A 57,671-nucleotide genomic window follows, 5' to 3' on the forward strand; every position below is an offset into this window, starting at 1 on the left:
GGGGTCAACCTGACGAACCGCGGGCCCCCGCTACGCTCGATCGTTATCGCGTTGGGAGCCAACGATTCTCCACCGGGGCCGGAGACTTCGTCGGGGGCGCCGTCGATCCCGATCGACGATGTCGACTGCGCGTTCTGGCACCCGGCGCGCACCCGCGGCAGGATCGCGCACGTCCACCTGCCGCTCGGCGAGCTGAAGTAGTACCCGGTCTGGCCGCCCCTGTCGGCGGCGAAGTCGAACGCGTTGGCCAGGTGCACATTGCTGGGTCGTCCGGTGTTCGGCGTGGGAGCCGCGGAGGTCGCGGTGGTCTGCGCGGCGTCCTCGGTGGTGACCACCGTCGGTCCTGAGCAGCCGGTGCTCAGCAACGCCGCCGCGACGAGCCCGGCCCGGATCGGAGATCGCATAGCCCATTGGACCATCTGGTCACCGAGACACCTTGTCGCGCAACGCGGTGTCCAGCGACACCCTGACCAATGCTGCCGCCAGCCGGGCACAGTCATCGCGCGCCAGGGCGGCGAGCTCGGCCGCGTCGTCGGGCAGACCCAGGTCGGCCGCCGCAGCCATCGCGCGTGCATCGAAGTAGGGGCGCACCCAGGTCCACACGTCCTGGACCTCGCGCAGAAAGATGTCGGCGGCGGTGTCGCCGATGCCTGTGAACCGTTTGAGCAGTCGTTTGGCCTTTGCGACGTCCTGCTCGGCGCGGTCGGCCAGGCCGCGCAGGTCGCCGCCGTAGTCGTCACGAACCGCTGCCGCGATGTCCACCAGACGGGTCGCCGAGCTCTCGTCATAGCGCGCGTACCCGGCACGACCGAACGCTCGGATCATCGTCGGACGGGTGGCGTCGAGGACGGCGCCGGGGGTGCGCAGCTTCGCGCCGAAGATCTCCCTGGCCGCGCGGGTCGCGACGGTCGCGTCGATCGGCTTGCTGGCCAGCATGCACAGCACCAGCAGCTCGAACAGCGGCATCGGCCTGTTCGCCAGCGTGATGCCGGCCTCCTCGGCGTAGGTGGTCCCGGCCTCGCGCAGGAGGCGGTCGGCGAGGTCGGCGTCGTAGGCCATGGCTCTCACTTTCTCTGCCGAGCAGACACAAACTCGCACGACTCGCCGACGACACGCACGAGTTTGCGTCTGCTCGCGGGCTAAGCCGCGGCGCTCACCGCCTCGGCGGCGGGCACGAGGGCCTGCGCGACGATGTCCGCGACGTCGACCATCGGCCGGACATCGAGCGCGTCCAACACATCGGCGGGTACCTCGTCGAGGTCGGCCTCGTTGCGCTGCGGGATGAATACCGTCGTCAGTCCGGCCCGCTGCGCGGCGAGCAACTTCTGCTTCACCCCGCCGATCGGCAGCACCCGCCCGTTCAGAGTGACCTCGCCGGTCATGCCGACGTCGGAGCGGACCTGGCGACCGGTGGCCATCGACACCAGCGCGGTCACCATCGTCACGCCGGCCGACGGCCCGTCCTTGGGCACCGCGCCGGCGGGCACGTGCACGTGGATACGACGGTCCAGCGCCTCCGGGTCGACGCCGAGTTCTCCGGCGTGGGAACGGACGTAGGACAGCGCGATCTGCGCGGACTCCTTCATCACGTCGCCCAGCTGACCGGTCAGCTGAAGTCCCGCTTCGCCGTCGGTCGCACCGGCCTCGATGTAGAGGACGTCTCCGCCCAGGCCGGTGACGGCCAAGCCGGTCGCCACACCGGGGACGGCGGTGCGTTCGGCCGATTCCGGCATGAACCGCGGACGGCCCAGATACCCGACCAGGTCCGGCTCATCAATCGTGATCGGCGCAGGGTCGGCGGCCAGCTTCGTGGTGGCCTTGCGCAACGCCTTGGCCAGCAACCGTTCGAACTGCCGCACACCGGGCTCGCGGGTGTAGTCCGCGGCGATCTTGCGCAGCGCCGCGTCCGTGACCGCCACCTCGTCGGCGGTCAGCGCCGCCCGCTCGGACTGCCTGGGCAGCAGGTAGTTCCGCGCGATCACGACCTTGTCGTCTTCGGTGTAGCCGTCGATGGTGACCAGCTCCATGCGGTCCAGCAGGGCCGACGGGATGTTCTCGATGACGTTGGCCGTCGCCAGGAACACCACGTCCGACAGGTCCAGGTCGAGGTCGAGGTAGTGGTCGCGGAACGTGTGGTTCTGCGCCGGATCCAGCACCTCGAGCAGCGCCGCCGACGGGTCGCCGCGGTAATCCGAGCCGACCTTGTCGATCTCGTCGAGCAGCACAACGGGATTCATCGATCCCGCTTCACCGATCGCCCGCACGATGCGGCCGGGCAGCGCGCCGACGTAGGTACGCCGGTGTCCGCGGATCTCGGCCTCGTCGCGCACACCGCCGAGGGCGACGCGGACAAACTTGCGGCCCAGGGCGCGGGCGACGGACTCGCCGAGTGAGGTCTTACCGACACCGGGAGGACCGGCCAGCACCATCACCGCACCGGAGCCGCGGCCGCCGACGACGGTCATGCCGCGCTGAGCGCGACGGGCCCGCACCGCCAGGTATTCGACGATGCGGTCCTTGACGTCGTCGAGACCGTGGTGGTCGGCGTCGAGAATCTCGCGGGCCGACGTCAGATCGGTCGAGTCCTCGGTCCGCACGTTCCACGGCAGGTCCAGCACGGTGTCGAGCCAGGTCCGGATCCAGCCGCCCTCGGGGCTCTGCTCGCTGGACCGTTCCAGCTTGCCGACCTCGCGCAGCGCTGCTTCGCGCACCTTGTCGGGCAGATCGGCGGCCTCGATGCGGGCGCGGTAATCGTCGGAACCCTCTTCGCCGTCCGGACCCAATTCGCCGAGTTCCTTGCGGATCGCCTCGAGTTGGCGACGCAGCAGGAATTCCTTCTGCTGCTTGTCCATTCCGGCGCGGACGTCCTCGGCGATCTTGTCGTTCACCTCGGTCTCGGCCAGATGCTCACCGGTCCAGGCGATCAACAGGCGCAGTCGAGCGGCCACATCCTCGGTCTCCAGGAGTTCCCGCTTGTGCACGTCGCTCAGATAGGACGCGTAGCCGGCGGTGTCGGCCAGCGCCGACGGGTCGGTGATCGTGTTGACGACGTCGACGATCTGCCACGCCTCTCGACGCTGCAGCATCGCCAGCAGCAGCTTCTTGTATTCGGCGGCAAGTGTTTTCGTCTCCTCGGTGATCACCGGGTCGGCGACGTCATCGATGAGCACCCAGAGCGCGGCACCGGGGCCGGTGGTGCCTGATCCGATGTGGGCGCGATTCTCGCCGCGCACGACAGCGGCGACGCCGCCGCCGGGGACCCGGCCGACCTGCACGACGGAGGCCAGCACACCGTAGGTGGGGTAGCGGTCGTCGAGGCGCGGCGCGATCAGCAGCTTGCCGGATTCGCTGGCCTGCGCGGCGTCGACCGCGGCACGTCCGGCGTCGTCGAGTTCGATCGGTACCACCATTCCGGGCAACACGATCGGCTCGCTCACGAACAGCACCGGCACAGCGCGCGACGAGTTGGTGGCTTCAGGCATCAATCCTCCAGTGGTTCGTTCAACCCAAAGTTGAACCTGATGCGCTCAACCTTGCGGAGGCGGCGTTTGTTCCCCGGGCATTTCGCCCGCAGCGGAACGATCACCGGCGACGCGCCTGCGGTGCCTCGCACACAGCAGAGAGCCTGCCGCTCGGGGGAAGCGGCAGGCTCTCCGGGTGTGGGATGGGTGCTAGGCCGTGGCCTGAGCCCCCAGGACCCGCTGGATGTCCGGCTTCATCTGCTGAAGCTGCTGTCCCCAGTAACCCCAGCTGTGCGTCCCCGAGGTGGGGAAGTTGAAGACGCCGTTGTTGCCGCCGGCCGCGATGTAGTTGTCGCGGAAGGCGACGTTGGTGCGCAGGGTGAATCCTTCGAGGAACTGCGCCGCCATCAGGTTCTGGCCGGGGGTGCCGCTGTCCAGATCGGACGGGGTGCCGGTGCCGCAGTAGATCCAGATGCGGGTGTTGTTGGCCACCAGCTGGTTGATGTTGACCATCGGATCGTTGCGCTTCCACGCCGGGTCGGAGGACGGGCCCCACATGCTCTCGGCGTTGAAGCCACCGGCGTCGTTCATCGCCAGACCGATCAGCATCGGCCACCAGCCCTCGGACGGGTTCAGGAAGCCGGAAAGTGAAGCGGCGTAGATGAACTGCTGCGGGTGGTGAATGGCGTAGGTCAGCGATGCGCTACCTGCCATCGACAGGCCGACGACCGCGTTGCCGGTGCGCGACACACCGCGGTTGGCTTCCAGCCACGCGGGCAGCTCCTGGGTCAGGAACGTTTCCCACTTGTAGGTGTAGTTCTGCCCGTTGCCGCGCGAAGGCTGGTACCAGTCGCTGTAGAAGCTCGACTGTCCACCGACCGGCATGATCGTCGACAGCCCGGACTGGTAGAACCACTCGAATGCCGGGGTGTTGATGTCCCAGCCGTTGTAGTCCTCCTGGGCCCGCAGTCCGTCGAGCAGGTAGACCGCCTTCGGTCCGCCGCCCTGGAACTGGATGCGGATGTCGCGGTTCATCGACGGGGAGAACACGTCCAAGTACTCGACGGGTAGACCCGGCCGGGAGAACGCTCCCGCGGTCGCCGAACCTCCGGCGACGCCGATCAGGCCGGGTAGGGCCGCCGCGGCCAGGGCGGCAGCCGCCACCCGCCGCACCAGAGACTTCCGGGTCCCCCGCGCTTTCTCTTTCCATTTCATAACGGCAATCCACACCTTTCTCGTAACGTCGCCTGGTTCGCAAACTTGCCGTCGCGTGTCCTGAGTAATGCAACACGCTGCGACCTGCTGACCAGCGGCCCGACACAGGGAAAAGCGGTCGCGGTTGGCTAACGATCAGGACTCGGGCCGGACTCACCCGCAACCGGAATGGCGTGTGACCAGTGTGAAGAAAGTGATCGGTGTGGTCGCTGCGCGCCACCGGTGGATTCGCGGGTAATCCCTACGACATGACCAACGACGACATGACCGATGACTCGTGTGATCTCGAGCGGTTCGTGGCAGCGCAGGACGGCGTCTATTCCACAGTGCTGGCCGAGTTGCGCGCCGGCGCGAAACGCAGCCACTGGATCTGGTTCGTCTTTCCGCAGCTGCGGGGATTGGGTCGCAGCGTCACGGCCCAGAAGTACGGCATCACGTCACTGGCCGAGGCGAAGGCCTACCTCGCGCACCCGGTACTCGGCCCGCGGTTACGGGAATGCGCCGAGCTGCTCGCCGCCCACACCGGGCGTTCGGCGACGCAGATTCTCGGACATCCCGACGATCTGAAGGTGCGGTCGTCGATGACGCTGTTCGCGCAGGCCGCCGCGGGCGCGGACGATGCCGTGTTCCGGACGGTTCTCGATGTGTTCTACGACGGACAGGACGACCCTGCGACGCTGCAGCTGCTCGGCTGACGGTCAGCGCGGGTTCAGGATCACCCAGCCGTGGGGCGGAACGACGATGTCGGGCACCACTTCTGCCGGTGGCGCACCGGAACCGGCGACGATCTCGGCATGTCCCAGACCGAGACCCGACAACGCCACCGGTAGTGGTTCATCCGCGACGTTGAGTGCGACGACGAGGGCGTCGTCGCCGCTTCGGGTGATGTAGACGTAGCCGGTGTTCGTCACCGACAACGCCGTCGTCCGGGCCTCGTGCAGCCAGGGGTGCCTGCGTCGCAGCCCGATCAGATGCTGATGCGAGCGGAACATCTGATGGCCCTGCTCGCCGACTCCGTCGAACGGAGAACGGAATTCGGGTCGCACCGCGTCGTCACCGCCGAAGCGTTCTTCTTTCACGCCACGGTAGGCGACCTCGTCGCCGGCGTACACGCTCGGGGTTCCGCCGGTGGTGAGCAGCACCACCAGCGCGTGCTCGACGTGGGCGGGATCGGTCAGGCGGCTCGCGATCCGGGTCACGTCGTGATTGCCGATGAACGTCAGCGGCACGAAGGTGTCGAGGAACTCGTTGTGCCGGGTGAGCGCCCAGTCCAGCTCGTGGAAGTTGGCATCGTTGATACTGCTCCAGACGGCTTTCCACAACTCGTACTGTGTGACGGAGTCGAACCCCGAATCACGCACGCGAGCAACGTAATCGCCGTGGATGACCTCGCCGACGAACCACGCCGCAGGGTGAGCCTGCCGGACCCGTGGGAGGACCTGCGCCCAGAACCGGTCCGGGACCGCGTATGCCGCGTCGAGACGCCATCCGTCCGCACCCCGTGCGAGCCAGTGGCTCATCACGTCGACGGTGTAGTCGACGACGTCGGCGTTGTCATGGTCGAGGGTGATCAGACCCTCGTGGCCCTCGAATGTCGCGAAGTCGTCGCCTCTGGTGGCGAACCAGGACCGGTCGCCGCCGTCGACCGCCTCGCGGTAACGCGGGAATTCGGTGCCGACGTGGTTGAAGACACCGTCGAGCAGGACACGCAGCCCACGGCTGTGCGATTCCCCGATCAGGTGGTCGAAGTCGCTGTCGTCGCCGAGGCGCGGGTCGATGCGGTAGTGGTCGATCGTGTCGTAGCCGTGCGTTCGGGAGTGGAATACGGGGCCGAGCGCCAGACCGGAGGCACCCAGTTCCACGGCGTAGTCCAGCCAGTCGACGATGCGTCGCAGGCGGTGCTCACCGGGTTCAGGTGCGGTGTCGGCGGGGTGGGCGCCGACGAATCCCAGTGGGTACACCTGCCACCACAGGACGTGTTCGACCCAGGCGGGATCGCTCATCGCCGAAAGGCTCTCTCGTACAACGTCTTCATCTCCTCGGTCAGTTCCTGCGCCGGGCCGTCGACCGGCACCCCGGGCGCGACGGTGGTGATGGGAAGGCTCGCCACCGGGGGAGGTGGCGCCTTCCACTCCACCAGCCACTGGGCCAGCTGGGCCGACGACGCGGCGTACACCACGCGACCGAGACCTACCCAGGCATGCGCGGCCGCACACATGGGGCAGTGCTCACCGGAGGTGTACACGGTGACACGGGCCCGGTCGTCGGGGGAGAGGTTCTCCACGGCCCATTTCGCGATCGCATATTCAGGGTGCCGCGTCGCGTCTCCGTCCTTGACCCGGTTGCGGTCCTCGACACGGGTCACGCCGTCGGCGTCGAGCAGCAGCGACCCGAACGGTTCGTCACCGGCCTCCTGGGCTTCACGCGCCAACTCCACGCATCGTCGCAGGTGCCGCAGGTCGTCGTCGGTGACCGCCATGGGCCGGAGTCTACGCACCGGGCCGTGGACCCGGCCTCAGTCGCAGCAGGGGCTCTGCAGCCGACAGGCGCACGACGCCTCGATCGGCACATCAGCACGCGCGGCGGCCAGTTCGAGTTGCTTACCGATGATCACCGCCTCGGCATCGCGGCCGAGCCGCGTCAGGCACTCGTGATATCCGTGCAGGCTCCACACGTTTCCCGGATGCTGACACGGCCGGCTCAGCGTCGGATCCAGCCCCAGATCGGCGGCGTAGACCTGCGCAGCCTCCTCGACGCGCCCCTGCTCCAACAACAACGCCCCGAGCGCATGACGGGTCGGCTGCATCCACCCCCACGGTTCGTCGTACGGCATGGCGTCGTCCAGTTCGACGGCGCGACGCAGGTGCGCGAACGCCGCGTCGTGATCACCTGCGCGGTAATCGATTTCACCGTCGAGCATGGCGGCGGCGACGGCCAGGATGTCGCGGCTGGTGTTGTTGAACAGGTAGCGGCTCTCCGGGATGCGGTCATAGGCGGTGGCGAAGAGGTCGCGCTCGGCCCTCGCCCGATCGAGGTTCCCGCTCGCGGCGTGCGCGACCCCGCGGCCGTAGTGGATGGTCGCCGCCGTGGTGCAGTACAGGGCCGTGTCCTCGGGCAGGGCGGTCGCGATGAGGTCCGCCCAGCGGCCGAACCGCACCAGCACGTGAACCCGCAGCGGCACGAACGCCTCCAACCAGTCGGCCATCGGCGGTGACTCGATGGCCAGCAGTTCCGGGCTGAGCTGTGTGGCCAACTCGTCGGCCGCCTGCAGCGCGGTCGCCGAATTGCCTTCGAACATCGCCGAATACACCACGAAGTGGAGGTTGTGGGCGCGGTAGAGAGAGTAGAAGTTCAGCGACCCCTGGCGTTCGACGAAGCGCCGATCGACCTCGACGGCGGACAGATTGGCCACCACCGAGTCCCGGTAATTGCCGCACAGCACGTCGATATGGCTGGGCATGTGTCGAAGGTGACCCGCGTCCGGGACCAGATCACGAAGCAGATCCGCGGCCGGCAACGCCGCCTGAGGCGTCGTCGACATCTCCATGGCGTGCAGGTAGAGGTGCAGAACGCCGGGATGCTGCCGTCCCGCGGGAGTCTGCAGGGCCCCGTCCAGCAACCGCATGGCCTCCACCACGCGGGATCCCGGGGCCGGATCACCGGTTCGGCTGTCCCACAACGCCCATGCGGTGACGTTCACGAGGGCGTCGGCGGCCAACGCGACGACGTCGATGTCGTCGGGATAGGCCTGGGCCAGGGCGGCCATCGCGTCGGCGTAGGCGCGGTGGCCCGCGGTAAGGGCATCCGTGTCGTCGGGATCGGCCGTCAGGAAACGGGCCGACAGCGCGTCGATCAGCCCCCGTTCAAGGGGCGACGCCCGACCCGCGGCGGCGAGTCCGAGTTCTGTCCGCGCGCGGGCCAGCGACGCAGCGAGATCGACGGGATCGAATGCCTCCCAGCCCTTGTTGTAGTTGGGGCCGATCGCATAGGCGACACCCCACCGGGCAAGCGCGAAATCGGGATCGAGCTCAAGGGCGCGGTCGAAACAGTGGATCGCTTCCTCGTGATTGAAGGCGTAGGACCACACCATGCCGCGGTCGAACCAGATCTGCGCGGCGTCGGACGCAGTGTCAGTCGGTCGATGATAGGAGCCCAGGTCGTAATAGGGTTCTGCTGCCCCCGGCGCGCTCGACGCGACGTTCATACAGGGCACGGTAGTTCACCCGGACAGCAGTGGCCAGGGTTGCCAGGACAGCGCCCGTCACCGCCCAGACCACCAGCGTCACCCACGACATCGCGGCGCCGTGTCCGCCGAAGTAGGAGATGCTGCGCAGCAGCGAGACCCCGGACCCCTGCGGCACGATCGCGGTGAACGTCGAGTAGAACCCCGACAGCAGCGGTCGCCCGACGGGTCCGGCGGCGGCAGCGTTGCCGACGACGACGAGGAACAGCCCCAGCACGACCGACGCGGCGCTGCCGAACGCCGCGGCGACCCCGGTCACCGCACCGCCGACCGCCATCGAGTAGAGCCACAGCGCCCCGAACACCTGCCAGGAATGGCCCGTCAACGCGTCGAGCACCGGCCCGGTGTACAGGGTCACGACACCGGCGAGCACCGCCGAGAACACCGACAGCGATGCCGTGCGCAGGGCCAGTGTGGCCGGAGTGCGGACCGGTCCCATGAGCCGTCCGAGCAGGGCCGCACCCAGCGATGCGCCGATGGACAGGAAGATGACGGCGTAGAACTCGACGGTGCCGGACGGGTCGCCCGCCGAGGTCGGCGCCACGTCCTCGACAACCGGTGTGAGACCGGCGCGCTCGGCGGCTTCCCGGCCCACCAGCTCAGCCGCGGCGGCCACGCTGTGGCCGCCGCCGCCGGCGACATAGACGGTCAGGTGGCCGTCGGGGTTCACGGCGAAGGCGGTGTCGGCGGTGCGCTCGAGCACCTGGGCCCGGGCACTTGCCGCATCACCGAACTCGTGGACGGTCAACGCGTGCTCGGCACGCAGTCCGTCGACGACCTGCTGGGGCGCCGACACCGCAACGGTCATGTGGTGCAGCGTCGGATTGGCGAAGGCTCCGGAATAGCTTGCGACCATGGCGATCACGAAGACCGTCAGGCCGGCGAGGGCGAGCAGGGTGGTGCGGACCGCGGTGCGATCGCGGATGGGCGGAACGTCAGGGGTGTGGTGTCTACCCACGGGTGGATCCTTTCTGGGCTGAGGCGATTCCCAGCAGCGCGTCGACGGTGTCGAGCGCTGCCTGGACACGGCCGTTCAAGTCGGTGGCGTCCGGATCTTCCATCCACGACCGCAGCACCTCCACGAGTCCGCCGACCAGGAAGCGTGTGACCGCCTCGGCCGGAAGGGAAGAGACGGCGTCGAGGACTTCCATGCCCTGGCCGGCGATCCGCCGGCAGGGGGCATACAGGGCGTCTCGGTAGGTGACGAGGACGTGCTGGTGCACCGTCGACGGAACGACGTTGCGGCACAACCGCGGATGTGCGGCGGCGAAACCGAACAGATCGAGGATGCGGGCACGGGCATCCTGGCCCGCGCCGTCGGCCAGTGCGTCGTCGAAGGAGTGTCCGAAGGCCGCGGCGACGGCGTGGTCGCGGTCGCGGAAGTGGCGGTAGAACACCTGGCGGCTCACGTCGGCCTGTGCGGCGATGTCGCCGACGGAGATCGTGTCGACCGGGTGTTCCCGGGCGAGTGCGAACGCCGCGTCGCGCAACGAGTTGCGCACTCGCTGCGCGCGGGGATCGACACTGCGGCCTCGTTCGGGCATGGAACGAGGGTAGAAGGTTTCGTTTACAGTTGTCTACGAAAGCTCAAGTAATCTGCGACACCCGAATCGGCGGTTGTGAGGACGATCGCGGGGCGCTGATCGGTTCGCTCGTGCTGGGCATGGCGACGACGCGCTACATCCTCAAGGCGCCCGCGGCCGCAGACCTCGGCCACGAGGAACTGATCCGTTGGGCGACGCCCGTGATCCGCGATCTGCTCGTCGGACCACCCCCGGGCTGACCGTGAACTTGACACGTGTTCTAGTCGAGGGGTGCTGGACTACACCCACGTCGACGGTTTGAGCGCGGCAGACATCGCACGGCGACGCGAACTCTATGAGCCGCTGACCGCATCGGTGCGCGACCTGATCGACGCGACGATCCTGACCGAGGCCGACCCCGACGCCGTCGCGGCCGCCAAGGCCGAGATCGAGTCGGCCACCGCCCGGCTGCGCAGCGCCGCACGTGACGGGTCCTTCGGGATCCAGTTCGGCGCGGACGGCGAGTCGATGCCGTGGGGCAACGCCGTGATCGGTGTGCGGAACCCGACGGCGCCGCCGCTGGTGATCCACAAGGAACCCGACGGATTCGCGCGCAGCGACTTCTACCTGGGGGCGGCGTTCGAGGGCCCGCCCGGCCATGTGCACGGCGGGGTGTCGGCGAAGATCCTCGACCACGTCCTCGGAGATGCCGCGAGCAAGCCGGGTGTGCACCGGCTCACCGGCACCATCACGGTGCGCTATCGGAGACTGACCCCGCTAGGCCGGTTGCACTCCGAAGCGCGGGTCACGCACACCGACGGGTTCAAGACCTACGCGGTGGGCCACATCGCCGACGCCACCGGCATTACGGTGGAGGCCGAAGCGGTGTTCATCGAGCCGAGATGGGCACGGGGCTGATCGCCACCGCGGTCAGGCTACGGGTGATCGCAGTCGCCTCGGCGACGAGCACCCGTGAGGAACCGTCCTCCGCGCGTTCCCGCGGGGCGGCCTCCCGCAACCGCTGCGCCGCCGCCTCCAGTTCCGCGGCATCCACCGTCCACGGCGACGCGGCGGTCGGTGGATCTCCGCACAGCGCCTCCACGAATTCGTCGACGGTGATCGCGAATTCGCGGTCCACGCCCGCCGGCCGGGTCGGCATGTGGGCTTCCAGCGTCGTGCACGAACTCGTCAGCGAGTTGATCGCCGTGCGGTACGAGCGCAGCCAGAGCCGGAAGTCCCGTGACTCCAGCCGCATCGCACCCGTCGTGGCCTCGAAGGCCGAGCGCGCCCTGGACACCCGTTGCCACGCAGCGGTCATCTCCTCGGTGGCGTTCTCCCGCTCGTGCACATATCCCTTGATCACCGTGGCGGCGTAGTCGATCTCGGTCTTGAGCAGCTCGCCCGCCCGTTGTGCCAGCCGGGTCAACTCGTCGTCGGGCAGCGCGACGTGCGCGATGACCGCCAGCGCGCCTCCTGCGATCGTCGCGATCAGCGGATCGGTCAGCGAGGACGGCGTGCCTGCGCGTGCCACGTCCAGCAGGAAGACCGCTGCGGCCGCCACGGCGCCCGACATCGCGATGTAGCCGACGCCCGACACCAGATACGCGATGCCCACCGCGACGACTGCGAATCCCAGCGAAACGACCGGAGCGGGTGCGAACGGAACCAGCACCGCCGAGGCGACGACGACGCCGGCCGCGGTGCCGGCAACCCGCCCGACACAACGGGTGTAGGTATGCGCGGTTTCCGGGCGCAACACCAGCAGCGCCGTCAGGGGGATCCAATAGCCGTAGGGAATGCCGGCGTACTGCGCGATACCCCCGCCGAGACCGACTGCGGCGCCGACCCGCACCGCGTGGCGCAGCACCGGGGAGTCCTGGTTGAGGTGGCCGCGGACCGTGTCCATCGCCGAGCGCACCGACGTGGGCAGCTCCGGGCGCCGCAGGCGCACCGCGTCGGGAGTGGACGGGACGAAGTCGCCGAGCCGCATCGCCGCCACTTCGTGCAGCAGGGCCGAGAGTCGTCGCACGGTGCCGGACTCGGGCCCGTCGATCTCGGTCACGACGCTGTCGAAGCGGCCGATCGAGACGTGGGTGCCGACGCGGCCGGCGCGGCTCGTGTCGGCGACCGCCGCCATCGTGTCGGCGGCCTCTTCGAGGACGCGCGACAACGCCTCGGAGCGAGGACCGTTCGCCATGTCGGTCAGCGTCGCGGCGATGCGCTCCGGTAGCGCGTACCACCCGCGGTACACCGCCGGACGGCGCAGCGTCGGACCGGAGACGTCGGTGAACGCCTCACGCAGCGCCACAAGCGGTTCGGTGTCGACGGCCCAGCCGTCGTCGCGCCCGTCGGCCAGGCGCCGGGCGTCGGCGGCCAGCGACCGGTAGGCGGCCACCACGGCGTCGCGCTGCGCACGCCAGCGTTGCGGCGGCCACACCGCGAGGACCACGGCCTGGGACAGGCCACCGACGACGGCCAGCGCGGCCGTGCCCAACGCGGCGCCCACCGACACCGGTGTGCCGGCCGACGTTGCGGCCACCATCAGCGCCCCCGAGGCCGCCCCGATCAGACCGGTGTTGGGCCCGTGCGCCCACAGCATCGCCACGCCGGCACACCACAGCGCGCACAGCAGGAGGAAAAGCACCGGCAACCCGGACACCGCCGTGCCGAGCAGCACCGCGACACCGCAGAGTCCCGACACCAGGTAGACGAGCGGGATCCGCGACCGCGGGCTGTCCTGAAAGGCCGTGGCTCCGGCCACGGCGGCCACCGCGACGGCGGACGTCGCCGATCCCGGCGGTCCCCAGAGCGCTGCGATCACCGCGATCACACCGACCGCTGCCAGGCTGCGCAGGGCGGCAGCAGCATCCGGCAGTACCGAACGCACTGTCAGCCCCATGATCACCCGACCATTCTGACCCGGCTATGTTCGCCGGGTGGAGAAAGTGATCATCACTCTGCGTGGCGCGCCGGGCGACGACGCGTGGTGCACCGCGTTACGCACCGACGTCGCCCCACTGCTGCTGGACACGGGCGCTCCCGGCGTGACGGTCAACGTGCGCGACGCCGCTGTCACCGACTCCCTGATGACGCTGACGACCCTCGACCCACCGGTCATCGCTCTGGTCAGCGTGTGGACCCCGCAGTACTACGGTGAGCAGATCCACACTGCGACAACGCTGTTGGGTCAAATCTGCGAGTCGACCGCGGCGTACCTGGTCACCGAGTCCGTCCCGCTTGCCGGCCCCGTCACCGCGCCGGGGGAGCGCACGCCGGGACTGGCCAACGTCGCGCTGCTGCGCCGACCTGCCGGACTCGACGAGCGCACGTGGCTGCACCGCTGGCACCTCGACCACACCCGCGTCGCGATCGACACGCAGTCCACCTTCGGCTACACCCAGAACACCGTGGTCCGGGCGATCACCGACGACGCGCCGCCCATCGACGCGATCGTGGAGGAACTGTTTCCGATCGAGGCGACCTCCGACCTGCACGCGTTCTTCGGGGCCGCCGACGACGCCGACCTCAGCGACCGCATGACCAGAATGGTCGCCAGCACAACGGCGTTCGGCGCGAACGAGAACGTCGACACGGTGCCGACGAGCAGGTACGTGCTGCGCGACCCGTTCGCCGCGCCGGCCGCCGACGATCCGACCGGCCGGCGGGATACGCTGCTGCGGTGACTCTGCAGATCAGCGACGAGAACCGGGTCCGCACCCTGGTGCTGAACCGGCCCGACGCTCTCAACGCGTTCAACCAGGAGCTCTATCTGGCCACCGCGACCGCGCTGCGCGACGCAGCCGACGACCCCGAGGTCGCGGTGGTGCTCCTGACCGGCGCCGGCCGCGCGTTCAGCGCCGGCAACGACCTCAAGGAGATGCAGGCGGGCATCACCGACGGATCGCTGACGGCCGACGGCAGCCATTTCACGACCATGATCGACGCGCTGATCGATCTCCCGAAACCGCTGATCTGTGCCGTCAACGGCGTGGGCCTCGGAATCGGCACCACGATCCTCGGCTATGCCGATCTGGTCTTCATGTCCTCGACGGCGCGGTTGAAGTGCCCGTTCACCAGTTTGGGCGTGGCACCCGAGGCCGCTTCGTCGTATCTGCTGCCGCAGCTCATCGGCCGGCAGAACGCCGCGTGGCTGCTGCTGTCCTCGGAGTGGGTCGACGCCGACGAGGCGCACCGCATGGGGATCGCATGGAAGGTCTGCGAGCCCGACGATCTGCTTCCCGAAGCGCGCAGGCACGCCGAAATCCTTGCGGCACGGTCGATTCCGAGCCTGATCGCGGTGAAGAAGACGATGGTCGCACCGCACCGCGCCGAGATCGCCGCAGCGACCGCGCGGGAGAACGCGCACTTCCAGGAGTTGCTGGGTGGCGTAGCCAATGCCGCCGCCCTGGCGGAGTTCACGCAGAAGGGCTGAGTCAGCCGACGCTCTCGCGCTTGCAGTCCTCGACCTGGAAATAGGCCTCGATGATGGAGCGCAGCGTGCGCCGGCAGCGGCCGCAGTCGCCGCCCGCACCGCAGGCTTCGGCGATCTCCCGGGACGTTCGCGCGCCCTTGGCCACCACGTCCTGGACCACGTGACTCGTGGTTCCGGTGCACAGGCAGACGAACATGTCAGACCTGCTCGCCGACGCTCATCAGGTGGGCGAGACGCCCCACGAACCGGGTGGGGTAGGCACCCATCCCCGCGTTCGTCATCCACTCGGCCGCGGCGTCGGGGTGCTCGATCCACTGCCGGGCGCTGGCCTCGTCGGCGATCTCCTGCAGGATCAGCACTTCGTGGCCGTCGTCGAGCGCGCGGTACACCCAGATCTTGCGGACCCCGCCCTGCCGGAAGCGGTCGAGGCCGTCGTGCACCTTGTCCATCAACGTGGAGACGTCCTGCACCGAGGACATCACGCCGACGACCACCCGGCCGACCGCCTTGTCTTCGCCCGAACCGGTCAGGTCGATCTTCTCGACGACCTCACCACCGAACACCGGAGGTATGTCGTCGGCACCGGAGATGTCGAACCATTCGAAGATCGCCGGCGAGCTGAGTACCTCACGAATCGAACGTGCCTGCCGAATTCCGATGGTGACGAGTACGCGGCGCGGTTCCCAAATGGATTCGTACAGCACCACGTGGTGCGCACCGATCGAGTGGAGGCCGTCGCGATGCTTTCCGAGCCATTTCCACATCACATCGACATCGTCGACCTTGAAATCACACGCAAGGATGAATGAGTGCAGATCGTACTCACCCATTGGTTACCCTTACCTATTGTCCGGTCAAAACGGTTAGCGCAGTCTAACCTTACTTAGCCTAGGCAGTCCAGAGAAACCTCCTGATCTGGGCGTGAGGGCATCCCACGAACCTCAGAACAGCACGCCATGGGTCGAAATGGCGAGCTTTTGACCCGGCTAATGGACTAGATTGAATGTGTTCGCACACAGCCCGTGCAGATACCGCACACATTCAGTCACGATGCCCCGAGGAGCAAGTCATGCAAGGCGATCCCGAAGTTCTGAAGTTGCTCAACGAGCAATTGACGAGCGAATTGACGGCGATCAACCAGTATTTCCTGCATTCCAAGATGCAGGACAATTGGGGCTTCACCGAATTGGCGGAACACACCCGCAAAGAATCATTCGAGGAAATGGTTCACGCGGAGGAGATCACCGATCGAATTCTCATTCTCGACGGCCTGCCCAATTATCAGCGGCTGTTCTCGCTGCGGGTCGGCCAGACGGTGCGCGAACAGTTCGAGGCGGACCTGGAGATCGAGAAGGAGGTCGTCGCACGCCTCAAGCCCGGCATCATCATGTGTCGTGAGAAGGGCGATGCGACCTCGGCCAACCTGTTCGAGAAGATCCTGGCCGACGAGGAGTTGCACATCGACTACCTCGAGACGCAGCTCGACCTGATGAACAAGCTCGGCGAGGGTCTCTACCTGTCCCAGTGCGTGTCCCGCCCGCCGCAGTAGCGGGTTAACAGCCCGCACGCGGGGGAATGTCCTGCCGGGTGCCGTAATCTTGCATAGCTCATCTAATGATCTGTGCAGGTTCCACGGCTCCGGAAAGGCAGGTATGGCAGCGTCCCCGGCAACAGGCCCCCAGGCCACCCAGAGCTCGCAGTCGGCGATCGCCGCAACGGCGTCCACGCCACCGCCTCCGGGCGAGCCGGCTCCGGTCAGCCCGAACCGGCGGAACGTCATCTTCGTCGCCGTGGTGCTCGGCATGCTTCTGGCCGCGCTGGACCAGACGATCGTCGCGACCGCGCTGCCGACCGTCGTTGCCGACCTCGGCGGCGCCGGTCACCAGTCGTGGGTCGTCACCAGCTACCTGCTGGCGTCGACCATCGCCACGGCCATCGTCGGCAAGCTCGGTGACCTGTTCGGCCGCAAGATGATCTTCGGCGTGGCGATCCTGTTCTTCCTGGCCGGTTCGGTGCTGTGCGGGATCGCGTCGACGATGGAGATGCTGGTCGCCTCCCGTGCGCTGCAGGGCATCGGCGGCGGCGCGCTGATGGTCACGGCCACCGCGCTCATCGGCGAGGTGATCCCGCTGCGCGACCGCGGCCGCTACCAGGGCGCGCTCGGTGCGGTGTTCGGTGTCACGACGGTGATCGGCCCGCTGCTCGGCGGTTACTTCACCGATCATCTGACGTGGCGCTGGGCGTTCTGGATCAACGTGCCCATCGGCATCGTGGTCCTGATCGTGGCGCTCGCGACGATCCCGGCCTTGAGCCGGCGGGGCAAGCCGGTCATCGACTACGCCGGCATCGTGCTGATCGGTCTGGGCGCCTCCGCTCTCACGCTGGCCACCAGTTGGGGCGGGAGCACGTACGCGTGGTCGTCGCCGATGATCATCGGCCTGTTCGTCGGATCCGCGGTCGCGCTCGCCGTCTTCGTCCGGGTGGAGCTGCGGGCCACGGAGCCGGTGTTGCCGATCCGGCTGTTCGCCAGCCCGGTGTTCACGGTGTGCTGCGTGCTGTCGTTCATCGTCGGCTTCGCGATGCTGGGGGCGCTCACGTTCCTGCCCACCTTCATGCAGTTCGTCGACGGCGTCTCGGCGACGGAGTCCGGCCTGCGAACGCTGCCGATGGTCGGGGGACTGCTGCTGACCTCGATGGGCAGCGGTGTCCTCGTCAGCCGCACCGGCCGCTACAAGATCTTCCCGGTGCTGGGCACCGCGATCATGACGGTCGGATTCGTGCTGCTGTCCCAGATGGACGCCACCACCCCGGTCTGGCAGCAGAGCGCGTACCTGTTCGTCCTCGGGACGGGCATCGGCATGTGCATGCAGGTCCTGGTGCTGATCGTGCAGAGCACGGCGAACTTCTCCGACCTCGGCGTCGCCACCTCGGGGGTCACCTTCTTCCGCACCATCGGAAGTTCCTTCGGCGCGGCGATTTTCGGTTCACTGTTCGCCAATTTCCTCGATTCCCGGATCGGCGGGGCGCTGGCTGCGTCCGGCGCGCCGCCGGAAGCCGGGCAGTCCCCGCAGGTTCTGCACCGGCTGCCCGACGCCGTCGCGGCGCCGATCGTCGAGGCCTACTCCGACTCGCTGGGGCTGGTCTTCCTGTGCGCCGCGCCGGTGGCCGTGATCGGCTTCGTAGTCGCGCTGACCCTCAAGCAGGTGCCACTGAGAGAGATCGAGACCACCGCCGCCCTCGACATGGGGGAGGGCTTCGGCATGCCGTCGGACGACTCCTCGGAGCGGATGATGGAGACGGCCGTCGGTCGGCTGGTGCGGCACTCCCCGGAGATCAGGCTGCGCAGTATCGCCGGCACCCACGGTTGCGATCCCGACGTCGCCCTGCTGTGGGCACTGATCCAGATCTACCGGCAGAGCCAGGTTTTCGGCTCGGCACGGCTGTCGGAGATCGCCGAGCGCCTGCGTGTTCCGCCCGAGGTGCTCGCCCCGACATTCGACCGTCTCGTCGCCACCGGCAGAGCGCTGCGCACCGACGATCAGCTCTGGCTCACCCAGTCCGGCGCACAGCAGGTGTCCGCGGCGACGGCCGCGCTGGTCAGCCGGATCGTGGAGAAATTGGAGAAGTCACCGACGTTCGAAGGCCGCCCCGACTGGGACGAGGTCGAGAAGGCTCTCGAGCGTATCGCCCAGCGGCTGCTCGTGCAGCGCGAATGGGAGGACGACCGGACCGAACTCGCCGCGGCGGGAAAGTGAAACAGGTTACAGTTCGGGCATGAGCAGAATCGGAGACTTCAGCGACGACGACGTCACCGGATTCGCGGTGAAGTCACCGGAGTTGGGCGGCGCGATGGCCCAGTTCACCAACGCCGTCTACACCAAGAGCCGGTTGCCGATGCGGACCAGGGAAGCAGCGCGGATCGTCATCGCCTACGCCAACGAATGCGTGGTGTGCCAGAACACCCGCGACGCCGAGGGCGAGGCCAACGGCATCACCGAGGAGTTCTACGACTACGCCACGCAGTGGCGGACCTGGCCCGGGTACAGCGACGCCGAACGGATCGCGATGGAGTTCGCGCACCGGTTCGCGACCGACCACACGGCGCTGCGCGACGACGAGGACTTCTGGGAGCGGGCGTCCGCGCACTTCTCCGACGAACTGCTCACCGATCTGGCGATCTCCTGCGCGATGTGGGTGGGCATGGGCCGGATGCTGCGCACCCTCGACATCGGACAGAGCTGCAAAATCACCCTGTAAGGCCCCACCCGGGCGTTGCAGAATGGCTGGCATGGCCGCCAAACCGCTCGCCGCCGCCGCGATCGCCCAACTCGAGGCCGACGGCGTCGCGACGCTGATCGGCACCGTGGTGAACCCCGCCGGATTGATCCACGCCAAGACCGTCCCGCTGCGGCGGATGGGCTCGTTCGCCGAGCCGGGTCTCGGCGCCAGCCCGGTGTGGCACGTGTTCGCGATCGACCAGACCGGCATCGTGTTCGGCGAGTCCACCGGGGTGGTGGGGGACCAGCGGATCCGCATCGACCTCGGCGCGCTGCGCATCCTGGGCGACGGATTCGCCTGGGCGCCAGGGTCGTTCTTCACCCAGGACGGCGCTCCCGACCCCTACTGCGCGCGCGGCGCGCTGCGCAGGGTTTCCCAGCGGCTTGCCGACGCCGGCATCAGCGCGCTGGTCGGCCATGAGATCGAGTTCGTCCTCGTCGGGCCCGACGGAGCGCGCCTGCCCGCTCACCTGTGGGCGCAGTACGGGCTGGCGGGCGTCCTGGAGCACGAGGGCTTCGTCCGTGACGTGACCGCGGCTGCCAACGCCTCCGGTGTCGCGATCGAACAGTTCCATCCCGAGTACGGGGCCAACCAGTTCGAGATCTCGCTGGCGCCACAGCCTCCGGTCGCGGCCGCCGACCACGTCACGCTGATGCGCATCATCGTCGGCCGGGTGGCCCGCACCTACGGCATGCGCGCCAGTCTGTCCCCGGTGCCCTTCGCCGGCAGCGTCGGATCCGGCGCACACCAGCACTTCTCGCTGACCCGAGACGACGTGCCGCTGTTCTCCGGGGGAGACGGACCCGTGGGCATGACCGCCGACGGCGCGTCGGCGGTCGCCGGCGTCCTGAACGGTCTCACCGAGGCGCAGGGAGTGCTGAGCGGATCGGTGGTGTCCGGCCTGCGGATGGCGCCGGGACGCTGGTCAGGCGCCTACGCCTGCTGGGGCACCGAGAATCGCGAGGCCGCGGTGCGGTATCTGACCCGCGGCGACGCCAACCCGTACGGAGCCCACGTCGAGGTGAAGATCATCGATCCGTCGGCCAACCCCTACCTTGCGTCCGCCACGATTCTGGGACTGGCGCTCGACGGGATGACCCGGGGTCTTGAGCTGCCGGCCGAGGTGGCCGTCGACCCGTCGAGCCTGTCGCAGACCGCGCGCGCCGAGGTTGGCGTCACGGTGTTGCCCACCGACCAGACCGCCATCCTCGACGCCCTCGGCGCGTCGGCCACGATGCGCGACATCCTGGGCGACGCTGTGGTGGATGCCGTGATCGCGGTCCGCCGCTACGAGCAGGAGCACTACGGCGGCCTGGATCCCGACGCCGTCACCGAGAAGTTCCGCCTCGCCTGGAGCGTCTGAGAGCGTGGGGTGCGCGTGAGCTCGCTGCGTGAACACATCGAGGCGGTGCCGCTCGTCGATCACCACGTGCACGGGTGCTGGCTCGGCCGGCATGACCGGGCGCAGTTCGAGAACGCCCTCAACGAGGCCGACACCGCGCCACTCGCCGAGTTCGACTCCGCCTTCGACACCCAACTCGGATTTGCCGTGCGGGCGCACTGCGCGCAGACCGTGGGCCTGGAGCGGCACTGCGGCGCCGACGAGTACTGGAACGCACGCGCCCGCATCGACGAAGATGTTCTGGCGCAACGGTTTCTGGGCGGTGCCGGAGTGTCGGACTGGATCGTCGACACCGGCTTCGCCCACGGAGTGGCCGATCCCGAGCAGCTCGCCGGGCTCGGGGCCGGCCGGGTGCACGAGGTCGTCCGGCTGGAGTCGACCGCCGAGCTGGCCGCCGCCGCCACCGGTGACTACGCGGCCGCGTTCGACGAACTGCTCGACAGGCAGACCCGCACCGCGGTCGGCACCAAGTCGATCCTCGCCTACCGCGGCGGCTTCGTCGGCGACCTGTCGGACCCGTCGCCCCGCGAGGTCGCCGACGCGGCGGCACGATGGCGCGATGCCGGCGGGACGCGGCTCACCGACCGCGTGCTACTGCGTTTCGGGCTGCACCGCGCGTTGCGGATCGGCAAGCCGCTGCAAGTGCATGTCGGGTTCGGCGACCGGGACTGCGATCTGCACACCGCCAATCCGATCCACCTGCTCGACTTCCTGCGGAGGAGCGGCGACACCCCGGTGATGCTGCTGCACTGTTATCCCTACGAGCGCGAGGCCGGCTACCTGGCGCAGGCGTTTCATAACGTCTATCTCGACGGCGGGCTCTCCATCAACCATCTGGGCGCGCGGTCGGCGGCCTTCATCGCCCGACTGCTGGAGATGGCGCCGTTCCGCAAGATCCTGTACTCCTCGGACGGATTCGGCCCCGCCGAACTGCACTATCTCGGAGCGCGCCTGTGGCGCAACGGGATCGGTGCGGCGATGCAGAGCTTCATCGACACCGGCGAGTGGAGCGAGGCGGACGCGACGCGGGTGGTCGACCTGATCGCCCACCGGAATGCCCGGCGCGTCTATCGACTCGACTGATCCTGGGGCTTGACAACATACAACCGGTTGGTTGTATGTTGGTGTGGTGGCAGTACAGGAAGAGGACAGAGTCGACGCGCTGTTCCACGCGCTCTCCGACCGCACCCGCCGCGACATCATGCGGCGCGTGCTTGCCGGGGAGCATTCGGTCTCGACGCTCGCGTCGAAGTACGACATGAGCTTCGCCGCGGTGCAGAAACACGTCGCCGTCCTGGACAGGGCCGGCCTCATCACCAAGAGGCGACGTGGCCGTGAGCAACTCGCCAGCGGGGATGTCGCGGCAGTCAGGTCGGTGGCGTCTGCACTCGAGGAACTCGAACAGATCTGGCGGGGCCGGGTGGAACGCATCGACGACCTCATCGCCACCGACAAGGAACCGAAGAACGCAACAAAGGAGTGACCATGCCCGTGACCGACGTCCAGCACGACATCGACAGCCGCACCCTGACCATCGTCGCCGACTTCGCGGCCCCGGTGGAACGGATCTGGCAGATCTACGCCGATCCCCGCCAGCTCGAAAAGATCTGGGGCCCACCGGAATACCCGGCCACTGTGGTCGACCACGACCTACGGCCCGGCGGCCGTGTCACCTATTTCATGACCGGCCCCGAGGGCGACAAGCACGCCGGATACTGGCAGATCACCGCGGTCGACGAGCCGAACGGATTCACCTTCGACGACGGATTCGCCGACCTCGACTTCAACCCGAACCCGGAACTGCCGGTCTCGAAGAACGTCTTCACGTTCACGGCGCACAACGGCGGCACCAGGTCGACGTTCGTCAGCACCTACGCCACCGCCGAAGCACTGCAGCAGGTACTCGAGATGGGCGTCGTCGAAGGCGCCACGTCCGCGATCAACCAGATCGACGGCCTCCTCGCGGGCTGAACCCCCGCCGACGGTCTCTTCGCGGGCTGAACCCGCACCGACGGTCTTTTCGCGGGCTGAACCCGCTCAGCGGACTCCGCGTACCAGCCGGCCTGGCCGTTCCCCGGTGTCGACGCCGAAACGCCGCGTCACCACGCCGCTGACCACGGTCGCGTCGTAACCGGATGCGCCCTGGATGAGTCGTCGACCGCCCGCGGGCAGGTCGTGGACCATCCGGGGCACATCCAGACGCAGCGCATCCATGTCGATGACGTTGATGTCGGCCTTCTTGCCCGGCGCGATCACACCGCGGTCGGACAGGCCGAAAAGCGTTGCCGTATCCAGGGTCTGCTTGCGGACCACTGCTTCCAGCGAGAACTTCGGACCGCGGTGACGGTCCCGCGCCCAGTGCGTCAGCAGGAACGTGGGATAGGAGGCGTCGCAGATCAGCCCGCAATGTGCGCCGCCGTCGGACAATCCCGACACGGTGCCCGGATGCGACATCATCTCGTGGATGGCGTCGTGGTTGCCGTCGGCGTAGTTGAAGAACGGCAGCATCAGCATCGCGGTGGCGTCGTCTTCGAGCATCAGGTCGTACAGCGTCGCGAGCGGGTCCGCACCGGCGCGCTCGGCGATCGCGGCGACGGTCATGTCGGGGGTCGGCTCGTAGTCGGGTGGGTTGCCCATCGGGTAGATCCGGTCCAGCGCGTTCTGCACCAGGGCGAACAGCGAGTCGAACAGCGGGACCGGCTGCGGGGGAAGATCGCTCTCGGCCAGGATCGCCGCCCGCACTGCGGGTTCGGCCAGTTTCTCGGCGAGCTCCTGCGGTCCGAGCTGCGCCTTGAGCGCGCGGTAGGTGGGCCGATGGGTGAACGCGTGATAGCCGGCGAATCCGAACAGCATGCCGAACGGCCGAGCGGCGAACTGGCCGTACACCGGGACACCGTTGTCGTGCGCCTTGCCGATGCGGTCGAGTTGCTCGCGGTACAGCGTGGGGGCGCCGCCGGTCTGCAGCAGCGTGAACGACACCGGCCGTTCGATGTCCGCGGCGATGCGGGTCAACAGGTCGAGTTCGGTCAGCGACGCCGCGTCGTTCTCGCCCGCGGTGCCGGCCGGGGAGCACTCGAAGACCGCCTGACCACCGGCGGCCATCGCCCGCCCGAGGCCCAGCAGTTCCGCCTCGACGGCGTAGGTGCCCGGCATCACGGTGCCGTCCAGCGCGCGGTGCGCCTCGGTGCGGGAGGTCGAAAAGCCCAGGGCCCCGGCCTCGATGCCCTCCCTGACCAGCCGGGCCATCGCGTCGATGTCGTCTGCGGTGGCGTCCTCGTTGCGCGCGCCGCGCTCACCCATGACGTACCCGCGCACGGCACTGTGCGCGATCTGCGTGCCGTAGTCGATGGCCAGCGAACGTCTGCCGACCGCGTCCAGGTATTCGGGGAAGCTCTCCCATTCCCAGGTGATGCCTTCGGCCAGCGCGCTGCCGGGGATGTCCTCGACGCCTTCCATCAGCTCGATCAGCCACTGCTCCCGGCCGGGCCGCACCGGTGCGAACCCGACGCCGCAGTTGCCGCTGACCACCGTGGTGACGCCGTGCAGGCTCGACGGTTCCAGCGTCTCGTCCCAGCTCACCTGACCGTCGTAGTGGGTGTGGATGTCGACGAATCCCGGCGCCACGATGCGCCCCGTCGCGTCGATCTCCCGTGCCGCTTCGGTCTGCAACCCGTCGGCGTCACCGCTGCGGCGGCGCACCTCGACGATGCGGCCGTCCTTGATGCCCACATCGGCGCGGAAGCGTTCGGCGCCGGTGCCGTCGACGACGGTGCCGCCGGTGATCTTCAGGTCCAGCATCATCGTCTCCTTCAGCGGGGCTCGTCAGACCAGACCGGTCGCGTCGAACACCCACGACATGTCGGCCTCGGCGAAATCGGCCAACCAGGTGGGCGGGGCCTTGCCGGCCAACGCCGCCATGTCCCAGTAGTCCTTCCACAGCGTGATCCTGCCATCCTCCACACGGTGCACCGTGACGAACTGCAGAACCGCTGATTCGCCTGTGTCCCAGTGCCATTCCTCGTGATGCTCGTACATCACGTCGGCGCCGTTGCTGACCATCAGGCCGGTGAAGTTCTCATACGACGCCAGCGGTTCGATGCCGATCTTGAGCCGCTTGACGATGTCCTCGGGTCCACGCGCGGCCGCGGCCGGGCCGACAGGCATGTCGAGGTAGATGCAGTCGGGGGCCAGGAACGTCTTCACCGCATCCCAGTCGCGCGCCGACAGCGCCGCCCACATGCCGTACACCGTCGCTTCCACCGGCGCTTCCCTCGCGATCTGGTCAACCGGCATGGGTCAGCACCCCTTCGGTGGCGGGCAGCGCCGGCACCCTGTGCGCAGCGCGCAGGAATCGGCCGGTGCGATGCGCACCGACCAGCGGCGTCGGCACACCGCCGACGAACACCGCACGCCCGCCGACGAACACGGCAGAGACGGTGTCGTCGTTGCGGTTGACCATCCTCGACAGGCCGCCGTACTGGTCGACGGTCTCCTCGGCGTAGGCGTCCAGCGACGCGTCGAGCCGCTCGGGGTCGAGGATCACGATGTCGGCGCGATCGCCGAGTCGCAGATGGCCCGCGTCGATGCGGTACCAGTCGGCGAGCTCGCCGGTCAGCCGGTGTACGGCCGCCTCGATCGTCATGAACGGCCGGCCCGCCCGCGCGGCGTCCTGCACGTGCCGCAGCAGACGCAGGCCCATGTTGTAGAAGGCCATGTTGCGCAGGTGCGCACCGGCGTCAGAGAAGCCCATCTGGATGCCGCTGTCCGCGGCAAGCTTCCTGAGCACCTCGGGGCGGTGATTGGAAATAGTGGTGCGCCAACGGAGTTCGTTGCCGTGCTCCAGGACGAGATCGAGGAACGCGTCGACGGGATGCAGTCCGCCGCGATCGCGACCCACCTCCCCGAACGACTTTCCGATCACGGCCGGATCCGGGCAGGCGACGATCTCGGCGTCGAAGAAGTCCCGGTGCCACACCCGCATCCCGAACTTCGCGTCGTAGTCCTTGCGGAACTCCCGGCGGTAGTTCTCGTCGCGCAGCAGGGCGTTGCGCTCGACTTCGTCCTTGAGGTGCAGCGCGGCCGCGCCCGAGCCGAACTCCTCGAAGATCACCAGGTCGATGCCGTCGGCGTACACCTCGAACGGCACCGGCAGGTGCTGCCAGCGGAAGTTCCCGCCGAGCCGGTTCGCCAGGCGCGCAAGGGGTCCCAGCAGCTTGACCGCCACGGGATTGGATTTCACATCGGCGGCCGACAACAGGCTGGTCTTGAGCGGGTTGCGGACGATCCCCAGCGACTGGAACACCTGTGACCCGATGCTGAGCGGGTTCTCGATGTCGGGGCCGGACTGCAGAACCCGTCCGGAGCGGCGCAGCAACGACTTGAGCCGCCGCAGTTCCCGCGGCTTGGCGTAGGTCGACGGCAGCGTGCGCGACCGGCACACCTCGCCGTCGAGCTTGTCGAACAGCAACTGCTGCGACGACATGCCGACGAAGCCGCTGCGCAGCGCCTCGGTCAGCATCTGCTCCATCTGTGACTGCTCCGCGGCGGTCGGCCGGACGTCGTCGCGGGTCGCGCGGTCCAGCCCCATCACCGCCGCACGCATGTCGGAGTGGCCGAGGAACGCGGCGACGTTGGGTCCGAGTGGCCGCGCCTCGAGCGCGGCGATGTACTCCTCGCCGTTGGACCACGTCTTGTGCGTGTTCACCGCGGAGATGACGTGCTCGCGGGGGATGGCCTCGACCCGACCGAAGATGTCGCCGGCATCCTCGGCGTCGACGTACACCGTGGACAGCGAACAGGATCCGAGCATCACCGTGGTGACCCCGTGGCGCAGGGACTCCGTCAGGGCCGGACCCCCGAGGACCTCGATGTCGTAGTGGGTGTGGATGTCGAGCATCCCGGGCAGCACCCACTTGCCCGCCGCGTCGATGACGTTCTCACAGCCGGTCTCGTCCAGGTCGCCGTCGGTGATCGCGGCGACGTGTCCGTCGCGGATTCCGAGGGTGCGCACCGCGGACGGCGCTCCGGTGCCGTCGAACCAGCGGCCACCCCGGATGATCATGTCGTAGGTCACATCGTCATCGAACAGTGCGCGCAGTCACGTGTCAACGAAATCGGTGAACAGATTGTCATGAGTGTCTACACCGGCTTATTTTGCGTGGTCGACGCGCATAATCGGGTGTTGTGACGCCGCTGCAGCGCTATATCGCCGAAGAGATCGCCACCGACCACGTCGACGGGCTGATGTCCCGGCGCGAAGCGCTGCGCCGGCTGGCACTGCTCGGGGTCGGTGGCGCCGCGGCGACCGCGCTGATCGCCGCCTGCGGGCAGAACCAGCAGTCCGCCGAGACCACCGCCGAGCCATCGCCCACGTCGGACACACCCACGTCCGACGCACCGCCGCCGGGGATGGACGCAGCGCTGCCGACGGAACCGGTGACGTGGGCTGGGCCGAAAGGGGAGTTGCAGGGCGCGTGGGCACAAGCCGCCGAACCGCGCGGCGGCATCCTGGTGATCCACGAGAACAAGGGACTCAACGACTGGACGCGATCCGTGGCGGGACGGCTTGCCGGCGCGGGATATTCGAGCCTGGCGATCGACCTGCTCTCCGAGCGGGGCGGCACCGCGACGTTCGCGGACCCGGCGGAGGCCACCGCGGCTCTGGGCGCCCGCACCCCCGAAGACATGGTGGCCGACCTCAGGTCCGGTATCGCAGAGGTGCAGCGGCGCACACCCGACAAGAAGGTGGCCGCCGTCGGGTTCTGCATGGGCGGCGGTCTGGTGTGGCGTCTGCTCGCCGCGGGGACCCCGGAGCTCGCCGCGGCGTTCCCGTTCTACGGCCCGACTCCTGAGGCCCCCGATTTCGCCGGGTCCCGGGACGTCGCCGTGCTCGCGTTCTACGGCGAACTCGACCAGCGCGTCAACGCCACCGAGCCGGATGCCAGGGCCGCGCTCGAGAAGGCCGGCCTGGTGCACGAGATCGTCATCGAGCCGGGTGCCAACCATGCGTTCTTCAACGACACCGGTGACCGTTACGACCCGGCCGCCGCCGCCGACGCGTGGGAACGCACCCGGGCCTGGCTGACCGCCCACGTCGGATAGCGCACCCGCCGTCAACCCGCTGTTCGGCAACGCGCCGGTGCGCCGTTGACAAGCGCACACCTGCGCAGGCTGGGATGCAGCCATGCGGGTCGTCCAGGTTGCGAACTTCTACGGTCCGCGCTCCGGAGGGCTGCGGACCGCGGTCGACCGCCTCGGAGCCGAGTACTGCGCGGCCGGTCACACCGTCCACCTGATCGTGCCCGGCCGTCATCCCGAGACGGTCACGCTGTCCTCGGGTGTGGAGCGGATCAGCCTGCCCGCCAGGCTGATCCCGTGCACCGGTGGATACCGTGCGGTGCTTCCGCGCCCCGTCACCGCTCTGCTCGGGCACCTGCGACCCGACGCGCTGGAGGTATCGGATCGGCTCACGTTGCGGTCGCTGGGACCCTGGGGGCGGCGGCACGGCGTGTCGACGGTGATGATCTCCCATGAGCGGTTGGATCGCCTTGTCGGACAAGCACTTCCCGACCCGTTGGCCCGGTGGGTCGCCGACGCCGCCAATCGTCGTACCGCGGCGAGCTACGACACCGTCGTCTGCACGACGGCGTTCGCCCGCGCCGAGTTCGACAGGATCGGCGCCACGAATGTGATGACGGTTCCGCTCGGCGTCGACCTCGACCAGTTCCACCCGCGCCGGCGATCCTGGGCGGTGCGCAGACAGTGGGCGGGCCGGGGACAGGTTCTGCTGGTGCACTGCGGCCGGCTCTCGGTGGAGAAGCATCCGCACCGCAGCATCGACGCGACCGCCGCTCTGCGCCGCCGCGGCATCGACGCCAGGCTGGTCGTCGTGGGGGAGGGACCGCTGCGCGCGCGACTGGAGCGACAGGCGGCGCGGCTGCCCGTCGACTTCACGGGTCACATCGGGTGCCGCGACACCGTCGCCGAGATACTGGCGAGCGCCGATGTGGCGCTGGCTCCGGGACCCCACGAGACGTTCGGCCTCGCCGCCCTCGAGGCGCTGGCCAGCGGAACCCCAGCGGTGGTGTCGCGGACCTCGGCACTCGCCGAGATCCTGACGCGGGACAGCGGAGCCACCGCCGACAACGACCCGGATGCCGTCGCCGAGGCCGTGGCGGGTGTGCTGACCCGTCCTGAAGCTCAGCGCCGCGACTGTGCCCGGCGCCGTGCCGAACAGTTCACCTGGCCGAGTTCCGCCGCCGGCATGCTGCGCGTGATGCAGAACCGCTAGCGGTGGCGACCGGGTGCCTTACGATCCAGGGATGATCCGGTCGTTCACCGTGCTGGCCCTCACCGCGTTGCTGTCGGGCTCGGCGGTGTCGGTGGCGGGTGCACAACCGGAACAGAATGGCTGCACCTACGTGCTCAGCGCGCCGAGCGTGGTGAACGTCTCGGGCACCGACATGGTGACCGCGACGGTGAACATCGGGGCGTGCGACGGCGCGGTGACCTACCAGACCACGGCCTGCATCTCGCTGCACGGAGCAGATGACGCCGGGCACTGCGCCCAGGGCAGGGGCATCCTGCCCGCGCAGGTGTTCTTCCAGCCCTACCGTCCCGGCGCGACCTATACCGCCACGGGCCGCGGCTGCGCGTCGAAGGGCAATCCGCCCCAGAAGTACTGCCAGGAAGTCGGCCCCTTCACCGCCACTCTGTGACTGACGCTGTGACGTCTCTGTGACGGTTTAGCGCCGGCGCTGCCCGGGCATCCGACCGGTCGACGGAGCCGTCAACGTCGGCGGGCTCCCCATCGAAGGAGTCGGCATGGATACCAACGTCATCTGGATCATCGTCGCAGTGGTCGTCGCGCTGATCGTGGTCGGCGTCCTCGTGGCCCTGGCCCGCAAGAGCCGCAACCGCCGCCGCGCCGCCGAGGCCGACCGCATCCGCGAGGAAGTCCATCACGACACCAAGCGCGTCGAACGCCAGGCCACCCTCGTCGAGGAGACCGAGGCCAAGGCCCGTGCGGCGAAGGCGGAGGCCGAGGCCAAGGCCGCCGAAGCCGAGGCGAAGGCTGCTGAGGCGGCCCGCCTGGCCGACACCGCGTCGACGAGTCGTGACGCGCTGACCAGCTCGCAGGAGCACATCGACGCCCGCCGGGAGCACGCCGACAAGCTCGATCCGCGCCGTCGCACCGCCGATCAGGCGGATCCCGCGGTGCAGAACCGCGAGGACGTGAACACCCAGACCGGTGTGACCACCCACCGCGACGACACCACCCACACCGTGGGCCCCGACACCAGAACCCGCTAGCGGGTCGGCGGGGTCCAGGCCACGGGCAGGGTCTTGATCCCGTGGATGAACGCCGAGTGGAGCCGGCCCGGCTCCTCGGTGGCGTGGATGTCGGGAACGAGACGGTGGAGTTCTTCGAAGGCGACCGTGATCTCGCGTCGGGCCAGGTTGGCGCCGAGACAGAAGTGCGCGCCTCCACCACCGAACCCGACATGCGGGTTGGGGTGACGGCCGACGTCGAACAGCCACGGGTTGTCGAACTTCGTCTCGTCGCGGTTCGCTGAGCCGTACCAGAGGGTGACCTTGTCTCCGGCGGCGATCGTCTGGCCCCCGACTTCGACGTCGCGGGTCGCGGTGCGGCGCATGTATGCGACCGGCGACGCCCACCGCACGATCTCCTCGACTGCGGTCGGTGCGAGCCCGGCGTAGTCGGACCACCAGCGATCGCGCTGTTCGGGGTAGCGACTCAGAGCGAGCACACCGTGGCTGATCGCGTTGCGGGTCGTCTCGTTACCCGCGACGACGAGCAGGATGAAGAACGATGCGACCTCGGCGGAGGTCAGACGCTCGCCGTCGAGCTCCGCCTCGATCAGCGCCGTGGTCAGGTCGTCGCCGGGGCGGGCCCGCCGGTCGTCGGCGAGCTCCGACGCGTATGCCCCGATACCCATTGCGACAGAGACGAATTCGTCGAAGTCGGTGGCGATGTCAGGGTCGCCGAAGCCGAGGATGACGTTCGTCCAGTGGAAGATCTTCTGGTGGTCGCGGGGTGGAATGCCCATCATGTCGCAGATGATCTGCAGCGGGAGCGGGCCCGCCAGCTCGGCGACGAGCTCGCCGCGACCGTCGGGATGGGCGGCCACCATGTCCTCGACGAGCCGCCGCGCGCGCTGACGCACCGAGTCCTCGATCAGTGCCAGGACCCGGGGGGTGAACGCGCTGCGCACGATGTTGCGCAGCCGGGTGTGCCTCGGGTCGTCCATCGCGATCATCGACCCGAAATACTCGGCCAGCTCGGGGGTTTGGTCGCCCACGGTGATCCCCAGCGCCGAGCTGAAGATCTCGGGATGCCTGCTGGCGAAGAAGACGTCGTCGTGGCGGGTGAGAGCCCAGTGACCGGCGACCTCGGCGTCCTCGTCGGTGATGTAGGCCCGGTGGAAGGAGACCGGCGCTTCCCGTCGCAGTGTGGCGAACGCGCCGTCGCGGAAGTCGTCATCGAGACCCCAGAACTCCCACGAACCGAGGTCGATGTCGGCCAGCGGAACCTCCGGCGGCGCGATGCCGTTACGGCGGACCGGATGCGCGTCGAGGCTCATGCCGTCCAACGTAGCCTCAGGGCCGCGCCTCGTGACCCTTTCTGCCGTGTGTGCGTCGCTCTTCCTTCATCCGCGCCTCGTGCACGTGCCGGGCGCCGTCGAGAAGCTCCTCGCGCACCTGCCGCTCGTGATCCCGGAAGGGCGACCAGTAGTTGTCGTCGAACTCCTCGACGACCTGAAAGGTCCAGCGGCCGTAGAGGACATTGCGGCCGATCAGATCGGTCTCCAACCGCTCGGCGATCGCGTCGGCGCCTGCTTCTCGCAGCGCGTCACTCGCCTCGCCGGCGAGCAGGTCGGCATGGCCCATCAACTGATGGAACGAATACAGGTGCCCCCTGGCACGCTCCACGAATTCCAGAGCCTCGGTCAGCTTGCCGACGGCGTCGACCGTGGCATCACTTGCGTCCGTCATCGCTGCGAGATACCCCGCGCGACCCGGGCCGAATCAGCGCAGGTGTCGCCGGCGGTGCCGGGTCAGCGCTCGAATTCCGAATCATCCTCGGGAACGGCGATGGCCTGCTCGATGAGGTCGGCCTCGTCGGCCTGCCAGCCCCGATCGGCGTTCACCGTGGCGGCCTCGCTCCAGGACTCGTCGTCGGCGTCACCGACCGGAATCTGCTGTTCGGCGACGTCGGCCTCGGAAGCCTCCGGGATGGGTGTGTCGGTGAAGAGACTGCGGTCGGGCGTCGTCATTGAGGTTCTCCCCCCGGGCGGTCGGTACAGGCATCATGCGGTACCCCAACCATAGGCGTGTTCCGAGGAGTGCGTTGCTGCGCGGTGTGCGCTGGGCATTCACGGGCTTGCTGGCCCCTCGGGTACGCTGCTTGGATTGTGCGAACAGCGGGGATCTCCTCCACCACGGGCGAGTTCCCGTCCCCCGAACAGCGACCAGAACCTCAAAAGGCCTGAAACTTGTCTGATACTCCGAACGGCTCTGCGGATCTGCAGCCGCACTTCGATGACGTCCAGTCGCATTACGACTTGTCAGACGACTTCTACCGGTTGTTCCTCGACCCGACGCAGACCTACAGCTGCGCGTACTTCGAACGCGACGACATGACGCTCGAAGAGGCCCAGCGCGCGAAGATCGACCTGGCGCTCGGCAAACTCGGACTCGAACCCGGCATGACGCTGCTCGACATCGGGTGCGGCTGGGGCGGGACTTTGCTGCGCGCCCTGGAGAAGTACGACGTCAACGTGATCGGCCTGACGCTGAGCCGCAACCAGCAGGCGCACGTCCAGAAGGTTCTCGACGAGCACGACAGCCCGCGCAGCAAGACGGTGCTGCTGCAGGGCTGGGAGCAGTTCGACCAGCCCGTCGACCGCATCGTGTCGATCGGCGCGTTCGAGCATTTCGGCAGCGACCGCTACGACGAGTTCTTCCGGCGTGCGTACTCGGTGCTGCCCGATGACGGCGTGATGCTTCTGCACACCATCGTCAAGCCCAGCGACGAGGAATTCGCCGAGCGCAAGCTGCCGCTGACCATGACGAAGTTGAAGTTCTTCAAGTTCATCATGGACGAGATCTTCCCCGGCGGAATGCTGCCCAAGGTCGACGACGTCGAAAAGCACGCCACCAAGGCGTCGTTCAAGGTCAACCGCATCCAGCCGCTGCGGCTGCACTACGCCCGCACACTCCAGATCTGGGCGGCGTCGTTGGAGTCCCGTCGGGATGACGCCATCGCGATCCAGTCCGAAGAGGTCTACGACCGCTACATGAAGTACCTGACCGGCTGCGCGGAGCTCTTCACCGAGGGCTACACCGACGTCTGCCAGTTCACTCTCGCGAAGTAGCGTCCCGGTCCCGGTAGGACCGCGCCGGTTGGCCCACCTCGCCGTTCGCGGCGTCCCTGCGTCGCGCCGCCATGCCCGCCAGCGCCTCGAACACCACCCGGTGCGCGGCGTTGACCGTGAGCTCGGCGTGGTCGTAGGCCGGTGCCACCTCGACAACGTCGACGCCGGCGACGTCGTGTTCGTAGCAGAGTTGCCGCACCATGCGCAGCAGGTCGGCGCTGGTGATGCCGCCCGGCTCCGGCGTTCCCGTGCCCGGTGCGTGCGCGGGATCGAGCACGTCGATGTCCACGGAGACGTAGAGTTTGTCGGCCTTGGCCAGGGCCTCGCCGACCGCGTCGGCCATCACCGCCTTGAACCCTCGCTCCCAGATCTCCTGCATCGTGTGCCAGGTCATCTTCTGCTCGAGCATCCAGTCGAACGTGTCGCGGGGCGGCCAGTAGCCGCGTAGGCCGACCTGAACGAAATGTGACCCGGGCACCGCACCGGATTCGATCAGCCGGCGCATCGGAGTGCCGTGGCTGGCGAGGTTGCCCTCGATCTCGTCGGCGGTGTCGGCGTGGGCGTCGAAGTGCACGATGCCGACGTTGCCGTAGCCGTGGACGTCGGCGACCGCGGTCGCCGCGGGCCAGGTGATGGAATGGTCGCCGCCGAGCACCACGGGCACGATGCCGCGGGAGGCGAGCATGTGCACGCGTTCGCGAATGTTGTTGTGCGACACCTCGGTCTGGCCGTGTGGGCAGTAGGCGTCACCGAAGTCGACGACCTCGAGCCAGTCGAAGATCTCCAGCCCGAGGTCCATGTGATAGGTGCCGGGCTCATAGGCGGTGGCGCGGATGGCCCTGGGCCCGAAGCGCGCGCCGGGTCTGTTGGTGGTCCCCACGTCGAACGGTGCGCCGACGATCGCCGCGTCGGGCCTCCAGGAGTCGAGCTGCTCGACCTCGGTCAGGAACGGGCGATGCCCGAAGGACGCCATCCCGGCGTACGCCAGCTCCAGTTGTTCGGCCATTCCCGGCGGCAGCTCCCGGTGGTGTCCGTGATCGCGCCCCATGGCATGACCGTACCGCTCAGGTGGCCCCGGAACGCGTCAACGCCGCACGCAATCCGTCCGGCACGGGCCGCTTCGTCCAGTCTCCGGTCGACACCACGACGTAGACGTTGTGTCCGCGCACCGCAACACGTTCGGCGCCATCCCCGGTGCGTGCCAGCACCGTGAACGTGACCGTGAAGCTGGTGGTGCCGACGCGGCCGCAGTCGGCGGTGACGCGCACCGCATCGCGCCACCGCACCGAGGACCGGTAGTCGATCTCACTGTGCACGACCTGGAAGTCGTGGCCGCCGGCCATCAGATCGGGGTAGGCGACGCCGAGGTCATCGAGCAGGCCGGTGCATGCCTCGTCGAACCAGGTCAGGTAGTGGCCGTTGAACACGACTCCCTGCTGGTCCACCTCGGCGTAGCGCGGGACGACGGGCATCGAGAACTCGGGCACGCCCAATACCCTAGACAGCCATGGAGCTCGTGACGATCGACGACATCCGGGCGGCGGCGGAGCGCATCCGCCCCCACGTGGTGCGGACCCCGCTGCTGGCCGCGCGCTGGGGCGACGCCGAGCGTCCGCTGTGGGTCAAACCGGAGAGCCTGCAGCCGATCGGCGCGTTCAAGGTGCGCGGCGCGTTCAACGCCGTCGGGACGGTCAGGGGCAGCACCTCCGACGTCGTCGCATACTCCAGCGGCAACCATGCCCAGGCGGTGGCGTACGCCGCGGCGGCCTTCGGTCTGCGCGCCCATATCGTGATGCCGAGGGAAACCCCGAACATCAAGGTGCAGGCCACCCGGGATCTCGGCGCCAGGGTCGTGCTCTCGGAGGCGGGACAGCGCGAGACGGTCGCCGCCGAGGTCCTCGCGGACACGGGAGGGGTGATGATCCCGCCGTTCGATCACCCTGACGTGATCGCCGGTCAGGGCACCGCCGGACTCGAGATCGCCGAAGACCTCCCGTCCGTGCGGACCGTGCTGATCCCGGTCAGCGGGGGCGGTCTCGCATCGGGCGTCGGCACGGCGATTCGCGCGTTGTGCCCGCAGGCCAGGATCTTCGGTGTGGAGCCGGAACTCGCCGGCGACACCGCGGAGAGTCTCCGAGCCGGCCGCCGTGTCGACTGGTCGATCGAGGACCGCAACCGCACGATCGCCGACGGCCTGCGCTCACAACCGTCCGAGCTGACCTTCGCCCACCTGCAGCGGGTGCTGGACGGGGTGATCACCGTAACCGAGGACGAAATCCGTTCCGCAGTAAGGGAATACGCATACCGGGGGAGGCTGGTCGCGGAACCCAGCGGCGCGGTGGCACTCGCCGGGTACCGGCAGGGCATCACCGGGGACGGGGACACCGCGGTGATCCTCTCCGGCGGCAACATCGAGCCGTCGACCCTGCGGCAGATCCTCACCGAGGCGGCTCCGACCTGATTTGACAGGTGTGCAATGACAGGTGAGCTGCGGGTAGGGTCTCCCGGGGTTTCGAAGGAGTGTGGGTGAACGCTGTTCTCGGATTGTCGGTGACGCCGTCCGGCGTCGGCGTCGTGCTGGTGGAAGGGCACGACGATGACCGGGTCACCCTCGACGGCGAACGGTTCGAGGTCCGCAGGCGCGGATCGGCGACCGCGGCGGAAACCTCCGCGCAAGCTGCCGCCGCGGTCCTGCGCACCGAGGCCGTCGCTGCCGATCTCGGCCGCCGCGTGCACTCGATCGGTGTGACCTGGAGCGACGATGCGGGTACGGAGGCGTCGCTGCTTCTCACGTCGCTGCGCGAGTCCGGGTACGACAACATCGTGCCGGTCCGGCTCTCCGAGGCGACCGACGCCCTGGCGCGGCGGATCGCACTGGTGCTGGGCTACCGGACCACCGCCGTCTGCGTGATCGAACCCGAACAGCTCATCGCGCTCGTCGTGTCCGTCGAGGACGCCGCCGACGGGACCTCGGAGGCCGTGCAGACCGCGGTCAATCACAGCGTGGTGACCGAGGACGACCTCGTCGGCTGGCTCAGCACCGTGTTCACCCGCGCAGACTGGGAGCCCGAGGCGCTGGTCCTCGTGGGTTCCGGCGAGGATCTCGAGGATCTGCTGCCCGTGCTCGAGGACGCGCTCGCGGTGCCGGTGTTCTCACCCGCCGAGGCTGCGCTGGCACTCGCCCGCGGCGCCGCGCTGGCATGCGCGCAGCCGGGGGAGTTCGCCGGCTGGGGTCCGGCGACCCCGGACCCCGTCACACCGTATGCCGGCCGCCTCCGGTCACGGAGTGCACGGAGCGGGCCGCTGGCGCTGCTGGCCGCCGGGGCGATCACGTTCGTGGCGTCGGCGTCGGCGGCCATCGCGCTGCAGGTGGCTCCCGAACCGGTCGTGAGTCCACCCCGCACGGCCGTCGAGTCCCCGGTGCGCCAACCCGCCGCGCCGACCCTTCCGGCACCCGCACCCTTCGTCGCCCCGCCCCCGGAGACCGTCCCCGAACCCGTCGTACCCGCCGCCGAGGACGTGCCCGCCGAGGCTCCGCCTGCCGAGGACCTGCCCGTCGAGGCCCCACCCGACGTGCTGCCGCCCGCCACGCCCCCCGTGGACGCGATCCCGGCAGCGCCACCTCCGCCCGTCGAGCCCGCCCCCGAGCTGATCCCTGCGCCGGTGCCCGCGGAACGGCCGGGGATCCTGCAGCGGATCCGCGATCGGCTCTCCCGGGTCGACGACGCCGTCCCACCGCCACCGCCACCGCCACCACCACCGCCGTTGCCGGTGCCTTTGCCGTAGTCGGCCTACCCTGGCGCAGGTGAACGTTCCCGTCGCCGCGTCCCCGCCCACGCTGGTGCGGACGGTGGTGCGCGTCGCGGTCATCGCCTGCGTCGCCGCGGCAGTGCTGATCGTGGAGTTGACGTCGAGCCGGGGCGTGAGCTGGCGCCTGATCACCTTCACCTATCAGGCCAACCTGCTCGCCGCGGCGTACTACCTGTGGACGTTCGTGGCGCCCCGCGCGAACGGCCGTGTCGGGCTGCGCGGCGCGGTCGTGCTCTACGTGGTGATGGCGGGTGTGGTGTGGAATCTGTTCCTGACCGAACACAGCATGGGCTACACCCCGGCCAACCTCCTGCTGCACGTGGCGGTGCCCGTGCTGGTCATCGCCGACTGGGTGCTCGTCGGCCGCGGCGTGACCCGGGTGCCCTGGTGGTATCCCGTCGCCTGGCTCGCCTATCCGGCGGCGTACCTGCTGCTGGCGCTCCTCGTGCTCAACACCGCAGGGCGGCGCGCACCGTATTACTTCCTGGATCCGGGCAGCGTCGGGGCGCCGGCGGTCGCGCTGAACGTCGCGATGCTGGCGGCGTGCGTCCTCGCCGCGGGCTACGCACTGCTGGGGGTCAACCGCGGTGCGTCGACGCTGCGTGCGGATGCGGCGTGAAACGTTCCCGAACGGGGAATCGATACTCGACCAAAGGCAACGACCGTCTGCCGTGGGGCGCTGATCGGCGCCGGGGGCGACGGCCGAGATTTAGGATGGCACCATGCTGAGACACCGTCGACAGCAGATCCGAACGAGCAGTGGGATCGCGATGCGGGTCGCAGCCACGCTGGCAAGCGTCGCGATGGTGACGGGGATGACGATGGCGGTGTCGTCCACGGCGACCGCGGCGATCGACACCAGCGTCGCGAGCGTGTCTCCCGGCCCCGGACAGACCGTCGGGGTGGCCCATCCGGTGACGGTCACCTTCACCGAGCCGGTTCGCGACCGCACCGCGGCGGAGAACTCGATCAGCGTGGCGCCGGCCGGGGCGCCCGCATCCCTGCCCGGAACGACGCGGTGGCTCGACGGCCGCAGTGTGCAGTGGGAGCCCGCGCAGTTCTTCCCGGCCCACACCCCGATCACGGTCTCGGTCGGCGGGTTCGCGACGAGCTTCCAGACCGGCTCCTCCGTCGTCAGCGTCGCCGATCTGAGCGCGTACACGTTCACCGTCAGCATCGACGGAGTCGTCGCCCGCGAGATGCCCGCCTCGATGGGCAAACCGAAGTTCCCCACACCGACCGGCCGGTTCACGGCGCTGTCCAAGGAACGCAACGTGACCTTCGACTCCCGCACGATCGGGATCCCGCTCGACGACGAGGAGGGATATCTCATCAAGGGGGAGTACGGGGTTCGCGTGACCTGGGGTGGCGTCTACGTGCACTCAGCACCGTGGTCGGTCGGCTCGCAGGGCTACGCGAACGTCAGCCACGGCTGCATCAACCTCAGCCCCGACAACGCCGCGTGGTACTTCGACACCGTCAGCGTCGGAGACCCCATCATCGTGCAGGCCTGACCCGCCCCGGATCCGTCAGACGGGCTGGGTGCGGCGGGTCGCAGCCCGCACGTAGTCCGCGAGCGTCTCGTCCATGTCCGCCGGCGAGAAACCCGTCGCCTCGATCTTGGCCAGGTCCAGCACGCTGCGCACCGGCCGCGGCGCCACCGGGGCCGTCGCCGCCGCGAAGTACTCGTCGGTCGGCACCCCGCGCACCCGCCGCGGGTCGTGGCCGGCCAGCTCGTACGTGCGCCGGGCGATATCGGCCCACGTCCTCACGGTCCCGCCGCCGGTCACGTTGTACGTGCCGTACGGCGCCCGTGACTCGGTGAGGTGCCGGATGGCCCGCGCCAACTCCGAGGTGAAGGTCAGCCGTCCGAACTGATCGTCGACGACGGCGGGATCCACCCCCTTGGCTGCCAGCGTCAGCATGGTCTGCACGAAGTTGCGGCCCTCGCCCACCACCCAGGACGTCCGTACGACGTAGTGACGCGGCACGGTGGACACCAGCTGATCGCCGGCGGCCTTCGTCTGGCCGTACACACCGAGCGGGGACAGCGCGTCGTCCTCGCGGTAGGGCCGCGTCGACTCCCCGTCGAACACGTAGTCGCTGGAGACGTGTACGAGCGTGATCCCGTGCGCGGCCGCGACCCGCGCCAGCGCGGCGACGCCGGTGACGTTGACGGTCCAGGCCGCGGTCCGGCCCTCGGCGGTCTCGGCCGCGTCCACAGCCGTGTAGGCCGCGGCGTTGACGATGGTGTCGTAGTCCTGCCAGCGGCGGGCCGAACCGAGATCGGCGGCGCACAGATCGATGTCGGCACGGGTGGCGAACTCGACGTGCGGTGCGTCCGCGTACGCGGCGCGCAGTGCCCGCCCGAGTTGTCCGTCGGCGCCGAGGACCAGCGTTTTCGGCGCAGGCACGGGGGTCACCTCGGACAGCGGAGGCTGGGCGCGGTCCTTCTCCGACATCTCGGCACGATCCAACGGGATCGGCCAGTCGATGCCGAGCGCCTCGTCGCCCGGATTCAGCGACGGGTAGCTGACGCCGGGGGAGTAATGATCGTTGACGAGATAAACGTAGACCGTCTCGGGCTCCAGCGTCTGAAATGCGTTGCCGACGCCGCGGGGCACGAACACCGCCCGCGACGGATCGATCTCGGCGGTGAACACCGTCCCGAAGGTGGGGCCGGACCGCAGGTCCACCCAGGCGCCGAAGATGCGCTTCGAACCGACGGAGATGAACTTGTCCCACGGTTCGGCGTGGATGCCGCGCAGCGTCCCGGGCGCCTGGTTGAACGAGATGTTGTTCTGCACGGGCCCGAAGTCGGGCAGGCCCGCGGCGAGCATCTTGGCGCGTTGCCAGTTCTCCTTGAACCATCCGCGGTTGTCGCCGTGCACGGGAAGATCCCACAGAGTGAGCCCAGGGATGGGAGTTTCGATGGCGCGCAACGCCTTACCGAATTCCGTCAACGCTGTTCTGCCCCCGTACTACTGGCCGAGCCGGGCGTAGAACGCCTCGGTGGCTTCCTTGGCGGGCGTCCACCAGTCCTCGTGGGTGCGATACCACTCGATGGTCGCCGCGAGACCATGTTCGAAGTCACCATACCCAGGTTGCCATCCGAGTTCCTCGCGCAGCTTCGTCGGGTCGATCGCGTAGCGCAGGTCGTGGCCGAGTCGGTCGGGGACCCGGTCGTAGGCATCGGGATCCTCGCCCATCAGGGTCAGGATCAGTTCGACCACCGTCCTGTTGTCCTTCTCGCCGTTCGCGCCGATCAGGTACGTCTCACCGATCCGGCCCTTCTCCAGGATCAGCAGGACCGCAGACGAGTGGTCGTCGGCGTGAATCCAGTCGCGGACGTTGAGGCCCTCGCCGTAGAGCCGAGGGCGGATGCCCCACAGCACGTTCGTGATCTGGCGGGGGATGAACTTCTCGACGTGCTGGTAGGGCCCGTAGTTGTTGGAACAGTTCGAGATCGTGGCCGCGACGCCGAACGACCGGGCCCAGGCTCGCACGAGCAGGTCACTGCCGGCCTTCGTCGACGAGTAGGGAGAGGACGGGTTGTACGGGCTGGATTCGGTGAACCGGGCCGGATCGTCGAGCTCCAGATCGCCGTACACCTCGTCGGTGGAGACGTGGTGCAGCCTCCTGTCGTGCCGGCGGACGGCCTCCAGCAACGTGAACGTGCCGACGACGTTGGAGTGCAGGAAGGGTTCCGGCCGGTCGAGGGAGTTGTCGTTGTGCGATTCGGCGGCGTAGTGGACGACCGCGTCGGCCGCGGCGACCAGTTCGTCGACCAGGTCGGCGTCGGCGACGTCGCCGTGCACGAAGTCCAGCCTGCTCTGCGGCAGCCCGTCCAGCGACGCGCGGTTGCCGGCATAGGTGAGCTTGTCGAGCACGGTCACGTGGTGGTCGGTGTGGGCGAGGACGTGGTGCACGAAGTTGGAACCGATGAAGCCGGCACCACCGGTGACCAGCAGTCGCACCATCACAGACCCCTGTCGAGGAGATCGAGCAGATACCTGCCGTAGCCGGACTTGACCAGCCGGGTTGCCCGGTCGCACAGCTCGTCGTCGCTGAGAAACCCTTGCCGCCAGGCGATTTCCTCGGGCACCCCGATCTTCAGACCGGTCCTGCGCTCCATCGTGCGGACGAAGTCCGCCGCGTCGGTCATCTGGTCGAAGGTGCCGGTGTCCAGCCATGCAGTGCCGCGCGGCAGCACCTGCACCCGGAGGCGACCCTGCTCGAGGTAGGCGCGGTTGACGTCGGTGATCTCGTACTCGCCGCGATCGCTGGGCTTCAGCTGCTGGGCGATCGCGACGACGTCGTTGTCGTAGAAGTACAGCCCCGGCACCGCGTAATTGCTCTTCGCCCGCTTGGGTTTCTCCTCCAGCGACACCACGAGACCGCCCGCGTCGAACTCCACGACGCCGTAGGCGGACGGCTCGGCCACCCAGTAGGCGAAGATCGTGCCGCCGTCGACATCGGCGAAGCAGCGCAGCTGGGTGCCCAAACCCGGTCCGTACAACAGGTTGTCGCCCAGCACGAGGGCCACCTTGTCGCTGCCGATGAAGTCCTCACCGATGGTGAACGCCTGCGCCAGCCCGTCCGGTGACGGCTGCTGGGCGAAGGTGATCGACACCCCGAAGCGCGACCCGTCGCCGAGGAGCCGCTCGAAGCTGTGGGCATCGTGCGGTGTGGTGATCACCAGGATGTCGCGGATGCCGGCGAGCATCAGCGTCGAGAGCGGGTAGTACACCATCGGCTTGTCGTAGACCGGGATCAGCTGCTTGGACACCCCGTAGGTGATCGGATGCAGGCGCGACCCCGAGCCGCCGGCCAGGATGATTCCCTTCACAGTGCGCTCCTGCCGTCAGGCCGCGTGCCGCGGCCCGGCGCGGTGCTTGCCGGGGCGGTCCGAGCCCGCGTCGGAGGACGATCCGGAATCCGCGCCGTCGGGCTTGGCGTGGGCGCCGTAAGGCCGGCTGTCGGTGTCCACGGAGCTGGTGCCGGTGACGGCGGCGGTCGGGTCGTTGTCGTCGTCCGCACCGGAAGTGTCTGCGGCAGAGTCGGTTTCGGCGTCCTCTACTTCGGCTTCCTCGGCGTCGGTTTCGGCGTCCTCGGTCTCGGCATCCTCGGTTTCGCCTTCGACCACCCCGAGGTCCTCCGGTTCGACGGCGTCGGGTTCGGCGGCATCGGCGCCGGTCTCGTCGACGCTGACCTCGACGGCGTCGACCACCGACGAGTCGTCCACACCGGTCGAGTCCTCGCGGGTGTCCTGCACAGTGGCCGCGGCGCTGTCGGCTTTCGCTGCTTCGCCGATGTTGGTGACGGCGGTCTTGATCGCAGCGGGAAGCCCGACGAAAAGCTGGTAGATCGGCCCGCCGTCGTGGCACCTCGTCACGCAGTCGGGATCCTTGACGGAGAACAGACCGGGTATCGGATCGGCAGGGCCTGCGCCGTCGGCGTCGTACCCGTACATGAACGCGTTGAGTACCTCGCGGGGAAGTGCCGCCAGCGCCGTCAGGGCGCTGGCGAGGTCGCCGGTGGACGCGGCGGACAGGGCATTGCCCAGACTCTGCGACGCGGCGCGGTTGGCACCGTCCACAGGTGTCGACATGTCCTCGATGGCCGCTCTCAGTGTCTGCCCGACGGCCATGCCGTTCTGAAAAAGGGCGCCCGAGAAGGACAGTGGACCGGGTCCTGCCGTCACGGTGACGTCGTTGCTGAGCAGACCGAAGGCCACGCTCAGCAGGGTCTGGGGCAGTACCCGCACCTGGTTGCCGTTTCCGAGGATGTTCAGCGCGGTGGCGAAGATGCCCGCCATCTCCACGCTGCTGCTGCCCAGGATGTTGACCGCACCGCCGAACCAGCCCTGTGTCGTGGCGCTGCCGTTGCCGAGAAGGTTGAGCGCGACGGTGCCGAGCAGTCCGGCAATGGTGGTCTGGGTGCCGTCGCCGAACGGTGACACCCCCAACGCGAGGTTGATACCGCCGACGACCGACGTCGAGCCGGGGCCGAGCTGAACGCCGATGTTGCCAAGGCCCGTGGATCCCACGTGATGGGGACCGTCACCGCCCGAGAACCCCAGAACGAGATTCAGGCCGCCGATGGCCGCGGCACTCCCCGGGCCGTAGTGGGCGAGGACGTTGAAGCCGCCGATCGCATTCGTGGACTGCATGGCGTTGCCGTTCGCCACGCCGATCGCGAGGTTGGGACCACCGATCACCGAGGTGGCGCCTGCCCCGACCTGACCGAGGAAGGAGAACAGCGAGAACATCGCCGTCGACACCGCTTCGTTGCCCACCGCGTTTGCCAGCGTGAACGCGGAGTAGGACGTGGTTGCTCGCGCGTTGGCACCTGCAGCAAATGCTCCGCCGAAGAACCCGCTCGACGCGTCGGCGACTGCGCCCTCCCCGATGGCCAGCGCGAAGCTGGTGGGGTTGCTGGTGCAGCCGTTGCCGTTGCCGATACCGAAGATCGAGAAGCACGTCGCGTTGGCTGGTGGGGCCGCCGGAAGCACCGTTGCCGCAAGCGTACTCGACACGAACGCGGTAGCCATCAGGCCGCTTCTGATCCGAACCGATTCCATCGACTTCCCTGTTCTCGCGGACCCCCCTGGACGCATCGGCAGTGCGTGGCGCACCGCCCAGGCAGAGATCAGGCCGATTCTGGCAAAAATTAACGTCTACGTCCACAAAATCGGGTTGTGGGCCGTTCGGGAGCGGGAAAGTGTTGCGTTTCGCCGGGACGGACCGCGATGATACGACCGATCCGGATCCGGTTCGTCGATCCGCACACGAAGGGCGATCGCCGTGACACCTACTCAGTGGATACAGAGACTGGCGCTGACCGCAGGCCTGCCGGTGTTCGCGCTCGCGGGCGTGGCACCTCAGGCCGGCGCCGATCCGCTGTCCGAAGCCCTGGCGACCACGACGTGCAATTACGCGCAGGTGACCGCCGCGATGAACGCACAGGCACCCGCACTGGCGGCGCAGTTGAACAGGCGCCCCGACATGCAGGCCAACCTGCAGACGTTCCTGGCGATGCCGGTCGATCAGCGCAGGGCCCGGATGGCGCAGGAGCGGGCCGCCAACCCCCAGTTGCAGCAGATGCTCACGGCCCTGATGGGCCCGCAGGTGAGTCAGATCGCCGGCTCCTGCATGAACTACTGATTCGACGATCACGGTGGACGCGACGCCCGATATCGGTCGTCGCGTATTTGCCGTGCTCGTCGACGCGCACGCATCCACCCACGGTCATCGCGCGCCAGATCAGGCCTGGTCGTTGCTGGTTTGACGCGAATAGTCAAAAACCTACCCTTGCGTAAATTAAACCGTTAGAGTCCCTGCCGTGCGAGGAGCGCAGACAGAAGTTCACCATGCGAACGGCGCCTCGACGGGATTGCTCGATCGCTCCGACGTCCACGAGGCACTGGCGGCGATCCGCAGGCCGGTGGCAGTCGTCGGGTCCGTTCACGGGCCGAGCCCCGTGCTGCTCGATGCCGCCGGGCAGCTGACGTCGGACGTCCTGCGGCAGAACCTGCTGGCCGTGTTGCCCCCGATCTATCCCGAGTGGCTCGGCGACCGCAGCTTCACCGCCGCGCACGGGGTGCGATTCCCCTATGTCATCGGGGAGATGGCGCGCGGGATCGCGACGCCCGCGATGACCATCGAGGGTGTGCGGGCCGGAGTCATGGCCTTCTACGGCAGTGCCGGACTCGACCTGAGCACCGTCGAGGCGGGCGTGCGGGAGATCCAGGCTGCGGTCGGACGCGACACCGTGGGGTGGGGCGCCAATCTGATCCACAACGTGCAGAGCGACGGGATCGAGATCGCGACCGTCGATCTGTTCCACCGCCTCGGCGTGCGGTACGTCTCGGCGTCGGCCTTCATGCAACTGACGCCCGCTGTCGTGCTCTACGCCGCCAAGGGGCTGCGGCGCGGCACCGATGGCCGGATACACCGCGCCGGACACATCTTCGCCAAGGTGTCCCGCGACGAGGTTGCGCGCCAGTTCCTCTCACCCGCCCCGGAGCCGATGCTGCGGGCACTGGTGGCCGAAGGACGGATCACCGCCGACGAGGCTGCGCTGGCCGCGAACATCCCTGTTGCAGAGGACATCACCGCCGAAGCGGACTCGGGGGGACACACCGACAACCGGGCGCTGACGGTGCTGCTTCCGCGACTGATCGATCTCCGCGACGAGATCGCCCGTGCCCACGGCTACGACGTCATGCCCCGTGTCGGCGCCGCCGGCGGGCTCGGCACCCCGGCCGCGGTCGCGGCCGCGTTCGCCGCCGGCGCGGCCTACGTCCTGACCGGCTCGGTCAACCAGTCCGCGGTCGAGAGCGGTCTGTCGACCGATGCGCGCGCCATGCTGGGCACAGCACAGTCCACCGACGTGGCGATGGCACCGGCTGCCGACATGTTCGAGATGGGCGTGACGGTTCAGGTCCTCAAACGCGGCACGTTGTTCGCCCAGCGCGCGCAGCGCCTCGGGGAGTTCTATCGCCGCTACGCCTCCCTCGAGGATGCCCCTGCCGCAGTTCTGCGGAACCTGGAGACCGCGGTGCTCGGGCTCAGTGTCGACGACATCTGGTCCGAGACAGAGGCTTTCTTCGCCCAGCGCGATCCACAGCAGATCGAACGGGCCCGCACGGACCCCAAACACCGGATGGCCCTGGTGTTCCGGTGGTATCTGTTCAACGGCGCCCAGTGGGCCCGGGAGGGAACCACCGAGCGCCGCGCCGATTACCAGATCTGGTGCGGCCCGGCGATGGGAGCCTTCAACGAATGGGTGCGCGGCAGCTTTCTCGAACCCGTGCAGGCCCGCACCGTCCGTCAGATCGCCCTGAATCTCCTCGAAGGGGCCGCCACCGTCACGCGTGCCACCCAGTTGCGCGCTGCGGGTGTCGCGTTGCCGCCGTCGGCCTTCAATTTCCGACCACGTCCGCTCGGTTGATCTCCGTAAGTTCCCGTCCCTCATTCGGATAGATAAAAGGCCCAATGACCGAAGACAATCAGCACCCATTCGCCACTCCCGTCGCCGTCGTCGGCGCGACCGCCATCTATCCGGGCGAACCTGGGCTCGAGGGGTATTGGCGCACCATCACCGCGGGGCGGGATGCGATCAGCGAGGTGCCGCCCTCGCACTGGCTGATCGAGGACTATTACGATCCCGACCCGACGACGCCCGATCGGACCTATTGCAAGCGCGGCGGTTTCATCGACCCGGTGCCGTTCGACCCCATGCGGTTCGGTCTGCCGCCCACCGCGTTGCCGGCCACCGACTCTGCGCAACTGCTCGCGCTCATCGCCGCCAGGAAGGTTCTCGACGAGGCCGAACGTGGGGGCGTGGACGTCGACCTCGACCGCGTCGACATCGTGTTGGGCGTCGCGTCGACGACCGAGCTCGTGGTCCAGATGGGATCGCGGATGCAGCGTCCGATATGGCGAAAGGCATTACTGGAGAACGGTCTTCCCGAGGATGAGGCCGACGAGATCTGCCGTGACATCGCCGACCACTATCCGCCATGGCTCGAGAGCACCTTCCCGGGTCTGCTGGGCAATGTCGTCGCCGGACGTGTCGCCAACCGGTTGGATCTGGGCGGAAGCAACTTCGTCGTCGACGCGGCGTGTGCGAGTTCGCTCTCGGCGCTGCAGACCGCGCTGCACCGGCTGTATCTGCGCGAGTCCGACCTCGTCCTGACGGGCGGCGTCGATGCCCTCAACGACGTGATGATGTACATGTGCTTCTCCAAGACGCCCGCGTTCTCTCAGTCGGGTGACTGCCGGCCCTTCTCGGATGCCGCTGACGGGACGATCATCGGCGAGGGCGTCGGAATGCTGGCGCTCAAACGGCTCAGCGACGCCGAGCGGGACGGTAATCAGATCCATGCCGTGATCAGAGGGCTCGGATCCTCGTCGGACGGTCGCGCCTCCAGCGTGTACGCGCCGCGCTCCGAAGGACAGGCCAAGGCGCTGCGCCGCGCTTACGAACACGCCGGTTACGCCCCGTCGACCGTCGAGTTGGTCGAGGCGCACGGCACCGCGACAAGAGCAGGTGACGTCGCCGAGTTCGCGGGCCTGAAGGCGGTGTTCACCGACGACTCAGCCCGGGTCGCCCTCGGCTCGGTGAAATCCCAGATCGGGCACACCAAGGCAGCCGCCGGTGCCGCCGGCCTGATCAAGGCCGTTCTGGCCCTTCAACATTCGACGCTTCCGGGCACCTTGAAGGTGGACCGCCCCAACCCCGCGCTGGGCCTGGACGGCACGCCGTTCTACGTCAACGCGCAGACGCGCCCCTGGGTTCGCACCGGCGACCAGCCACGCCGGGCCGCGGTGAGTTCGTTCGGGTTCGGAGGCAGCAACTTCCACGTGACGCTGGAGGAGTACCGCGGCGAGCACCGGGCCAGACGACTGCGGACCCTGCCCACCGAACTCGTGGCGCTCAGCGCCGGGAGCGAGGCAGAACTCCAGGAACGGGCCGCCGAGATCACCGCGGCCGTACGCGCAGGGCAGAGTCTGGCCCGGATCGCGTTCACGACGGCACCGGCGTTCGACGCCTCGCAGCCCGCGAGGGCCGCGCTGGTCGCGTCGGACACGACGACGCTGGAGGGACTCGCCGAGAAACTGCGGGGCGCCCTCGCCGACGGCACCGCAGCGCAGATCAAAGACCCCAACATTGCCGTCGGGCTGGGCCCGGCACGTACCGGTAAGACCGCGTTCCTCTTCCCCGGACAGGGAAGTCAGTACGTCGGGATGGGCGCAGACCTCGCGCTCGGCTTCCCCGAGGCCCTCGCGGTGTGGGACGGTCTCACCGGCGATCTGGCCGATCTGCACCGGGTGGTGTTCCCCGAGCCCACCTTCGACGCCGAGTCGCTCGACGCGCAGAAGTCCGAGCTCACCGCGATGGAGAACGCGCAGCCGGCCATCGCTGCCGCCAGCTTGGCGCAACTTCGTCTGCTCGACATGCTGGGAGTGACGGCCGATGCGGCCGGCGGGCACAGCTTCGGCGAGGTCACCGCGCTCGCGGCAGCGGGTGTGCTTCCCGTCGAGCGGCTCGTCGAGACCGCGCGCATGCGCGGGGTGCTGATGGCCGAGGCCGGACAGGGCACCGACGGCGCCATGCTGGCGATCGTTGCCGGTGCCGATGATGTACGCGCCCTGCTGAATTCGCGTCCGGATACGGTCGGGACGCTGGTGATCGCCAACGACAACGCACCGAACCAGGTGGTGGTCGCCGGACACGCCGCCGACATCGCGTGGGCCGAGACGACCGCGAAAGCGGCGGGGTTCTCGTCGCGACGGCTGCCGGTGGCCTCGGCCTTCCACTCCGAGATCGTCGCGTCGAGTTCCGCGCCGCTGGGGAAGTACCTCGAGACACTCACACTCGGAGAGTCGCGCTTCCCGGTCTACGCGAACACGACGGCGCAACCCTACGGTCCGCAGATCGTCGACCAACTCGCCGATCAGGTCCGTCAGCCGGTGAGGTTCCGCGAGATGATCGAGGCCATGGCCCGCGACGGGGTCACCCGGTTCATCGAGGTCGGTCCCGGCCGGGTTCTCACCGGGCTCGTCGACCAGATCCTGGACACGACCCCGCATCTGGCGGTGACTCTGGACGGATCGAAGTCGGACGGACTGCGCGGCTGGCATCGCGGACTGGCCGCACTGGCCGCCGACGGACTGCAACTCGATCTCGCCGCGCTGTACGCCCATTTCGACGAGCCCGCCGAGCACGTCCCCGCACCCGCCCACTCGGTGCTGGTCGGTGGGGCCAACCTCGGCAAGCCCTATCCACCGGTGGATGGCATCACCGCGATCGTCCCCAAACGGGTGCGCGCCACCGCACCGATCTCGCCGCCACAGGCCGAAAAGGCCTCTGCAGAAGGACTTCCGATGACGCCCGCAGTCCAGCAGATGGAAGCACCCGCGATCCAGCCCGTCGCCGTGCCCGCGGCGGAGGTCCACGTGTCGACGCCGGCCCATCAGCCGGCCGCACGGGTGTCCCCGACGCCTGAAGTGCACGTGCCGGTTTCCGCCGAGCCGGCGCCGCTGTCGGTCGACGCATGGAGCGTCATCGACCGCATCCAGAAGGAAACGGCCGAACAGCACCAGCGGTACCTGGATGTGATGACGCAGAGCCATCAGGCGTTCCTGGATGTGGCGACGCAGATGATGACCGAGATCGTCGGTGGCCGGCCGACGGGCCCGCAAGCACCTCGGCTCGCGCTCAAAGAGGTCGTTTCCGCACCCGACACCGCCGTCAACGGCGTTGCACCGGCAGCGCACACCCCTGCGGTTGCGGCGGTGGCCCCTGAGCCTGCCATGGCCCCGGCGGCCCCGGCGGCCCCGATGCCCTTGGCCCCGGCGGCCCCCGAGATGGCGGCACCTTCGGCTCCGGCTCCCGCACCGGCGGCCCCCGCGCTGCCCGTCGGCGACATCGTGCTCAGCATCGTCTCGGAGAAGACCGGCTACCCCGCCGACATGCTCTCCCTGGACATGGAAATGGAAGCCGAACTCGGCATCGACTCCATCAAACAGGTCGAGATCCTCGCCGCCCTGCAAGCCAAATACCCCGGCGCACCAGACATCCCGGCCTCCGAACTCGCCGGCCTGCGCACCCTCCAGGACGTCGTCGACACCGCCACCGGCTTCACCACCACCACGACCACGACCGCACCTGCGGCTCCGGCTCCCGCACCGGCACCCGCGGCCCCCGCGCTGCCCGTCGGCGACATCGTGCTCAGCATCGTCTCGGAGAAGACCGGCTACCCCGCCGACATGCTCTCCCTGGACATGGAAATGGAAGCCGAACTCGGCATCGACTCCATCAAACAGGTCGAGATCCTCGCCGCCCTGCAAGCCAAATACCCCGGCGCACCAGACATCCCGGCCTCCGAACTCGCCGGCCTGCGCACCCTCCAGGACGTCGTCGACACGGTCAGCGGGTTCAGCGCCCGCCCGGCCGGCGATGATCTCGATCCCGAACCCGCGCCGGCGCAGCCGGATTCACCGTCGGGTGGATTGTCGTGCACGGAGGCGGAACTGCGGGCGGTCCCGCCGGGCGGCTTTGCGATGGCAGGCCTGCGCGACGGCGAGGTGTTCATCACCCGCGAGGATCCGGAGTTCGCGGATTCGCTCGAAACCGTGATGATCGACCGCGGCATCAAGGCCAAGGCCGTCGACGAGGTGCCCGAGCGGGCGGGGGCCGTCATCAGCCTGGCGGCGCTGGCGAGCGTCGAATCCCCGCAGGGGTGCGTCGACATGCACGTGCGGGCATTCCACGCGGCACGCAGTGTGGCGAGAAGCGATGCGGAGTCACGGCTGTTCGTCACCGTCCAGTCCAGCGGTGCGACGTTCGGCGCGGCCGAAGCACCGACAGGGGTCGCGAGCCTGGTCAAGACCGCTGCCTGGGAGTGGCCCAACGCCTCGGTGCGCGCCGTCGACATGGAGACACTGGACGCCGAACGGCTGGTTGCCGAACTCCTCGAAGGGGGTAGCGGTGTCGAGGTCGCACTGTGCGCCGACGGCACCCGACTGGTCGCGGTCGCCGACGTCGCGTCCACCGTCGGCGAAGGGGAGAACATCGGCGTCGACCCGGGTGGCGTCGTCGTCGTGACCGGAGGAGCGCGCGGGGTGACGGCGGCTTCGGCGCTGGCACTGGCGCGTCACCACGGTCTGCGCTTGGCGCTGCTCGGGCGGACGCCTCTGCGTGACGTCACCGCTGCCGAATCGGCGGGCACCACCGCCGCCGAGATCGCGACGTCGCTGGCGGCGGCAGCCCGCGCCCGCGGTGAGCAGCTGAGCCTGCCGCAGGCGAGGGCACAGGCCGAGAGTGTGCTGGCCGAACGCGAGGTGCGGGCCACGCTCGCGGCCGCCGAGAAGCAGGGAATCCCGGCGCGCTATTTCTCGGCCGGCATCACCGATCGGGCGGCACTGACCGCCGCCCTCGACGAGGTACGGCATTTCGGCGCGATCGTCGGGGTCGTCCACGGTGCCGGTGTGCTCGCCGACAAGCGCCTGGAGGACCTCGACGACGAGCAGTTCGTCAAGGTGTTCAGCACCAAACTGGTCGGGGCCGAGGCACTCCTGGAGGCCACGTCGGGCGACGACCTGCGTTTCGTGTCGTTGTTCTCGTCGATCGCGGCACGGGCCGGTAATCCGGGCCAGGCGGCGTACGCCGCCGCCAACGCGGCGCTGGAGTCGATCGCCGCGCGGGAAGCAGCGCGGCGTGGCGACAGCTGCGTGGTGCGGGCCTTCGGCTGGGGGCCGTGGGACGGCGGGATGGTGGACGCGACCTTGAAGAGCCGGTTCCTGGAGGCCGGGGTGGGCGTGATCCCGATCGACGACGGCGCCCGGTTCTTCGCCGAGCATGCGTTGCGCCGTTCCCCGGCAACCTCGATCGTCGTTGCCGCGCCGGCAGAGCCGCGGTTGCGGGCTGCGCATCTCGAATGGGATGTGTCCGTCGAGACGCTTCCGGTGCTCGAGGATCATCAGGTGCGCGGCCAGATCGTGATCCCGGTGGTGGCCGTGCTCGACGCCGTGCTGCGCGCCGCCCGCGGGCTGATCGCGGACAGCGCCGTGGTCGTCCGGGACCTTCAGGTGCTCTCGGGTGTCACCTTCGCGTCGTGCGAACAGCAGGACCTCACCATCGATTTCGAGCCGACGGGCGCGTCGTACACCGTGACGGTGAAGGACTGCGAGGGACGCGCCCGATACCGCGCGGTGCTCGAAACTTCCTCGGCGGCGCCCAGCACGTCGATTCCATCGATCGCGGGATCGGCGTGGCCGATGAGCGTGGCCGACGCCTACTCGGGCCCGCTGTTCCACGGGCCGCGCTTTGCGGTCATCGACGAGTTGGGCGAGTTCGCCGCGGCCGGGGGGAGCGCTACGCTGAAGAGCGCGACCGAGCTGGGCTGGCCGCAGCAGGACTGGGTGATCGATCCTGTCGCCGTCGACGGCGGCCTGCAGCTCGGCATCCTGTGGGCGAACGCGCACGGCCATCCGCTCGTGCTGCCTGTGCGCATCGGGAGCGTGACCGTGCACCGTCCGTTCGCGGACGGTGACGCACGCCGGTGCCGGATCGCGGCACATCCCGTCAACGACAAGCGCGTCGATTTCGACATCGCGCTGGAGACGGTCGATGGACAGCCGGTGGCCACTCTCGAAGGCGTGGAGTTCTACGTCGCAGGCACGGGTTCGTGAGCGAATTCGTCCCTGTCGCGATCGTCGGACGCAGTTGCGTACTTCCCGGCGCGAATACGCCGGAGGCGTTGTTCGAGGCGACGCTGGCGGGTCGCTGCCTGCTGACACCCACTCCGCGGGATCACTGGCGTGGCGTGGATCCGGCGCGGTTGCTCGCCAGCGACCTCGCCGGACTGCGGGTGTCGTCGGCGACCGGCGGCTACATCGAGGTACCCCTGGGCGTGTCCGGGATCGGTTCGCGGATCACCGATCTGGAGCGGCTCGACCCGCTGGTGTCCTGGCTCGCGCACTGTGCCGAGCGGGCCCTCGGGTCCCCGTCGGCGAATCCCCGCACCGGGCTGATCGTGGGCAACCTGTCGTATCCGAGCACACTGAACACCGCGTTCGTGGAAAGCGTGTGGACCGGCGGCGACGATGTCGACGCACGCAACCGGTTCTCGTCCGGCCTACCGGTGCACCTGATCGCCACGGCGATGGGAATGACCGGACCGGCGTACGCACTCGACGCCGCGTGCGCATCGTCGCTCTACGCGATCAAGCTGGCGTGCGATGCGCTCAACGACGGCACGGCCGACGTGATGCTGGCCGGCGGCGTCAACGGCGCTGACGACCTGTTCCTGCACCTGGGTTTCACAGCGCTGCAGGCGCTGAGCGCGACGGGACGCTCGCGGCCTTTCCACGCCGAGGCCGACGGTCTCGTACCCTCGGCGGGTGCTGCGCTGGTCGCGTTGAAGCGTCTCGAGGACGCCGAGCGCTGCGGCGACCGCATCCTCGGTGTGATCACGGGCATCGGTCTGTCCAACGACGGCCGGCAGAGCGGGTTCCTCGCGCCGGCGGTCGCCGGTCAGACCAGGGCGATGTCCGCCGCGCTCGAGCAGGCAGGCATCACCCCGGCCGACGTCGACTACCTCGACTGTCACGCCACCGGAACACCTCTCGGCGATGCGACGGAGCTGCGCAGTATCGCCGCCGCCTACGGCGAGGTGCCGCTCACACTCGGGGCGCTGAAGGGCAACCTCGGGCACACCATCACGGTGTCCGGCGCAGCGAGCCTGGTGAACGTGCTCTCCGCGATGCAGGCGGGGGTGATCCCGCCCGCCTTGTGCGAGATGCCCACCGACAGACTCCGCGAGACCCCGTTCACCCTGGCGACGACGCCCACCCCGTGGGAGGGTGGCGTCAGACGTGCCGCGGTGAGCAACTTCGGATTCGGCGGCAACAACGCGCATCTGATCGTCGAGAGTTACACGGGGGCAACCTATTCCGCTGTACGCAGGCCCGTCCCCACCGACGAGATCGTGATCTGCGGGGTCGGCGTCGTGACCGGCGACGCCGGCGATGCCGAAACCTTCCGCCGCCGGGCGTTGGGTCCCGAGTCCCGGCCCGTTCCGCTCGAGTCGGTGCAGCTCGAGCTCGCAGGTCTCGGCTTCCCGCCCAGGGAGCTGCAGGGCAGTCTCGCCCAGCAGACGGCGATGCTGGCCGCCGCGGCGCAGGCGCTGGACGATGTCGTCACCGATCCCGACCGCACCGGGGTAATCGTCGGTATGGGCTGCGACGCCACCATCGCGCGCCAACGACTGCGCGTGATGAACCTCGCGAACGACGAATGGCTCACCGTCAACAAGGATTCGGCGCCACAGTTGACGGCCGACGGAGTCATCGGGACGATGCCGAACATCCCGGCCAACCGCATCCATGCGCAGCGTGACTTCCGGGGCTTCGGGTTCACCGTGTCCGGCGAGGAACTCTCCGGCATCGACGCGATCCGGATCGCCGTCCGCGCCCTTCGGCACCGTGAACTCGACACCGTCGTCACCGGTGCGGTCGACATGTGCTGCGAGCCCGCCCACGCGCGGGCGGCGGACACGCTGGCAACCGAACCCGCCATGGCACACGGCGACGCGGCGATCGCGTTCGTCCTCAAGCGGCGGACCGACGCCGAGGCCGCCGGCGACGAGATCGTCGCCGTCATCGACACCGACGGCATTCTCGCGCCGACCGATGCCCGCGAACACCGGGACGCGAACGTCGCCGCCGGCCGGTTCGGCCGAACGCATGCGGCTGCCGCGGCCGCCGAGATCGCGGCGCACGCGGCAGCGGTCCGCACACGGGTGAGCGTCGACCGGGCCGGCGCGCAACCCATTCCCGGACGCCTGCGCTCGACAGTCGAGATCGGCTCGATCGGCGGTCGCAGCGACGCCCTCACCGTGTCGGCGGCAGGAACCGCACCGGTACCGCTGGCCGTCGGCGTCATCCCGATCACGGAACGCTACGCCGCCGACAGCAGAGCCGATCTGCTGAGACGGTTGCAGCGGCACGAGCCGGGCGGCACCGGTCCCGTCCGCTGCTCGTTGGTGGGCGACACCACCTCGACGCTGGAGAAGCTGCGGCTCGCGACCGAGCAGCGGCTGGGCTGCGGCGAGGTCCCGGTACTGCCGGGAGTCGCCTACGCGGACTCACCGATGACCGGCGAACTCGCGTTCACGTTCACCGGCGCCGCGGCGGCCTATCCCGGCGCCGGCCGCGAGTTGCTGCTGGCATGGCCGGAGTTGGGCGATGCCCTCGCCGAGCGGTTCTCCGGAGTCGGCGAACTGGCACGTGCACTCTACGGCGCGGACATCTCCACGCTCAGCCCCAGGACACAACTCACCGGGTGCGCAGTGGTCTGTCAGGCGCAGGCGGAGTTCTCCCGCAACGTTCTCGGCCTGGAACCCGCTGCGGCGATAGGCCTTTCGTCGGGTGAGACGAACTCGCTGCTGGCGTTCGGCATCTGGCAGGACCTGGAGCCGATGCTCGACGAGATCGAGGCATCGGGAATGTACGGCGACGAGCTGACCGGGGAGTGCCGGGTGGCCGCGGCGGCGTGGGGTCTCGGGGATGAGCCCGCGCCGTGGGAGAACTGGCGTATCACCGCACCGAGGGCCGCGGTCGAACGGGCGTTGAGCGCTGAACCGCTCGCCTATATGACGATCGTGCAGGCCCCCGACGACTGCGTGATAGGCGGGGACCCCGCGGCGTGCCGGCGGGTCATCGACGCGATCGACGGCGCCCAGTCGATGCCGCTGGGACTCGACATGGTCATCCACTGCGAGGCCGTACGCCCGTTCGCCGACACGTGGCGCACGATCCACACGCGCGAGACGTACGCCGCCCCGCAGGTGCGCTTCTACAGCAACGCGGTCAACCGCGCCTACACACCCACACGCGAGGCCGCCGCCGAGGCGATCACCCGCCAGGCGCTCGAACCCATCGACTTTCCCGCCACCGTGCTACAGGCGTGGGAGGACGGGGTTCGGGTGTTCGTCGAGCACGGCCCCCGCGCCATCCTGACCGGCGCGATCCCCAAGATCCTCGGTGATCGCCCGCATGTCGCGGTGGCCCTCGACCCGCAGGAACGACGGGGGCTGCGAGCGCTGGCCGAGACCGTGTCCAAGATGTGGGTGCACGGCCTGCCCGTGCATACCGACGCGTTCGACGCGCGCATGGATCTACTGCGCGCGCAGAGCACCCCGGTACCGTCCACAGGGCGCCTGCTGACCCTGGCCGCCCACTGGCCCGATGTCGTCGCCGTGCCCGACCCACCGCGGAGAGTGGACGTCCCGACGTCGCGATCCCCCCAGGAAAGGATGCCGGAGTTGGATCCTGCACGCTTCCAACCGATGCCGGCAGCACCGGAGAGTCTGGAGCCGCTCGTCTTCGCCGAGGCGGCGGTCGAGCATCACCAGACGACGACGATCAGCCGACCTGCCTCCGTCCCGGAACGGATTCCCGCCGCACCGGTTCCGATCGGTGCCACGGCCACCGACAGGACGACCGCCGCGCTGAACCTGATCGCGTCCGTCAGCGACACGCACTCGGTCTTCGTCGAACGGCAGGCGCAGGCCCACGCCGCATTCCTGCAGACGCGCGGGGCACTGCTCGCCGCGGCGACCGGCCGGACCTCCACACCGGCGGTGAGTGCGAAAGCCGTAGTCGTGAGTGCGCCCGTCGCCCCGCCGCCGGCGCCCGTTGCGGCGGTCCTCGCGCCCGCACCGCCCGTCCGGCCGGCAGCTACGCCGAAACCGGCGCCGGCACCATCGCCGCAGGAGCCGCTGTGGACGCGCGCGCAACTGGAAGTCCTGGCCGGAGGCCGGATCTCGGAGGTCCTGGGTCCGATCTTCGCCGAACTGGACCGGTATGACCGCCTGGTGCGCATGCCGGAACCGCCGCTGCTGCTCGCCGACCGGGTGATGAGCATCGACGGTGAACCCGCGACGATGGGCACGGGCCGCATCGTCACCGAGACCGACGTCGACCCCGACGCCTGGTACATGCACAACGGCCGGATGTCGCCGGGCGTGGTGATCGAATCGGGCCAGGCCGACCTGCTGCTCGCGTCGTGGCTGGGAGCCGACTTCAGCAACCGCGGCGAGCGCGTCTACCGCCTGCTCGGATGTGACCTCACGTTCATGGGCGGCCTCCCGCAGGGCGGCGAGACACTGCACTACGACATCCACATCGACGGCCACGCGAAAACCGGTGCGACACGGCTGTTCTTCTTCCACTACGACTGCTACATCGGCGACCGCCTGGCCATCTCGGTGCGCAACGGACAGGCCGGGTTCTTCTCCGACGAGGAGTTGGCCAACTCCGACGGGGTGCTGTGGGACGCCGCCGACGACGTCCCGCGCGACGGTGCCCGCCGCGATGACCCGCCGCAGGTCACACTGAAGCGTTCCTTCGGCCGGGCCGATATCGAAACCTTCACCGCCGGTGACGCATTCGCGTGTTTCGGGAGCGGGTTCGAGATGGCCGCGGCACATTCCCGCACACCCTCACTGCCCACCGGGAAGCTGCGACTGTTCGACGAGGTCTCCGAGTTCGATCCCGACGGTGGGCCGTGGGGGAGGGGGTACCTGCGGGCAACCGCCTCGGTGCCCACGGATGCGTGGTTCTACGACGGACACTTCAAGAACGACCCCTGCATGCCGGGAACCCTGATGGCCGACGCGGCCACCCAGGCCCTGTCGTTCGCGTTGGCCGCCTACGGCTTCACGATCGACCGCGACGGGTGGCGGTTCGAGCCGGTGCCCGAGGAGATGGCCCGCTTCGTCTGCCGCGGGCAGGTCACACCCGACACCGACCACGTCCTGGACTACGAGGTGTTCGTCGAGGAGATCATCGACGGGCCGACGCCGACCATCTTCGCCGCGCTGTTGTGCAGCAGCGACGGCTTCAAGGTGTTCCACTGCCGGCGATTCGGGATGCGTCTGGTCCCCGACTGGCCGATGCCGCCGGGCGCACCGGGCCCGGTACGAATCCTGGAGGGCACCAAGGATGTCCGCGGCGATCAGGGTGCGCTGCTGGCCTGCGGCCGCGGTATGCCCTCGGACGCCTTCGGCGCGCTGTACGCGCCGTTCGACGGGACGCGGCGTGCCCCCCGGCTGCCCGACGAGCCGTACCACTTCATGTCACGCATCATCAGCGTCGACAGTCCGCCAGGAGTGCCGACCAAGGACGGCGTGGTCGTCGCCGAGTACGACGTTCCGGCCGATGCGTGGTACTTCGAGGACGCCCACTCCGACGCGGTTCCGCTGTCGGTGCTGATCGAGATCCTGCTGCAGCCCTGCGGCTGGTTGTCGTCGTACAACGGGTTCGCCGCCAACCGCGCCGATGACGTGGTGTTCCGCAACCTCGACGGTGGCGAGGTGGTGCTGCGCCGGCCGG

General features: G+C 68.8%; 49 protein-coding genes (2 of these 49 only partly in view). 25 read left to right on the forward strand and 24 right to left on the reverse strand.

Going from position 1 to position 57,671, the window contains the following annotated elements; all coding sequences use genetic code 11:
* The 4 genes from DYE23_RS14855 to DYE23_RS14870 all read right to left on the reverse strand — a co-directional run.
* Window positions 1-419, reverse strand: the 5' portion of a protein-coding gene (locus tag DYE23_RS14855; RefSeq protein ID WP_115327511.1) for a hypothetical protein. Its footprint begins 196 nt before the window's first position; the window shows 419 of its 615 coding nt (coding positions 1-419); the start codon lies at window positions 417-419; the stop codon falls past the left edge of the window.
* A gap of 4 nt (window positions 420-423) precedes the next feature.
* Window positions 424-1,059, reverse strand: a complete 636-nt coding sequence (locus DYE23_RS14860; RefSeq protein WP_115327512.1) for an endonuclease — start codon at window positions 1,057-1,059, stop codon at window positions 424-426.
* A gap of 80 nt (window positions 1,060-1,139) precedes the next feature.
* Complete coding sequence (lon, locus tag DYE23_RS14865) at window positions 1,140-3,482, reverse strand: endopeptidase La (RefSeq protein ID WP_115327513.1); 2,343 nt, start codon at window positions 3,480-3,482, stop codon at window positions 1,140-1,142.
* 189 nt (window positions 3,483-3,671) lie between these two features.
* Window positions 3,672-4,676, reverse strand: a complete 1,005-nt coding sequence (locus DYE23_RS14870; RefSeq protein ID WP_013471634.1) for an esterase family protein — start codon at window positions 4,674-4,676, stop codon at window positions 3,672-3,674.
* Between the two features lie 248 nt (window positions 4,677-4,924).
* On the opposite strand from DYE23_RS14870, the gene DYE23_RS14875 reads away from it, so the two are divergent.
* Window positions 4,925-5,371 carry a DUF1810 domain-containing protein gene (locus DYE23_RS14875; protein ID WP_115328974.1) on the forward strand — a complete coding sequence of 149 codons (447 nt, stop codon included), beginning with the start codon at window positions 4,925-4,927 and terminating at the stop codon, window positions 5,369-5,371.
* Window positions 5,372-5,374: 3 nt separating this feature from the next.
* Here the strand turns inward: DYE23_RS14875 and DYE23_RS14880 are convergent, their stop codons facing one another.
* From DYE23_RS14880 to DYE23_RS14900, 5 genes are read right to left on the reverse strand one after another with little or no spacing between them, the layout of a single operon-like run.
* Entirely contained in the window at window positions 5,375-6,679 is a 1,305-nt protein-coding gene (locus DYE23_RS14880) for an alpha-amylase family protein (RefSeq protein ID WP_115327514.1), read from the reverse strand.
* Window positions 6,676-7,155 carry a nucleoside deaminase gene (locus DYE23_RS14885; RefSeq protein WP_115327515.1) on the reverse strand — a complete coding sequence of 160 codons (480 nt, stop codon included), beginning with the start codon at window positions 7,153-7,155 and terminating at the stop codon, window positions 6,676-6,678. Before DYE23_RS14885 ends, DYE23_RS14880 begins: the two co-directional genes overlap by 4 nt.
* A 36-nt stretch (window positions 7,156-7,191) precedes the next feature.
* Complete coding sequence (locus tag DYE23_RS14890) at window positions 7,192-8,880, reverse strand: tetratricopeptide repeat protein (RefSeq protein WP_115327516.1); 1,689 nt, start codon at window positions 8,878-8,880, stop codon at window positions 7,192-7,194.
* Window positions 8,807-9,877 (reverse strand): membrane protein, encoded by a 1,071-nt coding sequence (locus DYE23_RS14895; RefSeq protein ID WP_013471629.1) that lies wholly within the window; start codon window positions 9,875-9,877, stop codon window positions 8,807-8,809. The genes DYE23_RS14890 and DYE23_RS14895 overlap by 74 nt, the downstream gene beginning before the upstream one ends.
* Window positions 9,870-10,463, reverse strand: coding sequence for a TetR/AcrR family transcriptional regulator (locus tag DYE23_RS14900; protein WP_013471628.1), 594 nt, complete (start codon window positions 10,461-10,463; stop codon window positions 9,870-9,872). The genes DYE23_RS14895 and DYE23_RS14900 overlap by 8 nt, the downstream gene beginning before the upstream one ends.
* A 29-nt stretch (window positions 10,464-10,492) precedes the next feature.
* Between DYE23_RS14900 and DYE23_RS14905 the strand changes: the two genes are divergently transcribed.
* Together DYE23_RS14905 and DYE23_RS14910 are read left to right on the forward strand one after the other, a co-directional pair.
* Window positions 10,493-10,702, forward strand: coding sequence for a TetR/AcrR family transcriptional regulator (locus tag DYE23_RS14905; protein WP_235660406.1), 210 nt, complete (start codon window positions 10,493-10,495; stop codon window positions 10,700-10,702).
* A 31-nt stretch (window positions 10,703-10,733) separates the two neighbouring features.
* The gene (locus DYE23_RS14910) at window positions 10,734-11,360 is read left to right on the forward strand and encodes a PaaI family thioesterase (protein ID WP_011894188.1); all 627 of its coding nucleotides are present in this window, start codon (window positions 10,734-10,736) and stop codon (window positions 11,358-11,360) included.
* On the opposite strand, the gene DYE23_RS14915 is transcribed toward DYE23_RS14910, so the two are convergent.
* Complete coding sequence (locus DYE23_RS14915; RefSeq protein ID WP_013471627.1) at window positions 11,332-13,341, reverse strand: FUSC family protein; 2,010 nt, start codon at window positions 13,339-13,341, stop codon at window positions 11,332-11,334. The two genes, DYE23_RS14910 and DYE23_RS14915, sit on opposite strands and share 29 nt — an antisense overlap.
* 37 nt (window positions 13,342-13,378) lie before the next feature.
* Here DYE23_RS14915 and DYE23_RS14920 point away from each other — a divergent pair, with 37 nt between their 5' ends.
* Both DYE23_RS14920 and DYE23_RS14925 read left to right on the forward strand, forming a co-directional pair.
* Window positions 13,379-14,125, forward strand: coding sequence for an EthD domain-containing protein (locus DYE23_RS14920; RefSeq protein ID WP_049777296.1), 747 nt, complete (start codon window positions 13,379-13,381; stop codon window positions 14,123-14,125).
* Window positions 14,122-14,874 carry an enoyl-CoA hydratase/isomerase family protein gene (locus DYE23_RS14925; RefSeq protein ID WP_011894185.1) on the forward strand — a complete coding sequence of 251 codons (753 nt, stop codon included), beginning with the start codon at window positions 14,122-14,124 and terminating at the stop codon, window positions 14,872-14,874. The genes DYE23_RS14920 and DYE23_RS14925 overlap by 4 nt, the downstream gene beginning before the upstream one ends.
* Window position 14,875: 1 nt before the next feature.
* Here DYE23_RS14925 and DYE23_RS14930 read toward each other — a convergent pair whose 3' ends face one another.
* Window positions 14,876-15,070 carry a (2Fe-2S)-binding protein gene (locus DYE23_RS14930; RefSeq protein WP_011894184.1) on the reverse strand — a complete coding sequence of 65 codons (195 nt, stop codon included), beginning with the start codon at window positions 15,068-15,070 and terminating at the stop codon, window positions 14,876-14,878.
* A gap of 1 nt (window position 15,071) precedes the next feature.
* On the reverse strand, window positions 15,072-15,704 hold the full coding sequence (locus tag DYE23_RS14935; protein WP_115327517.1) for a fatty-acid--CoA ligase: 633 nt from the start codon (window positions 15,702-15,704) through the stop codon (window positions 15,072-15,074).
* 239 nt (window positions 15,705-15,943) lie between these two features.
* Between DYE23_RS14935 and bfr the strand changes: the two genes are divergently transcribed.
* From bfr to DYE23_RS14970, 7 genes are all read left to right on the forward strand, one after another.
* Window positions 15,944-16,423 (forward strand): bacterioferritin, encoded by a 480-nt coding sequence (gene bfr / locus DYE23_RS14940; RefSeq protein WP_115327518.1) that lies wholly within the window; start codon window positions 15,944-15,946, stop codon window positions 16,421-16,423.
* Window positions 16,424-16,526: 103 nt separating this feature from the next.
* Complete coding sequence (locus DYE23_RS14945) at window positions 16,527-18,629, forward strand: MDR family MFS transporter (protein WP_235660408.1); 2,103 nt, start codon at window positions 16,527-16,529, stop codon at window positions 18,627-18,629.
* Between the two features lie 19 nt (window positions 18,630-18,648).
* Window positions 18,649-19,131: a carboxymuconolactone decarboxylase family protein gene (locus tag DYE23_RS14950; RefSeq protein WP_115327519.1), complete on the forward strand. Its 483-nt coding sequence runs from the start codon at window positions 18,649-18,651 to the stop codon at window positions 19,129-19,131.
* A gap of 22 nt (window positions 19,132-19,153) precedes the next feature.
* Window positions 19,154-20,515, forward strand: coding sequence for a type I glutamate--ammonia ligase (locus DYE23_RS14955; RefSeq protein ID WP_115327520.1), 1,362 nt, complete (start codon window positions 19,154-19,156; stop codon window positions 20,513-20,515).
* A 9-nt stretch (window positions 20,516-20,524) separates the two neighbouring features.
* Complete coding sequence (locus tag DYE23_RS14960; RefSeq protein WP_115327521.1) at window positions 20,525-21,637, forward strand: amidohydrolase family protein; 1,113 nt, start codon at window positions 20,525-20,527, stop codon at window positions 21,635-21,637.
* A 43-nt stretch (window positions 21,638-21,680) separates the two neighbouring features.
* Entirely contained in the window at window positions 21,681-22,037 is a 357-nt protein-coding gene (locus DYE23_RS14965) for an ArsR/SmtB family transcription factor (protein WP_011894177.1), read from the forward strand.
* Between the two features lie 2 nt (window positions 22,038-22,039).
* A complete protein-coding gene (locus DYE23_RS14970) occupies window positions 22,040-22,525 on the forward strand; it encodes an SRPBCC family protein (protein WP_115327522.1) in 486 nt (161 codons plus the stop codon).
* Window positions 22,526-22,591: 66 nt separating this feature from the next.
* Here the strand turns inward: DYE23_RS14970 and DYE23_RS14975 are convergent, their stop codons facing one another.
* From DYE23_RS14975 to DYE23_RS14985, 3 genes are read right to left on the reverse strand one after another with little or no spacing between them, the layout of a single operon-like run.
* Window positions 22,592-24,352, reverse strand: coding sequence for an N-acyl-D-amino-acid deacylase family protein (locus DYE23_RS14975; protein ID WP_115328976.1), 1,761 nt, complete (start codon window positions 24,350-24,352; stop codon window positions 22,592-22,594).
* A gap of 24 nt (window positions 24,353-24,376) precedes the next feature.
* Window positions 24,377-24,847, reverse strand: coding sequence for a nuclear transport factor 2 family protein (locus DYE23_RS14980; RefSeq protein WP_011894174.1), 471 nt, complete (start codon window positions 24,845-24,847; stop codon window positions 24,377-24,379).
* Window positions 24,837-26,627 (reverse strand): N-acyl-D-amino-acid deacylase family protein, encoded by a 1,791-nt coding sequence (locus DYE23_RS14985; protein ID WP_235660409.1) that lies wholly within the window; start codon window positions 26,625-26,627, stop codon window positions 24,837-24,839. Before DYE23_RS14985 ends, DYE23_RS14980 begins: the two co-directional genes overlap by 11 nt.
* A 110-nt stretch (window positions 26,628-26,737) precedes the next feature.
* On the opposite strand from DYE23_RS14985, the gene DYE23_RS14990 reads away from it, so the two are divergent.
* The 4 genes from DYE23_RS14990 to DYE23_RS15005 all read left to right on the forward strand — a co-directional run bounded on the left by DYE23_RS14990 (window position 26,738) and on the right by DYE23_RS15005 (window position 29,866).
* Window positions 26,738-27,655, forward strand: coding sequence for a dienelactone hydrolase family protein (locus DYE23_RS14990; protein ID WP_115327523.1), 918 nt, complete (start codon window positions 26,738-26,740; stop codon window positions 27,653-27,655).
* Window positions 27,656-27,737: 82 nt separating this feature from the next.
* Window positions 27,738-28,844: a glycosyltransferase gene (locus DYE23_RS14995; RefSeq protein WP_115327524.1), complete on the forward strand. Its 1,107-nt coding sequence runs from the start codon at window positions 27,738-27,740 to the stop codon at window positions 28,842-28,844.
* A 31-nt stretch (window positions 28,845-28,875) separates the two neighbouring features.
* Window positions 28,876-29,271: a hypothetical protein gene (locus DYE23_RS15000; RefSeq protein WP_013471622.1), complete on the forward strand. Its 396-nt coding sequence runs from the start codon at window positions 28,876-28,878 to the stop codon at window positions 29,269-29,271.
* A gap of 106 nt (window positions 29,272-29,377) precedes the next feature.
* A complete protein-coding gene (locus DYE23_RS15005; RefSeq protein ID WP_115327525.1) occupies window positions 29,378-29,866 on the forward strand; it encodes a hypothetical protein in 489 nt (162 codons plus the stop codon).
* Here DYE23_RS15005 and DYE23_RS15010 read toward each other — a convergent pair.
* From DYE23_RS15010 to DYE23_RS15020, 3 genes are all read right to left on the reverse strand, one after another.
* Entirely contained in the window at window positions 29,863-31,158 is a 1,296-nt protein-coding gene (locus DYE23_RS15010; RefSeq protein ID WP_115327526.1) for a cytochrome P450, read from the reverse strand. The genes DYE23_RS15005 and DYE23_RS15010 overlap by 4 nt on opposite strands.
* Before the next feature lie 16 nt (window positions 31,159-31,174).
* Window positions 31,175-31,570, reverse strand: coding sequence for a hypothetical protein (locus tag DYE23_RS15015; RefSeq protein WP_011894167.1), 396 nt, complete (start codon window positions 31,568-31,570; stop codon window positions 31,175-31,177).
* Window positions 31,571-31,632: 62 nt separating this feature from the next.
* The gene (locus tag DYE23_RS15020) at window positions 31,633-31,851 is read right to left on the reverse strand and encodes an Rv3202a family protein (RefSeq protein WP_115327527.1); all 219 of its coding nucleotides are present in this window, start codon (window positions 31,849-31,851) and stop codon (window positions 31,633-31,635) included.
* A 219-nt stretch (window positions 31,852-32,070) separates the two neighbouring features.
* Here DYE23_RS15020 and DYE23_RS15025 point away from each other — a divergent pair, with 219 nt between their 5' ends.
* Window positions 32,071-32,952: a cyclopropane mycolic acid synthase family methyltransferase gene (locus DYE23_RS15025; protein ID WP_011894165.1), complete on the forward strand. Its 882-nt coding sequence runs from the start codon at window positions 32,071-32,073 to the stop codon at window positions 32,950-32,952.
* Here the strand turns inward: DYE23_RS15025 and speB are convergent.
* Window positions 32,936-34,000 carry an agmatinase gene (gene speB, locus DYE23_RS15030; RefSeq protein ID WP_115327528.1) on the reverse strand — a complete coding sequence of 355 codons (1,065 nt, stop codon included), beginning with the start codon at window positions 33,998-34,000 and terminating at the stop codon, window positions 32,936-32,938. The two genes, DYE23_RS15025 and speB, sit on opposite strands and share 17 nt — an antisense overlap.
* Before the next feature lie 16 nt (window positions 34,001-34,016).
* A complete protein-coding gene (locus tag DYE23_RS15035) occupies window positions 34,017-34,424 on the reverse strand; it encodes an acyl-CoA thioesterase (RefSeq protein ID WP_115328978.1) in 408 nt (135 codons plus the stop codon).
* A gap of 35 nt (window positions 34,425-34,459) precedes the next feature.
* Between DYE23_RS15035 and DYE23_RS15040 the strand changes: the two genes are divergently transcribed.
* From DYE23_RS15040 to DYE23_RS15055, 4 genes are all read left to right on the forward strand, one after another.
* Entirely contained in the window at window positions 34,460-35,413 is a 954-nt protein-coding gene (locus DYE23_RS15040) for a threonine ammonia-lyase (RefSeq protein WP_115327529.1), read from the forward strand.
* A gap of 65 nt (window positions 35,414-35,478) precedes the next feature.
* On the forward strand, window positions 35,479-36,738 hold the full coding sequence (locus tag DYE23_RS15045; RefSeq protein ID WP_115328979.1) for a DUF7159 family protein: 1,260 nt from the start codon (window positions 35,479-35,481) through the stop codon (window positions 36,736-36,738).
* 19 nt (window positions 36,739-36,757) lie between these two features.
* A complete protein-coding gene (locus tag DYE23_RS15050) occupies window positions 36,758-37,381 on the forward strand; it encodes a Pr6Pr family membrane protein (RefSeq protein ID WP_172527780.1) in 624 nt (207 codons plus the stop codon).
* 103 nt (window positions 37,382-37,484) lie between these two features.
* The gene (locus tag DYE23_RS15055) at window positions 37,485-38,276 is read left to right on the forward strand and encodes a L,D-transpeptidase (protein WP_115327531.1); all 792 of its coding nucleotides are present in this window, start codon (window positions 37,485-37,487) and stop codon (window positions 38,274-38,276) included.
* A 15-nt stretch (window positions 38,277-38,291) separates the two neighbouring features.
* Here the strand turns inward: DYE23_RS15055 and DYE23_RS15060 are convergent, their stop codons facing one another.
* Genes DYE23_RS15060 through DYE23_RS15075 form a run of 4 tightly spaced genes read right to left on the reverse strand, consistent with a single transcriptional unit; the run spans window position 38,292 to window position 43,315 of the window.
* Window positions 38,292-39,725, reverse strand: a complete 1,434-nt coding sequence (locus DYE23_RS15060; protein WP_115327532.1) for a sugar nucleotide-binding protein — start codon at window positions 39,723-39,725, stop codon at window positions 38,292-38,294.
* 18 nt (window positions 39,726-39,743) lie between these two features.
* Window positions 39,744-40,742 (reverse strand): dTDP-glucose 4,6-dehydratase, encoded by a 999-nt coding sequence (rfbB, locus tag DYE23_RS15065; protein ID WP_115327533.1) that lies wholly within the window; start codon window positions 40,740-40,742, stop codon window positions 39,744-39,746.
* On the reverse strand, window positions 40,742-41,611 hold the full coding sequence (gene rfbA, locus DYE23_RS15070; protein WP_115327534.1) for a glucose-1-phosphate thymidylyltransferase RfbA: 870 nt from the start codon (window positions 41,609-41,611) through the stop codon (window positions 40,742-40,744). The genes rfbB and rfbA overlap by 1 nt, the downstream gene beginning before the upstream one ends.
* A gap of 15 nt (window positions 41,612-41,626) precedes the next feature.
* Complete coding sequence (locus DYE23_RS15075) at window positions 41,627-43,315, reverse strand: hypothetical protein (protein ID WP_147292285.1); 1,689 nt, start codon at window positions 43,313-43,315, stop codon at window positions 41,627-41,629.
* Window positions 43,316-43,568: 253 nt separating this feature from the next.
* Here DYE23_RS15075 and DYE23_RS15080 point away from each other — a divergent pair, with 253 nt between their 5' ends.
* From DYE23_RS15080 to DYE23_RS15095, 4 genes are all read left to right on the forward strand, one after another.
* On the forward strand, window positions 43,569-43,928 hold the full coding sequence (locus DYE23_RS15080; RefSeq protein ID WP_147292286.1) for a hemophore-related protein: 360 nt from the start codon (window positions 43,569-43,571) through the stop codon (window positions 43,926-43,928).
* A 178-nt stretch (window positions 43,929-44,106) separates the two neighbouring features.
* Window positions 44,107-45,717, forward strand: a complete 1,611-nt coding sequence (locus tag DYE23_RS15085) for a PfaD family polyunsaturated fatty acid/polyketide biosynthesis protein (protein WP_218566983.1) — start codon at window positions 44,107-44,109, stop codon at window positions 45,715-45,717.
* Between the two features lie 44 nt (window positions 45,718-45,761).
* Window positions 45,762-51,965 carry a type I polyketide synthase gene (locus DYE23_RS15090; protein WP_115327538.1) on the forward strand — a complete coding sequence of 2,068 codons (6,204 nt, stop codon included), beginning with the start codon at window positions 45,762-45,764 and terminating at the stop codon, window positions 51,963-51,965.
* Window positions 51,962-57,671, forward strand: the 5' portion of a protein-coding gene (locus tag DYE23_RS15095; protein WP_172527781.1) for a beta-ketoacyl synthase N-terminal-like domain-containing protein. 698 nt of this gene lie beyond the right edge of the window; only the first 5,710 of its 6,408 coding nucleotides appear in the window; its start codon is at window positions 51,962-51,964; its stop codon lies beyond the right edge, outside the window. Before DYE23_RS15090 ends, DYE23_RS15095 begins: the two co-directional genes overlap by 4 nt.

The sequence above is a fragment of the Mycolicibacterium gilvum genome (assembly GCF_900454025.1).
GTDB classification, from domain to species: domain Bacteria; phylum Actinomycetota; class Actinomycetes; order Mycobacteriales; family Mycobacteriaceae; genus Mycobacterium; species Mycobacterium gilvum.

Bases quoted from the DNA above. Each gene is read 5' to 3' on its own strand.
- DYE23_RS14975 (WP_115328976.1), bottom strand. From the start codon at position 24,352: ATGCTGGACCTGAAGATCACCGGCGGCACCGTCGTCGACGGCACCGGC.
- DYE23_RS14995 (WP_115327524.1), top strand. From the start codon at position 27,738: ATGCGGGTCGTCCAGGTTGCGAACTTCTACGGTCCGCGCTCCGGAGGG.
- DYE23_RS14875 (WP_115328974.1), top strand. From the start codon at position 4,925: ATGACCAACGACGACATGACCGATGACTCGTGTGATCTCGAGCGGTTC.
- bfr (WP_115327518.1), top strand. From the start codon at position 15,944: ATGCAAGGCGATCCCGAAGTTCTGAAGTTGCTCAACGAGCAATTGACG.
- DYE23_RS15035 (WP_115328978.1), bottom strand. From the start codon at position 34,424: ATGCCCGTCGTCCCGCGCTACGCCGAGGTGGACCAGCAGGGAGTCGTG.
- DYE23_RS14885 (WP_115327515.1), bottom strand. From the start codon at position 7,155: ATGGCGGTCACCGACGACGACCTGCGGCACCTGCGACGATGCGTGGAG.
- DYE23_RS15075 (WP_147292285.1), bottom strand. From the start codon at position 43,315: ATGGCTACCGCGTTCGTGTCGAGTACGCTTGCGGCAACGGTGCTTCCG.
- DYE23_RS15055 (WP_115327531.1), top strand. From the start codon at position 37,485: ATGCTGAGACACCGTCGACAGCAGATCCGAACGAGCAGTGGGATCGCG.
- DYE23_RS15000 (WP_013471622.1), top strand. From the start codon at position 28,876: ATGATCCGGTCGTTCACCGTGCTGGCCCTCACCGCGTTGCTGTCGGGC.
- DYE23_RS14955 (WP_115327520.1), top strand. From the start codon at position 19,154: ATGGCTGGCATGGCCGCCAAACCGCTCGCCGCCGCCGCGATCGCCCAA.
- speB (WP_115327528.1), bottom strand. From the start codon at position 34,000: ATGGGGCGCGATCACGGACACCACCGGGAGCTGCCGCCGGGAATGGCC.
- rfbB (WP_115327533.1), bottom strand. From the start codon at position 40,742: ATGGTGCGACTGCTGGTCACCGGTGGTGCCGGCTTCATCGGTTCCAAC.
- DYE23_RS14900 (WP_013471628.1), bottom strand. From the start codon at position 10,463: ATGCCCGAACGAGGCCGCAGTGTCGATCCCCGCGCGCAGCGAGTGCGC.
- DYE23_RS15015 (WP_011894167.1), bottom strand. From the start codon at position 31,570: ATGACGGACGCAAGTGATGCCACGGTCGACGCCGTCGGCAAGCTGACC.
- DYE23_RS14935 (WP_115327517.1), bottom strand. From the start codon at position 15,704: ATGGGTGAGTACGATCTGCACTCATTCATCCTTGCGTGTGATTTCAAG.
- DYE23_RS14870 (WP_013471634.1), bottom strand. From the start codon at position 4,676: ATGAAATGGAAAGAGAAAGCGCGGGGGACCCGGAAGTCTCTGGTGCGG.
- DYE23_RS14970 (WP_115327522.1), top strand. From the start codon at position 22,040: ATGCCCGTGACCGACGTCCAGCACGACATCGACAGCCGCACCCTGACC.
- DYE23_RS15040 (WP_115327529.1), top strand. From the start codon at position 34,460: ATGGAGCTCGTGACGATCGACGACATCCGGGCGGCGGCGGAGCGCATC.
- DYE23_RS15010 (WP_115327526.1), bottom strand. From the start codon at position 31,158: ATGAGCCTCGACGCGCATCCGGTCCGCCGTAACGGCATCGCGCCGCCG.
- DYE23_RS14915 (WP_013471627.1), bottom strand. From the start codon at position 13,341: ATGGGGCTGACAGTGCGTTCGGTACTGCCGGATGCTGCTGCCGCCCTG.
- DYE23_RS14890 (WP_115327516.1), bottom strand. From the start codon at position 8,880: ATGAACGTCGCGTCGAGCGCGCCGGGGGCAGCAGAACCCTATTACGAC.
- DYE23_RS14950 (WP_115327519.1), top strand. From the start codon at position 18,649: ATGAGCAGAATCGGAGACTTCAGCGACGACGACGTCACCGGATTCGCG.
- DYE23_RS14880 (WP_115327514.1), bottom strand. From the start codon at position 6,679: ATGAGCGATCCCGCCTGGGTCGAACACGTCCTGTGGTGGCAGGTGTAC.
- DYE23_RS15090 (WP_115327538.1), top strand. From the start codon at position 45,762: ATGACCGAAGACAATCAGCACCCATTCGCCACTCCCGTCGCCGTCGTC.
- DYE23_RS14945 (WP_235660408.1), top strand. From the start codon at position 16,527: ATGGCAGCGTCCCCGGCAACAGGCCCCCAGGCCACCCAGAGCTCGCAG.
- lon (WP_115327513.1), bottom strand. From the start codon at position 3,482: ATGCCTGAAGCCACCAACTCGTCGCGCGCTGTGCCGGTGCTGTTCGTG.
- DYE23_RS14860 (WP_115327512.1), bottom strand. From the start codon at position 1,059: ATGGCCTACGACGCCGACCTCGCCGACCGCCTCCTGCGCGAGGCCGGG.
- DYE23_RS15020 (WP_115327527.1), bottom strand. From the start codon at position 31,851: ATGACGACGCCCGACCGCAGTCTCTTCACCGACACACCCATCCCGGAG.
- DYE23_RS15005 (WP_115327525.1), top strand. From the start codon at position 29,378: ATGGATACCAACGTCATCTGGATCATCGTCGCAGTGGTCGTCGCGCTG.
- DYE23_RS14930 (WP_011894184.1), bottom strand. From the start codon at position 15,070: ATGTTCGTCTGCCTGTGCACCGGAACCACGAGTCACGTGGTCCAGGAC.
- DYE23_RS14980 (WP_011894174.1), bottom strand. From the start codon at position 24,847: ATGCCGGTTGACCAGATCGCGAGGGAAGCGCCGGTGGAAGCGACGGTG.